Here is a 57,671-nt window from a genome sequence, read left to right on the forward strand (position 1 = left end):
ATTTGGCGCAAAGCTATGGGTGCCATCACCGTTGTCGGTAAGCACACCGTCAGTGCCTGTGTAAGTGACTGTATCAATTGATAGGTTATCACCATCGATGTCGCTCGCACCTGCCAGCAGCTGCTCATCGGTAATGATGATAATGCCGTCTTCATTCATGGTGAATTCAACGTCAGGGGCAACCGCGGCATCGTTAACTGGGTTAACTGTGAGGTCAACACCTGCTGCCACTGTAGTAGTGCCATCAGAGACATCAAAGCTTAAGTCTAAGTCGCCATTAAAGTCGGCATCTGGGGTAACCGTGAAGCTGCCATCGGGGTTAGCCACAACGGTGGCGTTATCCCCTACTGATAGGTTTTCAGCGCTTAGGCTGTCACCATCGATGTCAGTTGCATTAGCCAGTAATTGCTCCTGGCTTAGGGTGATTGAGCCATCTTCGTCCACTGAGTAAGCGACATTGCCATCAACTACGGGTGCGTCATTAACCGCCAGTGTAGTAATGCCTGCGGTGGTTTCAGCAGTGGCGCCGTCATCATCGATGATGGTGACATCCAGGCTGATGTCACCGTTGAAGTTCTCATTGGGCGAGAAGGTCACTGAGCCATCTTGGTTTTGAACCAGGATACCGTCGGTACCAGAATATGACACTGAGTCTAGGCTGACGGTGCCATCCACATCACTTGAGTTCGCTAATAACTGCTCAGCGCTAATGGTGATTTGGCCGTCTTCGTTGACTGTGTATGAGGTTGAACCCGCAACCGGTGCATCGTTGACATCCGCAACCGCGATATCAATGTTAGCTGGGGTCACAACGGTGCCATCACTGACACCAAACTCTAATTGCACATCACCATTGAAGTTTTCATTTGGCGCAAAGCTATGGGTACCATCACCGTTGTCGGTAAGGACACCGTCAGTGCCGGTGTAGGTAACTGAATCAATTAGCAGGTCATCACCATCTACGTCGGTAGCACCTGCCAGCAGCTGCTCATCGGTAATGATGATTACGCCGTCTTCATTCATTGAGAAAGCTTGGTCTTCTACCTCGGCAGCATCATTTACCGCGGTCACATCGACATTAAAACTCATCGAGTCAGTAGTCGTATCTGTGGTAGGTAGATCATCAGCGTCTATCTGACCATCAGCATTGTTATCACTTGAAACATTTACCTCAAAAGTCTCACTGTTGGTCGCAGTGCTTGCATCTGTTGATGAGGCGCCATCAGATATTTCAGTTTCGCTATTTGCACTTGATGGTGTTGCTGCAGACGCAGTTGCTGACGAAGATGGCGCACCTGAACTAGTTGAAGCACCTTCAGCCCCACCGATACTTTGGGCGCCTGAAGATACAGCCTCTTCAGGGGCTGCATTAGCTGCCCCTTCGGCCGCAGAGCTACTAGCTGCTTCCGTATCAGCATCTGAGGTTGAGCTTTCAACAGCTGATGATTGAGAATCTGTTGAACTAGGGGCTGCAGAAGAAGCCTCGGCATTGGCGGCCTCTGCATCATCAGTTTGAGAGTCATCTGTTGATGATTCTGAGCCGCCTGAAGGAGCCAAGCTTTCTTCTGCCGTTTGTATGTCTACCGATGATGTCGCAGTCGCAACAGTATTGGTGACTGTTGATTGATTATTCTCAGCCTTAGATGATGAAACCGTCGAGTCTTCTGTGTTTACTTGTTCAACAGCATCATTAAGAGCATCATTTTCAGGATTATTAGACAGGTTATCATTTGACATAAAAAGGCCTATTTATAAAATAATTAATTGAATTTAAAAGCACGGAATCCCCAAGAGAACTGGGCAGCTCTCTTGTTCATTTAATAAATTTTTTGAATCATTTCGGAAGGCCAATCAAACCCTAGTTTTTATTCACACCTATGTTAAAACTCAACATAACTATGCCTTTAGATTTAAACTAGCCTGTATAATTAACGGTAGTCTATAGTTTTGAGTTTGTGTATAAAAAACACACTTTTTTGATCTAGATCAATAAAACAACAAATCAACATGCCAACTTGACAGGTTGACAGAGGAAGAGTATTCGAGGGGGTTGCCCAAATAGCGGCTAAATAAATAACGTTACTAGATTAAATGAAGCTATAAGTAGATTTAATATCAACTCAAATTAAAAGTAATATCCAAGAATAATATAAAAAGGCTAAGCCCCTTTATTAGTATTTTTAAAAATATTCATATGACGAATTATTAATACTGATGTGTAGCGCTTCAACAATAAATAGCTCAAAGCTGAATTTAACTATTACACTTCAACCAATACTAACCCCGACAATAGTCTGCTAATGCCAAACAATAATGACTCAATCGTAAAGCCTTAAGTGAATGAGAGAAGTTTAAAAATGGAAGCGAAAAGGATTAAAATGGCAAATGATCAGCTGATATTCCTCCATTAACAGCTAAGAATTAAGTTTTTCTCAGTAATTACCATTGCAGCATAGTTATGTCGCGATTTAGTTAAAGCGACAGCCAAATAACAAAAAAGGACTCATTAGAGTCCTTTCAACAATCTTGCTCAGCTACATGTAACCAAGCTAGCTTAACAGCTAACTAAACCTAGCTACGTAGGCCGATGCCACGTGAAATAAGGTAGTATGCTACAAACCATAGCGAGGCACAAAAGCCTACCATAATGGCAATTGATAACGGCACACTGATATCAGCAAAGCCTAAAAAGCCGTAGCGGAACACGTTTATCATATATACCACAGGGTTTAGCGCTGACACGCCTTGCCAAAAATCAGGTAGTAATGACAGCGAGTAAAACACCCCACCAAGATAAGTCAGTGGCGTTAAAATGAAAGTGGGGATAATGCTAATGTCATCAAAGCTTTTGGCAAATACCGCGTTAATTAACCCGCCTAACGCAAATAACACCGAGGTTAAAAACACCGTCATAATCACTAAGCCAACATGATGCAGGCTTAAATCAACAAAGAACATTGCCACCAAGGTCACAATCAAGCCGACACTTAAGCCACGGGCGACGCCGCCGCCAACAAAACCGGCAATCATCACATAATGCGGCACAGGTGCCACCATTAACTCTTCAATACTGCCGTGCATTTTGGCACTAAAAAAGGACGAGGCCACATTAGAATAGGAGTTGGTGATAACCGACATCATGATTAAACCTGGTGCGATAAACTCCATGTACGATACGCCGCCCATTTCACCAATACGGTTGCCAATTAAGTTACCAAAAATCAAAAAGTACAAGGTCATGGTAATGGCTGGCGGCACTAAGGTTTGTACCCAAATACGGGTAAAACGATTGGTTTCTTTAATTAAAATACTTTTAAAGGCAATCCAATAAAGCTTGTTCATTATTTTGAGTCCTTAGTTTTTTTAACTAACTCGACAAATAGCTCTTCAAGGCGATTCGCCTTGTTACGCATTGATAGCACTTCAATATTTAACTGGCTTAATTGGCCGAACAAATCATTGAGATTGTTGGCTTTTGCCAAATCTACTTCCAGCGTATGACCATCGACCAAACGGCAACTCATATTATTTAGGCTTGGCGCAGCTTCAATATCGCGGCGTAAATCTAAAATGAAAGTTTCCACATCCAGTTTACTGAGTAGGCTTTTCATGCTGGTGCATTCAACCAATAAGCCTTTATCGATAATGCCGATATTGCGGCACAGCATTTCAGCTTCTTCAAGGTAATGGGTGGTCAAAATAATGGTCACGCCTTGGGCGTTAATTTGCTTTAAGAACTCCCACATCGAGCGGCGAAGCTCAATATCTACCCCTGCTGTTGGTTCATCAAGGATCAACAATTGTGGCTCATGCATTAACGCACGAGCAATCATTAAACGGCGCTTCATGCCGCCTGATAACGCTCGTGCTTGGCTATCACGCTTTTCCCATAAATCTAACTGGCTTAAATACTTTTGTGCACGCTGCAATGCCACTGCGCGGGTCACGCCATAGTAACCGGCTTGGTTAACTACAATTTGCAGCACGGTTTCAAACTGATTGAAGTTAAATTCTTGCGGCACTAAACCAATGCACATTTTGGCGCGCTCTAAGTTGTTGTCGATATCATAATCGAACACTTTAACGCTGCCTGATGTCTTTTGCACTAATGAGCTAATCACGCCAATAGTCGTCGATTTACCCGCACCATTGGGGCCTAACAGCGCAAAAAAATCGCCCTGCTCTACGGTTAAGCTAAGGCCTTTAACCGCTTGAACACCGCTCTTATAGGTTTTTTGCAGGTTTTCGATCACCAACGCTTTGGTGGGGTTGCTCATTGTGATACCTCTGGTTCATGAATTGCGAATGACGTGCTGTTAATTACACTGTCTTAATTACATGATCTTAATGACCTAATGTAAATGATTAACACGCAAAATTTTCTGACGCCCAAAACAAAACTCCCGCCTATAGCGGGAGTTGGTCGACCACAGATTGGATTAATCTAATGGTACAACTTTAGCAATGTAAGGTAAGTTACGATATTGCTCTGCGTAGTCAATACCATAGCCGACGATGAACTCATCAGGAATGGTAAAACCAATAAAGTCGACTGGTACATTAACTTCACGACGCTCAGGCTTATCGAGTAATGTACATAATGCTAAGCTTTTAGGCTCGCGCAGTAATAACATCTCACGTACTTTATTTAAGGTATTACCTGAATCAATTAAATCTTCAACAATCAATACGTCACGTCCGGCAATCTCAGATGATACATCTTTAAGGATCTTCACGTCACGTGTGCTTGTCATTGCATTGCCATAACTTGAAACTGACATGAAGTCGATTTCAACATGGCCTTTGATACGGCGACATAAGTCAGCCATAAAAACCACAGACCCTTTCAATAAGCCGACCATTAGCAAACGTTCGCTGTCTGCGTAATGGGTATTAATCCTTTCAGCTAATATATCCAGTTTTTCGCTGATTTCTTCTGCAGAAATCATCACTTCTGTTGTGTGTTTCATATTACTCTCAATTGTCGATTTTTTCGGACTTGTCGTTGGCATATCCCCAACGATTTGTCAGCCCGTGCTCTATGCCCAAATGATCTAGAATTCGGGAAACCATGAAGTTTACCAGATCTTCTATCGATTTGGGATAATGATAAAAGCCTGGTGCCGCTGGCATGATGGTCGCGCCGTTGCGAGTCAGGCTTAACATATGCTCTAAGTGTATGGCACTAAAAGGAGTTTCCCGAGGAACAAGGATTAATTGACCGCGCTCTTTTATTACTACATCTGCCGCTCTTTCTAACAAATTATTACTCATTCCGGTGGCAATCGCCGCTAAAGTGCCTGTTGAGCAGGGGCAAACCACCATTTGCTTTGGCGCCGCACTGCCAGATGCCGGTGGCGAAAACCATTCATCTTTGCCCAAAACCACCAGCTCACCAGCAGCATTTTTATCCATCTTAAAATGGGCTAATAACTGCTGACAGGCTTTTTCTGAGTTTGCGCTCAGTTGCAAACCTTCTTCAGTGGCAAGCACCACTCTGGCAGCACTTGAGATCATCAAAAACACTTGGTAATCGGCGGTCAGTAAGCACTGCAGTAACTTTAAACCATAGGGCGCACCAGAAGCGCCAGTCCACGCGAGACTAATGGCCTTTTCTTTTTTTGCGTACGGGTGGTTCGAATTACTCATATGTTCTCTTTTAATCAAGCTTTACCGCTTATACGGCCAAAACCGACTTATTGATGACTATTAACCTAATCTAACCTTATCTAAAAGGTTATTTTAGGGCATTTATCAATTGTTGATGGATACCATGAAAGCCGCCATTACTCATAATCACCACGGTATCACCACTTTGTGCTTGAGCTTTAACTTGAGCAATAATGGCGTCGATATCCGTAAACACGGCAACAGGAATACTGGCGCTAGCCATATTGGCTTTTAAATCCCAGCCGACATTGTCCGCTTGATACAAAAAGGCGCAATCCGCTAAGGCCATAGATGCTGCTAAAGTGTCTTTATGTACGCCGCTTTTCATGGTGTTTGAGCGCGGCTCGAGCACCACGATTAATTTACCTGTAGCTAAATCGCCCTCGCCCACTTTGGCGCGCAGGCCTTGTAAAGTCGTTTCAATGGCCGTTGGATGATGCGCAAAGTCATCATAAACCGCAATGCCATTAACGGTATCTAATAGCTCTAAACGACGTTTTGGCGGCGCAAATTGGCTCAAGGCTTCAATAGCATGACTTGGCGCTACGCCAACATGCCTTGCTGCTGCGATGGCCATTATGGCATTTTCAATATTGTGCTGACCGATTAAGCCCCAGTTTAATATGCCTTGGGACTCGCCATTAAACTTCACTTCAAACTCATGACCGTCTGCAGCAATGGTTTTACCATACCAGCCTGTGGCGCTATGCTCAGTGGCATAAAAATGCTCTTGCTCGCTCCAACAACCTAATTCAATCACTTGTTTTACCGCCTCTACTTCAGCAGGCCAAATGACTTTACCTTCACTGGGAACCGTGCGGATAACATGATTAAATTGGCGCTGAATAGCAGCCAGATCGGCAAATATGTCGGCATGATCAAACTCAAGATTATTAACCACTAAAGTACGCGGGCGGTAATGCACAAACTTAGAGCGTTTATCGAAAAAGGCACTGTCATATTCATCGGCCTCAACCACAAAAAAAGGCGAGTTACCTAAACGGGCTGACACGCCAAAGTTTTGCGGTACGCCACCAATTAAAAAGCCCGGCTCATAGCCGCAATATTCTAATACCCACGCCAACATACTGGAGGTTGAGGTTTTACCATGGGTGCCTGATACCGCCAGTACCCAGCGTTCTGGCAAGATATATTCTGATAAAAACTGCGGCCCTGAGGTGTATTTAATGCCACGGTTTAATACTGCTTCAACACAAGGGTTTCCGCGGCTCATAGCATTACCAATGACCACTAAATCTGGCTGATTTTCACCTTCTTTACCCAGCTGCACAGGGTCGAAGCCTTGAATAAGCTCAATACCTTGCTGTTCTAGCTGGGTGCTCATAGGTGGATACACATTGGCATCACTACCGGTGACTTTGTGTCCCATACCGCGGGCTAATAACGCTAAACCGCCCATAAAAGTGCCACAAATTCCAAGAATATGTACGTGCATGCCGTTGCTCTACTTAAAAAATAATCAGGGGGCTATTCTAATGCAAATAGGGGGTTAATGTCAGTTATCGCTGCTAACAAAACAGGCAAGCATAAATGCTTGCCTGTTTTAAGGGGCTATCCATAAGCTTGGCTTAGATTACTGCTTAAGCCTTGGTTGCAGTTTTAAGTATTCGTTTTAGCTTGCAGCAGCGCGGTTAACTTATCTATCTTATCGTGCAGCTGCTGAATATCTTCCGTGGTTGCCGCTGTTTTTGACTCAACGTTTTTATCATCGTTGACCTCTTGCTCTTCACGCATTATTTTAGTTTCTTCACCCATCACATCTAGCACTGCGCCCACCATCATGTTTAAAAACACAAAAGTCGTTAAGAAAATAAACGTCAAGTAATACAGCCAACTTAGTGGATACACTGCCATGGTTTCGTACATGATCGAGGTCCATGACTCGAACGTAGAAATACGGAACAATGTCAGCATCGCAATAGACACATCGCCCCATAAAAAGTCATTCACATGGGCAAAAAACATGCTACCAATCGCGCCATAAATATAGAAGATTACAAACATTAATAATGCAATATAACCCATGCGTGGAATGGCTTTAAGCAGCGCATTAATCAACATTCTCAGCTCTGGCACCATAGACACCAGTCGTAACACCCTGAAAATACGTAATAGTCGCGCCAGTAATATGGTGGAGCCACCCAATGGTACTAAACTGCCAATCACAATAATGGTGTCGAAGATATTCCAGCCCTTGGAGAAGAAGGACTTAATACCATCACTGGCCATGTAGCGAATAATGAGCTCAAACAAAAAGAACACTGTAATGGCAATATCCAACACATATAAGCTGTTTTCAAGCCAAGTAGGCAAATGATAGGTGTGAGCACCAATAGATAATGCCGACACAATAATCACAAAAATAACAAATCCCTGGAAGGTTTTGCTTTGGTCAATTTTTTTTAGTACTGAGAGCATACCTGTTGCTTGCATAATGAATGGTTTTCTCCAAATGAGGCGCACTTTTGAGGACAGCAGAGCCTACTGAACCATGCTTAAATTAGAATTAAAAGCTTCAGCTATCACTAATATTACAGTTAATAAAATACTTAGGTTGGCAACTAGCCTTGATAAATCTCTAGCGGTAAATCATCAGGATCGCTAAAGAAAGTGAACTTCTTGCCAGTGTATTCATCGATTCGAATAGGCTCGACATCGACATTGTGTGAGGTCAAATGCGCCACGACCGCATCAATATCGGTGACCTTAAAGGCTAAATGACGCAGTCCTTGAGCCTCAGGATAACTGGGGCGTATAGGCGAGTTTGGAATAGAAAACAGCTCAATCTGACTGCCATCTGCCAGCTGTAAATCAAGCTTGTAAGATTGGCGATCTTCACGGTAGTTTTCTGCCAACACCTTAAAGCCTAAAACTTCAGTGTAGAAGTGTTTTGAGCGCGGATAATCTTCACAAATGATCGCCACATGATGAATACCTTTAAACATAGCCTTTCCTATTCAGTTAGTGATATTAGCAACTGCTGTAAGTCAGCTTAACGGCCTTTTTTAGACTGCGCTAAGGCTTTTTGGCGGGCTTGTTGCTTAAGGGATCCCTTTTTCGTTTTACGGGTCACGGGGGCAACTTGGGTTAAATCGGGCTCAAACCCTTGCAGCCATTGCTGTGGTAAACGTCTATCTAAAAAGGCTTCCAGTTTTATTAATTGCGGCTCATCATCAACACTTAACAAAGTAATGGCTTGGCCTGCTTTGCCAGCGCGGCCTGTACGACCAATGCGGTGAATGTAGTCTTCGTTTTGAAACGGCAGCTCAATGTTCACCACATAGTTTAGCTCATTAATATCTAGCCCTCTGGCAGCAACATCGGTGGCCACCAGCGCTTTAATGTCACCCGATTTAAACTGCGCTAACACGCTCTCACGCATTGTTTGCGAAAGATCTGCATGAAATGCCACAGCATTAACCCCCGCTTGTTTCATTTGCGCAGCTGCTTTATCCGCCCCTTGCTTGGTGCGGCTAAAGATTAACGCTTGTTGCCAACTTTCTTTGTTAATCAAGTGACACAATGCGGGCATTTTTTTATTCGCATCAAGGTTATACACCCGCTCAACAATTTTGGCCGCTGTCGTATTGCGCTCGCTGGTTTCAATCACTTGAGGCGATTGCAGCAGTCGCTTACTGAACTTAAAAATTCGCTCATCTAACGTTGCTGAAAACAATAAGGTTTGGCGCTCTTTTGGCAGGCGCTTTAATACCTCGATAATTTCATCTCTAAAGCCCATGTCTAACATGCGGTCGGCTTCATCAAATACCAACTGGCTGATGTTTGATAATGTCATCACTCGATTACGTAAGTGATCTAATAACCTGCCCGGCGTAGCAACAATAATATCTGCCCCCGCTTTAATGGCATCAGCCTGCGCTTTAATACTCACGCCGCCATACACCATTAGCGAGCTAATTTGAGTGTGCTCGGCATAGGTTTGAATGCTTTGGTTTACTTGTTGGGCCAACTCACGTGTTGGCACCAATATTAACGCGCGAGTGCGTTCTTGATGCTCACAAGGCGATGTATTAACGAGTTTTTGTATTATCGGCAATGCAAAGGCTGCGGTTTTACCCGTACCCGTTTGCGCCCCAGCTAATACGTCTTTTCCGGCAAGCACCACTGGAATTGCTTGTTGCTGGATCGGTGTAGGTTGCTCGTAACCTAAACGGGCTAAATGCTCAACTAACTCAGCTTGCAGCGATAACGAAGAAAAAGACATAAACACTCCTAAAAACAGATACCCCAAAGTTTACCATGCTGGTTATTTTCTCAATAGGAAGAGTTTTGTCATTACCATCAGCTTGATGATGTCATTTGTAGGCTATTAATTAGTGCATACAACTGTCAAGACACAAAAGCGAAACATTTCGATCACAAAAGCATCAACTTTGCGTAAGACCTTGTTCATATAACCGCTCTATGCTTTTCAAGTTTCCAAGGGTTGAGCCACGAATTGCAGCCTACCCCACCCAACTCGTCAATAGGATAGACAACATAATGAATAAGACCTGGAAAGCATCATATGGTGTGCTTGCTTTAGTCATTTCAAGTGCCCTAAATGCTGAAGTGCTACCGACATACCAAACTGAAAATGCTTGGTTTACTGATGCACAAAGCGCAATCGATGCAAAACTGAATACCAATAATCAATTCAAAGCTAAAAACGTGATCATTTTTGTCGGTGATGGCATGGGCGTTTCTACCCTAACGGCATCACGCATTCTTCAAGGGCAATTGGCAGGAAACCCTGGTGAAGAAGGCTACTTAAGCTTTGAAACATTCCCCCACACTGCTTTAGTCAAAACCTACAACGTTGATGCGCAAACCCCAGATTCTGCAGGCACCATGACAGCAATGATGTCGGGTCTTAAAAGTGATGCTGGTGTATTAGGTGTTGATGAAGACATCGTGCGCGGCGACTGTTCAACCGTTGCTGGTAACGAAGTAGTCACAGCGCTTGAGCTTGCTGAAATTAAAGGTTTAGCAACGGGTATTGTCTCAACTGCGCGCATTACCCACGCGACACCCGCTGCAACCTATGCAAAATCTGCCGACCGCAACTGGGAAGATATCTCAGACATGCCAGAAGATGCGGTAACTGGCGGCTGTAAAGATATTGCCGATCAACTAGTGAATTTTGAAGCTAATGTCGAAGCCCGTTTTAAAGGTGTTGATATTGATGGTATCGACGTGGTTATGGGCGGCGGTCGTCGTCACTTTTTACCAAAGGATGCTAGCTTTAACAGCGCAGATGCCGTGAGTGAGATTGAAGGCGATCGCACTGATTCACGAGATTTAACCGCTGAGTGGCAAGCAAAATACAGCGAAGGTGTTTATGTAATGGATCAAGCAGGATTTGATGCCATTGATACCGAAAACACCAAGCAGCTGATGGGGTTATTTAACGAATCTCATATGCAGTATGAAGCTGACCGTGACAATGATGTAGCAGGTGAGCCATCAATTGCACAAATGACCAGCAAAGCTATCGATATTCTAGATAATAACGATAACGGTTTCTTCTTAATGGTTGAATCAGGCCGTATTGACCACGGTCATCACGCAGGTAGCGCTTATAACGCATTAACCGATGCCATTGCATTGTCTGATGCCGTTAAAGAAGCGGTCGCAAAAACTGACCCAAGCGAAACACTGATTCTGGTTACCGCTGACCACGGTCACGTGTTCACCATTGCCGGTTACCCAAAACGCGGCAACCCTATCTTAGGTAAAGTTGTTGGTATCGGTAGCACTGAACCTTCAACAGCATCTGATGGCCTACCTTACACCACTTTAGGTTACACCAACGGTAATGGCTTCCACGATTTAGGTGATGAAACCGATGCTGACGCAGGTTACGGCGAAGACGTTAACGCGGGTCGTCAAGACTTAACCAATATTGATACAACGACTTCTGGTTTCCACCAGGAAGCCTTAATTCCAATGAGCTCAGAAACCCACTCAGGTGAAGACATCACTTTGCATGCACAAGGTCCAGGCGCACAACTGGTACAAGGCGTTGTTGAGCAAAGCGTGGTATTTCACCTTATTGAGCAATCTCTCGACTTAATTCAGCAATAAGCAGGAATGAACATGAAAAACTTAAATCTATCCCTAGTCGCCCTTGCTGTAATGGGTCTATCTGCTTGTTCAGACGGTGATGATGGTTCAAACGGTGCCGATGGTTCGAACGGTTCAAATGGTTCAACGAGCCTTATCGTGCAAACAGCTTTAGCCATTGGCGATGCAAACTGTCCTAACAGCGGCGTGCAAATTGACTCAGGTATTGATACCGACAGCGATGGTGAATTGCAAAGCACTGAAGTCACAGCCACTGAATACGTCTGTGCTCCTGGTAATTCAACCGTTAGCACCAGCGACATATTAACCAGCGTTAACAACGATTGGTTTGTAGCAGGTCAGCAAGAAATCACCGCAGCACGCCAAAATTGGCTTGCTGCCACAACGCCAAGTATGGCTACAACGAGCAGCGCTAAAACATCAGTACCATCTGTTGCGGCAACTAATGCTAGCGCCTTAAACGAATTACGTGGCAGTGCTAAAAACGTGATTTTATTTGTCGGTGACGGCATGGGCATTTCAACGGTGACAGCAGCGCGTATTTTAGAAGGCCAAATGCAAGGTAAAAACGGTGAAGAGCATAACCTTTCATTCGATACCTTCCCATTTGCAGGCTTAGCTAAAACCTACAACGTTGATGCACAAACCCCTGACTCAGCAGGCACTATGACTGCAATGATGAGCGGCGTTAAATCTGACGCTGGTGTCTTAGGTGTTGATGAACATGTTGAGCGCGGCGACTGTAGCACTGTTGCGGGCACAGAGTTAATTACCGCATTAGAACTGGCTGAGATCGCGGGTAAATCTACAGGGGTTATCTCAACGGCGCGAATTACTCATGCAACGCCAGCGGCGACCTACGCAAAGTCAGCTGATCGTAACTGGGAAGATATTTCCGACATGCCAGAAGATGCGGTATCCGGTGGTTGTAAAGATATTGCTGACCAATTAGTCAACTTCGAAGCCAACCTAGAAGCGCGTATTAGCGGTATTGATGTTGATGGTATCGACGTGGTAATGGGCGGCGGTCGTCGTCACTTTTTACCTAAAGATGCTGCTTATAACTCAGCAGATGCCGTCAGTTCAATTGAAGGTGACCGCACCGATGGTCGTGACTTAACTGCAGAATGGCAAGCCACTTATGCAGACGGTGTTTATGTGATGGATCAAGCAGGTTTTGATGCCATTGATGCAGCTAGCACGACTCGCGTAATGGGCTTATTTAACGAGTCTCATATGCAGTATGAAGCTGACCGCACTAATGATGTTGCGGGCGAGCCATCGGTTGCAGAAATGACCGCTAAAGCCATTGATATCCTTGATAACAATGATGAAGGTTTCTTCTTAACCGTTGAGTCTGGTCGTATCGACCACGGCCATCACGCAGGCAGTGCATACAACGCCCTAACGGACACAATTGCATTTTCTGATGCGATTGCCAAAGCCGTTGAAATGACCGATATGTCAGATACGTTAATCATTGTCACCGCCGATCATGGCCACGTATTTACCATTGCTGGTTACCCTAAACGCGGTAATCCAATCTTAGGTAAAGTGGTTGGCATTGGTAGCGAAGAACCATCAACTGCGGCAGATGGCATGCCATACACCACACTGGGTTACACCAATGGTCGCGGCTATAAAAACCTCGGCACTGAAACCGATGCCGATGCTGGATACGGTGAAGATATTACTGCAGGTCGTTTTGACCTAACCGATATCGACACTGCTTCAACAGGTTTTCACCAGGAGTCTTTAGTGCCGACTAGCTCTGAAACCCATGCGGGTGAAGATGTCGGTATTTATGCTTACGGCCCAGGGGCAATGTTAGTTAACGGCACCAATGAACAGAGTGTGATTTATCACATCATGGACTTTGCCGCCGACTTAACCAACAAAGCGAACGCAGCAATAGCGAACTAAACCGTTCGCTTGTAAGCGAACGAGTCTAAAAGCCAAGGCTGCAACCTAATTGCAGCCTTGGTTTAATTGATTATTTTAGCCTTAACCTTTTTATATCGACATGCATCACTATCAGCAATGTCATAGGAGTTCCCGTGAAGTTACCTCTGCCTTTATCAATCATGTTTTCAAGTCTGCTTATCACTTTATCCGCTGCAAGTTACGCCCAATGCGACTTATCCTCGTCAAGCTTACAGGCAAGTTATCAACTCACCTCCACTGATAGTCCAGTCAGCCAACACCAGAATAAAAGCAGCCTTAATTTATGGCGCCAAGGCAATACCGTGGCGCATCAATACCCGCAAACTGATATCACTGAATCATGGTTTTTGCTCAATAATAAGCAAATCAAACCCACCCGTTTTTTTGATGGCTATCAACGCGGTATTGAATACCAACCAGGCGAAGTGGTTCACGGCAAGTCTGAACACGACTGGTCATATCGTTATCAATTTATCTCTGACAAGCTTATTTCACAGTTAACACTTAGCACCGAAACAGGCAAAGGCTGTGAGCGTCAGCAAGTGCTCACTCAAACCTCTGCAAACAGTAAAATTGAGCTAGTTTGGTTACCTGAACTACAACTTATCAGCCGCTTTAGTTGGACAAAAGGCCAAGGACAACATCAAACACATGAGCAATGGCAACTCACTGAACTCAGCCATGATGCAGATAAAGTCGCTGCTTTTTTCAAACAGCTTAATCATTACAAAATGACCGATTACGCCGATATTGGCGACGATCATAGCGATGAGTTTTTAACGAACATGGTAACTTTGGGGTTTGTTGAGCACGGCGCATCTGGGTTTTATGACACCGAAGGCAAAGCGCTTGCAGGTAATGGGCATGCTCATTAAGCATTGAGCATTGAGGGCAGTAGAAGTAATCCAATAAAAATGCCGACTTTCTGATTAAGCTACACAGTATTGGTTACTGTGTGCCTAGGGTCTGTTGATCTTTCACGGTTGTTTTTGCAGCGAATTGTTGGCCATTTATACAAGGCAGAGGCTTTGCAGTGTAGTTATTCTACATAATAAGCCGATAACGAAGTAAAAATGGCCAACAAACGCTGTCCGAAGAATTCGGCTAAAAACGAATTACGCTTTGTTGAGTGAATTTTTTGCAAACAAAGAGCGCTTAGATTGCTAGGCTGCACTCCACTCGCCGCGCTTAATTCGTTTTTATCTCGAACAAAATGCCACCAGCAAAGATCAACAGACCCTAGAGAATACTCGGCAACTTTCAGTTTATTCGCATTTGAACGAATTAATAACTTAACGTTAGCTGTTAAAATAGCTGTTAAAAATAGCCGTTAAAATTAAAAGCTACGCTCTGTGGTTTCACCATTAATCACAATAACCTCTTGCTCATCGGCATGGAGGAAAAAAGCCGGATCATCTTCTGGGGTATTTGGCAATTCAGGGTCATCATTTTGCGCAACGCAGGTATAACCTAAGCTGTAGTTATTGGCGACCACAAAACCAAACTCGTAGTCATAACTTACAACATCATCGTTTGCATCCAAAACAGGATTAACTCTGGCTGCTGCAATAGGCGCCACCATGATGAACTGACTTTCGCTATCACGAAAATCATCCATATTTTCAAGGGCTGTGGCTTCAGGGTATAAATACACTGCCGAGCTAAACTCTGAGCCCCCAGCTGCCATTTCACATTGCTCAATCACCTCAGTAGAGACACTACCATTAATGGCGCCAACTTCTGCACTATTTACCAATTGCACTGATGTTGGCTTTAAGGTCCAGTAGTCTTTATTACCTTTTGGCCCTTGTAAGCCTTTTTGTAAATTAAACTCAGCCACAAAACTATTGTTACCCGCTGCTATGGTGAATGCTTTATTAAAGAACAAGCGACCAGTATTGTCATCTTCAGCGCCAACCCCGCCACAACTGCCATTGCTGTTAGTGGTTAACCCTGCAATGGTTTCGTCCATCGTTTGTACATAGGAGCTTTCTTCATTGGCCACTTCACTGTTTTCCATGTAAATACACATTTGGTACTCACCGACAGTAACCTCTTGGCCGCTGACTAAGGTTTCAACGTCTGAGCCTTGAAATTCGAGTAAATCGACTTGCTTTAATTCGCCGTCTTCTGACACGTCAAATGAAATACTGCCAGCATCAGTTTTTTTTAACACCACCTGCTTAAATGCGATGGTGACTTTTTCTGCATCAGCAGGGTTATCTGATACCCCTAAATTAAAGGTGCCAGTTTCAATGACAGGAGTAGAGTCATCATTATCGCTTCCGCCACAGGCCGTTAATAATCCAGCCGTTGCGATAAGAAATGCTATTTTTGAAAGTTTCATTGGTTATCGACCTTTATCATTACAACCTCAGGTTGAAGTGTAGCATAGCAAGTCACAGCACAGCTCGACGAAAGCACAGTCGTATCAATACCTACGCCCAAATAACACTTAGGTCATGACAATGTTAATGTCCTGCCGTGCTTGGACCATAACCACCAAACTTGGTAGCAAAATAGCCAATAATCCAACCCGCGATTAATCCATCGGCAACAAACCAAAATGGCGATTGCAATGCACCGCCCAGACCGAATATGGCGAAGTGGTTCATAGTAAATCCGCAAGCAAGAGTGATATCGACTTCAGTTTATTCCTTACAAGCTCATCTGGCATGATGATAATGTGTCTAACCGCCTAACTTTATTTTAAACCGTGGATATTACCTAAATATTCATTTTCAATATTTGTAGATAACTCCCATACACTTGCTTATGAAGATTGAAATAAAACCAGTGCATTATTGGTTTCAAATGACTACCTTTAATAAGTACAAACATAAACGATGCTTGCCATCGATTGGAGACCGAAATGGATAAAGCACTGCAAACCATGATTGCTAATATGCCAGAAAAAACAGGCAAGTCATTACCAGAGTGGCTCGATATACTTGCAAAGCAGAACATTGAAAAGCATGGAATGGCAGTAAAATATTTGAAAGCTGAACATGATGTTAGCCATGGGTTTGCCAATACCATCGTCACCTTATCAAAACAAAAAGACGAATCAGCTGATGAGTTAGTCACTCAACAATATCAAGGCAAAGAAGCCCTGACGCCAATCTATGATGTGCTTATTGCTATTGTGAGCGGCTTTGGCCAAGACGTAGTGATAACCCCTAAAAAAGCGACAGTGAGTATCATTAGGAAAAAACAATTTGCCCTGATTAAACCTGCGACCAAAACCCGTATCGACCTAGGGTTAAAAATCAAAGACACACAACCTCAAGGTTGCCTTGAAGATTCTGGGCCTTTTGGTGCAATGTGTAGCCATCGCATACAATTAAAAGATATTGCGGATGTGAATGATGAAGTAAAGCAATGGTTGCTTTTAGCATACGATCAATCTGTTTAATAGCAGTGATACAGGTTAGCTGCTTAAACTGAATTCATGAGTTAAGAATTTCAGTTAGGCAGCCAAACCAACCCATTAAGCTCGATAAAAGCCTTTCATTACCTTCCCGCCGTACTTGGACCATAACCACCAAACTTGGTAGCAAAATAGCCAATAATCCAACCCGCGATTAATCCATCAGCAACAAACCAAAACGGTGATTGTAATGCACCGCCAAGACCAAATATAGCCACCATTAAGGCTTGAATTTGATCATAGGCCACAAAGGTAAACACCAGATTCATCCAGCCGCCCATTATGGTTGCGGTTAGCCACCAAGGCATGGCTATTTTTAACACCGGATGATAATCAAATACCCCAGCAAGCCCAATAATGGCGCCAAAAGTGATATACCACAGCAGTAATCCCCACAAAAACAATAAACTGGTTTCTGGGGCAAGCCATGGCACTATCCAAAAGCACAATACCCCAAAGGCTAAACCGATAAGCTTGCCCACGGCGGTGCGGGTGACTAAAGAAGGGTTAGAAATCATAATGACCTCCATACTATTTGAATGAGTCAGGTAAATCACCTGACTGATTTAGCCACGGCGATTAAGGGCTGCTATTAGCGGTTCACAACAGCGTTTATTCACCGCCAAGGTTGTTGTAAAGACCTCCATATTAGCCCTATCTGTTAACCCTCAATGTGATCTTGGATAATCAATGCTTGGATTAATACTTAATTATTAGCCAAGGCGAAACAGCAATAAGGCTCGCTCATTGTCAGTGCTTTTATTAGTTTGACCATCATCAAGCTGAGCATCATGAATAAAGCCATTGCTGATAAGCACTTTAATAGAACCCAAATTATCTTGGGTCACTTCGGCAAATATTGGCCTTTGAGTTTGCTCCGCTAAAAAGACTCTTAAGGCATTAGTACCGATGCCCTGACCCCAATAGTCTCTCCCAAGCCAATATCCCAATAGCCATTGCTGCTCACTTTGCCATAAAACCACACTGCCAACGATATCGTTATCAACAATTATCGCTTTGGCTGTTATATCAGCATGACTCAAAATATTGCTCTGCCAATGTTCAAAAAAGGCATTACGGTCTCTCGCCGGAAAATCGGCCATCTCATTAGCCTGTGGATCGGCTTGAAACTGATATAAATGTTCTAAATCGGTGGCTAATACATTCCTAAGCTGTAAGTGCATGCTTCCCTCTCATCTTTCATTCCATTAATTGCATTTCGACGCGCTCTTTTATCAGTATGCTTATGCAAAATTGCCAAAAATTGATAAACTGTCTGGCTTAAACCTAACCTTTCTTCAGATTAATCTCTACTCACAGGAAAACCATAGTGACCGATTCATCAATGCGCCTTAATAAATACATCAGTGAAAGTGGCATATGTTCAAGACGTGATGCCGACCGTTTTATTGAGCAAGGCAACGTGTTTATTAACGGTAAGCGTGCACAGGTCGGCGACCAAGTTAGCTTTGGTGATAAAGTAAAAGTAAACGGTCAAGATATTGAGCCAAGAGATGCTGAAGATTTAGTCTTTATCGCCCTTAATAAACCCGTGGGCATTGTCAGTACCACCGAAGGCACCGAACGCGATAACATCGTCGATTTCGTCAATCACTCAACCCGCATATTCCCTATTGGTCGTTTAGATAAAGACTCCCAAGGTTTAATCTTTTTAACCAATAATGGTGACTTAGTTAATAAAATCCTCCGCGCGGGTAATAACCACGATAAAGAATACGTGGTCACGGTGAATAAACCCATTACCGATAGCTTTATCAAAGGCATGGGCGCTGGGGTACCGATATTAGGGGTAGTCACGAAAAAGTGTAAGGTTGAACAAGTATCACCGTACGCTTTTAAAATCGTATTAGTTCAAGGTCTTAACCGCCAAATTCGTAGAATGTGTGAACATTTTGGCTTTGAAGTCACCAAGCTTGAACGCCAACAAATCATGAACGTCAGCCTCAAAGGTCTGCCAATCGGTGAATGGCGTGATTTAGATAAGCAAGAGCTAGATGTATTGTTTGAGATGATTAAAGACTCATCATCAGAAGACAAAAAAGCCCCAAAGAAAAAGTCTCAGCCTAAAGTTAAAACCGTAGCTCGTGAAAAAATTGAAGGCCCAGAGCACTTTATGCAGCACAACCGCAGCACCAAGCATAAAGGCCAAGCAAAAGGTGGCGGTAAAGGCCAAACTAAAGGTCAAGCTAAGGGAGCAGGTAAAGGCGGCAAAGGTAAGCCAAGCGGCGGTCGTAAGCCAAAGCGCTAACAGCTAGACAAACAATAAAAAAACCAGCATTTCTGCTGGTTTTTTTATTGGATAGTCATAAACCTTTAAATCGTCATAAACCTTTAAATAGCCGTTAAGCAGTTTTCACTTTCCAGTTAACCGTTTCGCCGGCAAAGAATGGCACGATTGGATTCTGATTTGGCAAGATAATTTGCTCAGGAACAACCCACTGTTCTTTAACTAATGTCACTGTACCAGTATTGCGCGGCAAGCCATAAAAGTCGGCACCATGTAAGCTGGCAAAACCTTCTAACTTATCTAACGCACCTAAGTCATCAAATACTTGGGCATAAAGCTCTAGTGCAGACCATGCGCTGTAACAACCCGCACAACCACAGGCTGATTCTTTACGGTGCTTTTCATGAGGCGCAGAATCTGTACCTAAAAAGAACTTACTTGAACCCGTTGCAACAGCCGCTTGCAATGCTTGCTGATGAATATTGCGCTTAAGTACTGGTAAGCAGAAGTTATGTGGGCGTACGCCGCCAACTAATAAGTCATTACGGTTTAACAATAAATGCTGCGGGGTAATGGTTGCGGCAATATTGTTTGGGGCGCTCGCGACAAACTCAGCCGCATCTTTAGTGGTAATATGCTCAAACACCACTTTAAGATTTGGCATGGCTTCAACAATGCGCGCCATATAGCGATCGATAAAGATTTTTTCGCGGTCAAAAATATCAATGTGCGATTCAGTCACTTCACCATGAACTAGCAATAACATGCCTTGTTCGGCCATCACTTCAAAGATAGGAAATAATGCATCTAATGCTTTTACTGCAGCATCAGAATTAGTGGTTGCGCCAGCTGGATATAATTTTGCTGCCACAACGCCCGCCGCTTTGGCATCAATAATGTCTTGAGCGCTGGTGTTATTGGTTAAAAACAAAGTCATTAACGGCTCAAAACTGCTACCAGCAGGACGCGCCGCTAAAATGCGCTCACGGTAAGCTGACACCATAGCTGCATCGGTAACAGGCGGTACTAGGTTAGGCATCACAATCGCACGTTGGAATAAACGCGCAGTGGCAGGTACGGTTTCAGCTAGCATATCTCCATCACGGAAATGTAAGTGCCAATCGTCCGGCGTAGTAATTGTCAGTTGCGTCATTGTGAGCCCTTAATATCAATAGCAATAATTTGGCGCTATTGTGCCTGAAAAGGGCTTTTTTTGATAGGTGCTAAACTTAAACGCTGACTTTGCTACAGCAAAAAATATAGCGGCAATTACAATGATAAATTGCCGCGCAAAACGGGGAAATAGCCCCAACAAGCAGCACATCCAACTGAGGTTAAGCTGTCGTTTCAACTCAAGTGCATTAGCAAGTATGATAACCACTCAGCATTAGTCGCCACGGCATAATCAATAAAAAACTAACAAGGACATGTTTGTGATCAAATCCATTCCCCTATTCTTAGGGCAGCAGCTAAAACACACTACGGCCATATCATCAGCGATGCTGGTATCCCTTAGCGTAAATGCGCTGCCGATAGAAAAGATTAAGCTACCACCCAATTTTACTATCGAGGTGTATGCCGATAATGTCGAAAACGCCCGTCAAATGGCGTTAGGCGATAACGGCACCTTGTTTGTCGGTAGCCGCCGCGCGGGCAACCTCTATGCGCTAATTGATAGCAATAATGACATGAAAGCTGACAAACAAATTGTATTAGCCAAGGACTTATTTATGCCATCAGGCATCGCTTTTCATGATGGCAGTTTGTATGTGGCTGAAGTGGATAAAATCTGGCGCTATAGTGATATCGAAAAACACTTACCTAATGTGCCAAAACCTGAGCTGGTTTACGATAAGTTGCCCAATAAAGCGCATCACGGCTGGAAGTTCATCAAATTTGGCCCAGATGGCAAATTATATATCCCAGTGGGTGCGCCCTGTAATGTCTGCGAAAGCGAACTGCCTTTTGCATCGATTTTAAAGCTCGATGTAGAGACTAAACAAACCACTATCGTCGCCAAAGGTGTGCGTAACAGTGTCGGTTTTGACTTTCACCCTGAAACCGGTGAGTTATGGTTTACCGATAATGGCCGCGACATGATGGGCGATGATTTACCTGATGACGAGCTTAATCATGTCACCCAAGTTGGCCAACACTTTGGTTTCCCTTATGTGCATAACGCTGACATCGCCGATCCTGAATTTTCTAATAACGAATTAGCCAAGTTAAATACCCCACCCGTGTTAAACCTCGGCGCCCATGTGGCAGGATTAGGCATGGAGTTTTACCAAGGCGAGCAGTTTCCTGCTGAATATAAAGGCCGTATTTTTATCGCCCAACATGGTTCATGGAATCGCAGCAGCAAGGTCGGCTATCGCATCATGCAAGTGACCTTGGACGGCAATAAAGTAAGTGATTACCAACCCTTTGCCACAGGCTGGCTGCAAGGTGAAGTCAGCTGGGGCAGACCAGTAGCGGTGCTTACCATGGCAGATGGTTCAATGCTGGTTTCTGATGATGCAGGGAATGCGGTTTATCGAATTAGTTATTCTGAAAACTAATCTGGTTCATTTTTTTTCCAAACTTCGTTTGGATTAATGTCATGGATGGCTCTATTGATTTCGATTAATCTGAGTCACGGTATTTCCAAACTTCGTTTGGATTAACGTCATGGATGGCTCTATTAATTTCGATTAATTTGAGTCACTGTATTTCCAAACTTCGTTTGGATTAACGTCGTGGGTTTTCCACCCACACCCGAGCAAAAGGGAGTAGACGGCAACTCCCTCTTGCATCACCCTCGCCGCTCCGGCGAAATTTAAACAGCAAAATTTCCAACGGAGAATCATCCAGCTTTTAACTTCGTTTGTAGGCTGCTTCGGTAATCTTCAAAAATCACTAACGCATTCGATGGGGCGTCCCTTCCCCTCGAAAGCTAGCCAGACATCCATGTCTGGACTCACGTAATTTTCTTGCTTACCTCAATTCAAATTGAACATTCAGATAAGAGCAAAAACACCAAAAGCACCAAAAGCTATATTGTTTCTAATTTTAACCTAGTTAAGCCAAACGAACCTGCAGGCACAATAATCTCCGTTGGAAGTGTCCGAATGCGTTGAGCTAATTTGCGTGATGGAGGCAGGACGCCGACATAGCCTCAGTTGAGCCAGGGATGGCGAATCTGAGGCGATAGCAAATTCGCTCTATAGCATGAGGGTCAACACTTCGTCGGAGCGGCAAGGGATGTCGAGAAGGGAAATGCTGTTGTTTCCCTTTCGTCGGGTGTGGGCGAAGCGCCACGACTTTGATCTACTTATTAACTAACCTAATAAAATGACTTTTATTGATAAAACCTAGCAAAGTCACCCACAAAAAAACCAGCCACTTTTCCAAGTAGACTGGTTTTTTAATAGTGATTATTAAGCCAACGGCTTAACCAACAATTACCCTTGTGGGCGCATCGCTGGGAACAAGATCACGTCACGAATAGTGTGTGTGTTAGTGAATAACATCACTAAACGATCGATACCAATACCTTGACCTGCAGTTGGTGGTAAACCGTGCTCTAGTGCGCGAATATAATCGGCATCGTAGAACATCGCTTCATCGTCACCGGCATCTTTAGCATCAACTTGTGCTTTAAAGCGATTGTCTTGATCTTGTGCATCGTTAAGCTCAGAGAAACCGTTAGCCACTTCACGGCCGCCAATGAAGAACTCGAAACGGTCGGTGATGAAATGGTTGTCGTCGTTACGACGTGCAAGTGGTGAAATGTCAGCTGGGTAACCAGTAATGAACGTAGGTTGCATTAACTGAGGCTCAGCGGTTTCACCAAAGATTTCTTCAAGTAGTTGACCACAAGTCCAGAACTTCTCGATTGTCATGCCAAGGCTCTTAGCCAAGTCACGCATGAACTCAACGTCTTTAACTTCTTCGTAAGTCATAGACTGAATGGTTGCGTTGTCAGGGTTGTATTTTTTGATAGCGTCTAACATGCTTAAACGTGCATATGGGCCACCAAAATCAACAGTATGCTCACCGTATGGTAGCTTGGTAGAACCACAAAGCTCAGTAGCGATCGAACTTAGCATTTCTTCAGTAAGATCCATTAGATCTTTGTAATCAGCGTACGCCATATAGAATTCCATCATAGTGAATTCTGGGTTATGACGAGGCGATAAGCCTTCGTTACGGAAGTTACGGTTAACTTCAAATACTCGCTCAAAACCACCAACCACTAGACGCTTAAGGTATAGCTCTGGTGCGATACGCAAGTACATCGCCATATCAAGTGCATTGTGGTGCGTTTCAAAAGGACGCGCGCTAGCGCCACCAGGAATGCTGTGCATCATTGGGGTTTCAACTTCCATGAACTCTTTTTTGATCATGAAGTTACGGATAGCTGAAACCACTTTAGAACGCATAATAAATGCATTACGTGACTCTTCGTTAACTATTAAGTCAACGTAACGTTGACGGTAACGCGTTTCTTGGTCTGATAAACCGTGGAACTTTTCAGGCAGTGGACGCAATGCTTTAGTGAGCAATTGGTACTGCTCCATGTTCACATATAAATCGCCTTTACCAGAAAGGTGTAACTTACCGGTCACACCGATGATGTCACCAATGTCTAAACCTTGGAATGTGGCTTTAAGATCTTTTTGAACATCTTTACCCGCGTAGGCTTGAATGCGACCAGATACATCTTGGATTACCAAGAATGGGCCACGTTTAGCCATAATACGCCCAGCAATTGAACGGTTAACGTCCATGCCTTCAAGCTCTTCTTTAGTGAAGTGACCATATTCAGCTTGAATATCGGCAGCTTTGTGTTTGCGATCGAAGTTATTTGGGTGACCATTTGCAGGGCAGTTTTCGCGGATGTGATCTAGTTTCGCGCGACGTTCTGCAATTAACTTGTTTTCGTCTTGGGTTTGTTCAGTCATCTTCTTCTCTCGTTAAAGGCCAGATTTAAGGCTAGCTTCAATAAACTTGTCCAAGTCGCCATCTAAGACGCTTTGGGTATTTCGGTTTTCAACACCGGTACGTAAATCTTTAATACGGGCATCATCAAGCACGTATGAACGGATTTGGCTGCCCCAACCAATATCTGATTTGGCATCTTCCGCGGCTTGCTTATCAGCGTTCTGTTTGAGCATTTCTAACTCGTACAGTTTCGCTTTTAATTGTTTCATTGCAGCGTCACGGTTCTTATGTTGCGAACGGTCATTTTGACACTGCACCACAGTATTAGTGGGTAAATGGGTAATACGTATTGCTGATTCGGTTTTGTTGACGTGCTGACCACCTGCACCTGAGGCGCGGTAGGTATCAATACGTAAATCAGATGGATTGATATCAATCTCAATTGAATCGTCAATTTCTGGGTAAACGAATACCGAACAGAAAGAAGTATGACGCTTACCTGACGAATCAAACGGTGACTTACGCACTAAACGGTGAACACCGGTTTCTGTACGCAGCGAACCAAAGGCATATTCACCATTAAACTTGATGGTTGCGCCTTTAATACCAGCGACATCGCCGTCGGTGACTTCCATTAGTTCAGGTTTGTAATCGTGGGCTTCACCCCAACGTAAATACATACGCAGTACCATATTGGCCCAATCTTGTGCCTCGGTACCACCAGAACCTGATTGAATGTCTAAGTAGCAGTCTGCAGCATCATGTGGGCCCGAGAACATACGGCGGAATTCAAGTTCTTCCAAACGTTTCTCAAGATCATCTAATTCTGTGCTGGCATCGTTAAAGGTTTCTTCATCATCTTCTTCGATGGCAAGTTCAACCAGTCCTTCAATATCTTCAAGGCCGCTATCCATATCGTCGATCGTTTTCACGACGGCTTCTAGGGCGCTGCGCTCTTTACCTAGGGCTTGGGCATTATCTGGATCATTCCAAACTTCCGCACTTTCGAGCTCTCTACTGACTTCTTCTAAACGCTCACTTTTGGCAGCGTAGTCAAAGATACCCCCGAAGAAGTTCGGTGCGGTCAGCGAGTTCCTTGATTTTGAATTTAACTGGATTTACTTCAAACATGAATTTTCTACTTAATTTAGCGGTAAACAATACAATTAACCGCGCATTTTACCCCATGACTGCGACTAAACCTAGCGCTCAGAGGCGATTATTAACAAACATTAGTGGAATTGTTGATAACCAGGAAAAAACCGCCCATCAGCAAGCTGAACCACAAGCTGTGTTATTGGCTAAAAATGTCAGCAAATAGCCCAAAACCATGGCATTACTATAGCTAAAAATGGTTCATCAAGCCGCTGACTGGTAATGTAACCGGCTTAGAATTAATTGCTAAAAAAACGTTAACCTGCGACATAATCGGGCCTTTTATTCAGCACATCTACAACAATCTCTTTCAAATCTGCACGTTACTCCCCTTAGCTTTAAACTTTTATCAGCACTCGAATATGGCAGCGATCAACTACCAATAGCACCAAGATCAATTTAACCCCAAATTTGCGACCTAATCCCACTTAAAGCTAAAGCAAAACAGATTAAGTCACAAAACCACACCCAAGCGTGATGGCGATTACAAAAGCTTATTCCACTTACTCAGCTTGATTCTGTTCATCTAAAAATAGGTATATTTTGTAGAGCTAATAAAGGGCGAAAATTTAGCCTGTAATAACCCCTACAAGGCCTAGTGATGATTACTCTCAAAATAGATGGCATTGCGTTAACTGTCAGTGCTGATAAAAATATTCTTCAAGCCGCTCGCGATGGCGGGATAAACATTCCTAGCTTATGCGATCCTGCAAACGGCAATACCCAGCGCAGTCATGGCAAACACAGCGATGGCAAACAAGCCTGTAATCTTTGTGTGGTTGATATCAAAAATCACGATGGCAGCTGCCGCAAAGTAAAAGCCTGTGAAACCCCTGTTGCCAGTGACATGCACATTACCACTCAAACCGCTGAGTTAAGCAAGTTACGCCAAGCAGCGTTAACCACTATTTTGTCTGATCACTTTGCTGACTGTGAAGCGCCCTGTCAGCAAGCCTGCCCTGCAGGGGTGGATATTCAAAGTTACCTGTTTCATATCGCCCAAGGTAATCACACCGAAGCGGTAAAAGTCATTAAGCAAACCTTACCTTTGCCGCTGTCTATTGGCCGTGTTTGCCCGGCCTTTTGTGAAGCCGAATGTCGCCGAGGCTTGGTTGATGAGCCAGTGGCTATTAGACAATTAAAGCGCCACGCCGCCGATTTAGACCTTGCCGATGAGCACAGCTATCAAATTGAAAAGCTGCCAGCTACTGGTAAAAAAGTCGCCATTATTGGTAGTGGCCCTGCTGGTTTAAGCGCCGGTTACTTTTTATCAAACCAAGGCCATCAGGTGCGCATTTTTGAGTCTATGCCCAAAGCGGGTGGCTGGCTGCGCTATGGCATTCCTGAGTATCGCTTACCTAAAGATATTCTTGATAAAGAAATTGATTTACTTAGCCAAAATGGCCTAGACATTGTCACTAATACCCGCCTTGGTGAAGATGTTCATCTAAAACAACTTACCGATGATTACGATGCTGTGTGTTTAGCCATTGGCGCCCAAAAAGCAGTGGCGATGAACTACCCGGGCAGTGATCTAACAGGCTGTTACTTAGGGGTCGATTACTTACGAGATTACTGCACCGAGCAAAGCTATCAAATCGGTCATAAAGTCGCGGTGATTGGCGGCGGTAATACTGCCATTGATTGCGCCCGCACCGCCGTGCGCGCAGGCCATGATGTCACCTTAATTTATCGCCGTACCCGTGCTGATATGCCCGCTGAGCCTTATGAAATTCATGAAGCTGAAGTTGAAGGGGTTAAGTTTCACTTTTTAACTAATCCGCTTAACAATATCGCTAATGAAGACGGCCAAGTCAGCGCCATTGAACTGGCGAAAATGGCCTTGGGCGAACCTGATGCATCAGGGCGGCGCTCACCAAAAGCCACTGGCGAAAGCTTTATTGAAGCCTTTGATACTGTCATTGCTGCGGTGTCGCAAACCCCAGATATGAGCTTTATGGAAGATCCAGCCAGTCACCTCACCACAGGTGAACTGGCGCTAACTCGCTGGAATACTTTTATCGGCTGTGAGCACACTATGTCTGCAGGGGTTGATAAACTGTTTGTAATTGGTGACTCTCGCCGCGGCCCAGCGACAGCAGTAGCGGCCATTGGTGATGGCCGTAAAGCCGCTGTAGCCATTAATAAATTGCTACACGAGGGGCTCAATTGCGACTTAACCCCAAAACCATTTAATGCAACGAAAGCGCCTAAAACCGCTGAATTATCAGCCGAGTTATACCCCAGCATTGCAGCAAAACCTCGCTACAAAATGGCTGAGCTTAGCGCCATTGAGCGTCAGCTAAATTTCAATGAAGTGGAGTTAGGCTATGCGCCCGATGAAGCAATGCAAGAAGCCGCCCGCTGTTTAGAGTGTGCTTGTCAGGCCAATACCGATTGTAAATTACGTGATTATGCCACTGAGTATCATGTGCAAGCGGAGCAATTAGACAGCACCAATGCGCGCCAATTTGCGGTGGATAAAACCAGCCCGTTTATTCAGTTTGATGCCAACCGCTGTATTAGCTGCGGCAAATGCGTCGATATTTGTGGTCAGCAAAGTGGTCACAATGCCATTAAGTTCACTAAAGACAGCTTCCAAGCATTACCGAATCAATTAACCGATGAGCGCCAAGCTCCTCGGGTTGGCTTTAGTGCCAGCATGGCCGACAGTGATTGTGTGCAATGTGGTAACTGCGTGCAAGTGTGCCCAACTGGCGCGCTGGTTGATGCCCGTGATAAACGCCAAGGCGATGAAGAGCAGTTAACGACCACCTCGACCATTTGTACATACTGTGGTGTGGGTTGTCGTATCGAAGTCAGCGTGTCACCGACCACAGGCAAAATTTGCCATGTTGAAGGCAGTAAACACTCTGATGTTAACGATGGCATGTTGTGCGTTAAGGGCCGTTTTGGGTTTGACTTTATTCAAAGCGAGCAACGCTTAACCACGCCGCTTATTCGTAAAATGGGCGAGCTGATCCCCTGCAGTTGGGATGAAGCGCTAGATACCATCGCCGATAATTTTGCCAAGGTTAAAGCTGAAGCAGGCGCTGATGCCATTGCCACTTTAGCCTCAGCCAAAGCCACCAATGAAGATAACTACCTCATTCAAAAGTTTGTTCGCAGCGTATTAGGCACCAATAATATCGACCATTGTGCCCGTTTGTGTCATGCCAGTACTGTGTCAGCCCTGCAACTAAGTTTGGGTAGCGGCGCAATGACCAATGATATTCCGGGGATCAAAGAGTCTGACTTAATCTTTATCTTAGGCTCAGATACCTGCAATGCGCACCCGATAATTGCCTCAAGAATTAAACAAGCGATTCGCTCCCATGGCGCCCGCTTGATCGTTGCCGACCCAAAACGTGTCTCCATTGCTGATGATGCCTGTTTATACGTAGCGCAAAAGCCCGGCTCTGATGTGGTGCTGCTCAATGCGATTATGGCTGAGATCATTCGTCATGATTGGCATGACAAAGACTATATCAACGCCCATACCCAAGGCTTTGATGCAGTGATGCAAGAAGTGCTTAAGCCTGAATATCAGTTGCAAAATGCCACCAAGATTTGTGGGGTTAGCGCTGAGGATATTGCCCAAATGGCGCGTTATATTGGCACAGCGGAGAAAACCGCAGTCTACTACGCTATGGGCATAACCCAGCACACCTCAGGCCATGACAATGTCACTGCTATCGCTAACCTGCAAATGCTCTGTGGCAATTTAGGTAAAGTGGGTGCAGGCATTAATCCACTGCGTGGCCAAAGTAATGTTCAAGGTGCGTGTGATATGGGCGCGCTGCCAAATTACTACACTGGCTATCAGCGGGTTGATAACCCTGTGGTGCGTGAGAAATTTGAGCAGCAGTGGCAAACGCCGCTGTCAGCCACCGAGGGCTTAACGGCCACTGAAGTGATGCATGCCATTACCGAAGACAAAGTTAAAGCCTTATACGTTATGGGCGAAAACCCTGTGCTGAGCGACCCAGATCAAGCCCATGTGCTTGAAGCTTTGGAGAAGCTGCCGTTTTTAGTGGTGCAAGATATCTTCTTAACTGAAACCGCCAAGTATGCAGATGTGGTGCTACCTGCGGCATCATTTGCTGAAAAACAGGGCCACTTTACCAATACAGAGCGCCGAGTGCAGCGCCTAGAAGCAGTATTAACCCCGCCGGGACAAGCCCGCGCTGACTGGCAAATCATTCAAGATATTGCCAATAAACTGGGCGCTAACTGGCACTACGCTAACGAGCAAGCGATCACTAACGAGATCAATCAAGTGACCCCGCAATATCAAGGGATCACTTGGGATCGTTTAAGTGCTGATAAACATGGCACGCCAAGTAAAGGGCTGCAGTGGCCTTGCCGTGATGAGCAACATAGGGGAACGCCCGTGCTGCATCAGGAGCAGCCCATTAAAGGCAAAGGTATATTCACCGCCGTGAGCTATCGCGCCCCAGCCGAATCTACCTGTGATGAGTATCCATTGGTATTGTCTACAGGTCGCTTATTAGAGCAGTTTCACACCGGTACCTTAAGCCGAAAAACCAGCGGTTTAGATACTTTAGGTACCCCAAGAGTGATGATGTCGGTGTTTGATGCTGAGCGTCTTGGGGTGAGTAATGGCGATAATTTAAAACTGAGTTCACGCCGCGGCGAAATTGAAATTGCCGCCTTTGTCACTAAGAGAGCGCAAGCGGGCGTTTTATTCTTACCGTTCCACTTTGCTGAAGCGGCGGCGAATAAGTTAACCAATAACGCAGTCGATCCGGTGGCCAAAATACCTGAGTTTAAAGTCTGCGCCGTTAAAGCGGAGTTAGCCACAGCGGTGTAATTTCACGCTTAACTGAAGTAAAACTGACGTAAAAACTGATAAAAAAGGCAAGCTTAGGTATATCACCAAGCTTGCCTTTTTTTATCGCGATATCGTATTTAGTTAAAGCACGGCTAACAAAGCCCCTGTAGCGGCAAACCCTGCTACTAACAAAACAATGTTGGGCTTAAAGATTTTCAGCACGCCAAAGCCTAATAACACCAATGCCATATCAATAGGTAATAGCACCGCTGAGGTAAACACTGGCGAATAAAGTGCGGCAAACAATAACCCCACCACTGCGGCATTCACTCCAGCAATAGCACCTGATATAACCGGTCGCTCACTGATAGCATGCCAGCTTTTTAACCCCACCAGCATCAGTAAAAATCCCGGTACAAAAATGGCAATGGTCGCCACAATAGCGCCTAAAATGGGTTGCTCCAACCATAAATCGGCCCCTAAAAAGGTCGCCAAGGTGAACATAGGCCCAGGAATCGCCTGCGCTAGTGCATAACCGGTTAGAAATCGATCTGGGCTTACCAGCTCACCGACATTGGCTTCCAGCAGTGGCAGCACCACATGACCGCCGCCAAACACTAAGCTGCCCACCTGATAAAATTGTGCAAATACTTGGCCTAGGGTGCCAGTTTGATTAATAAAGTAAAACGTCGACACTATGCCAATGATAAATAATGCTAACCAGCCATAGTTAAGCTTAATGGGGCTATTTTCTGGGGTAATATTTTCGCCTTTGGTGAGCAATACCACGCCCATTATCGCCGCCAGCAATAATACGATAATTTGGGTCAGCATTGAGGGGAGTAACATCAAGCAAGCTGCGGTAAGCAACATAATAACCCGGGCGGTTTTGCGCTGACAAAATTGGCTAAACATTCCCAATGTCGCATCAGCAACGACCACTACTGCCAGCAGTTTTAAGCCGTGGATTATGCCGACAACCGCATCGGCTTCAAGCCACTTGGCACTGGTTATGGCGAGTAAGAACAGCAACATAAAAGACGGTAAGGTAAAACCCAAAAATGCGGCTATTGCGCCTGCTAAGCCGCCGCGATGATAACCAATAGCAAAGCCAACCTGACTCGAACCCGGCCCTGGCATAAACTGACTTAACGCCACAAAGCTGCCATAGCGTTTTTCATCGAGCCAATTAAGCTCGCTAACAAAGGTCTGCCTAAAATAACCAATATGCGCTGCGGGGCCGCCAAAACTGACTAAACCTAAGGCTAAAAAGCGGGTAAATATTTGCCACATAAGCTGTCCAATTCCGTTTAGAGATAAGCTGGCGATAGCATCACTGGCTTAAGTTTAAATAATGAGGTTTAAATAATTAGTTTTAAATAATAAGAGTTTGATACGAGATCATTAATACCAGCTTGCTATCAACCCCGTCACTAGATTAATTATATGACGCTTTGGTGTCGTTTTTATGACAGCGTACTTTTTCTGACCGCACAGTTTGATGACAATAGACTCGATAGCTCATTGAGTCTAGTTAGGCTTGTAATTGCGCTAACACTTTCTCGCTGAGTAACTTTAATTGCTGTAATTCATCTGCGCTGCCACCGACTTTACAGCGCATCAATTGTGGAATTTGGCTCGCTTGCCGTTTTAAAGCCAGTCCTTGGGGCGTTAACTGTAATACCCTAACCCGCTCGTCTTCTTTACTGCGATCTCGGATAACCAGTTGCTTTGTTTCCAGTCTTTTTAGTAACGGTGTTAAGGTGCCTGAGTCCAAATGTAATTTTTCACCTAAGGTTTTAACGCTAATCCCGGGCTCTTTCCACAGCACCATCATCACTAAATATTGCGGATAGGTTAGTGATAGTTCATCAAGTAGTGGCCGATAAGCGCGCACGACCGCATTGGTGGCACTATAAAGCGCAAAACATACTTGGTTTTCTAATGCCAATGCATCAAACTTTTCACTCATAATCATTCCTTAAATCCTAGTCACAGGCTTACTTTCTCGCAAAATTCTAATATCTATGGCGCTCAGTATTTGATGTGCAGCTTAATCACAACTACTGCATAGCCAAAGCGATTATCAGTTTATCACACTTAAATTGCGCACAATACAATATACTGATAGACCATTAGCCATTACTGCGCTGATACAGATTAATACAAAAATATTATCTACCTTTCCTTATTTTGGCCGATAAATCATTAACCCATTTAGGTTTCGCTAATTAGAGTAATAATATTATGGCACTTTCCATCAATGCTCCATCATCAATGCCGACCAATATCGATTCAGGTAGTAGCCTCAAAGTTGCTGTAATTGCAAAAGATCAGCAAAAAATTGAAGGTGAAATGGCCCTTCAATTAATTGAAGCCGCGCTGCCACCACCGGTTGGTAACTCAGGCCATAACATTAATATCAAAGCCTAAAGCTGTTACTGCTGAGTTGAGCTGTTGGATTAAGCTCATGATCGATTAAGCTAAATTAGCCAGATAGGTTATGATTTATTTTTAAGCACCTTTAAAAATAGGATTGTCTATCATGGCTATAAGAGCATTACTGTTATTGCTGAGTTACTGCGCGAGCACTCAGGCCATTGCACTGAGTGATCATGAGGTATTAGCTAATACTCAAGCCACTGAAGCTGATAAGTTAGCGCCTGCTTTTGATTGCCAGCAAGCAAGTGGCGAAGTGGAGCAGCTTATTTGCCAAGATAGTCAATTGGCACAGCTTGATATACAGCTCAATCAAGTGTTCAAAAAGTCAATTTCCCAGCTAGGCGCAGATGCTGATTTAGATGTAGATGCATTAGCGCAACTTAAAGCTTTTCAGCGAGGCTGGATAAAAGGCCGTAATGAGTGTTGGAAGGCTGACGATATTAAACAGTGCGTGATTTACGCCTATACTTCACGGCTAACCGAATTACAGATCGCCGCTGCGGTATTTGACGTACCTAAGGCGGTACAATATCAATGTGATCCCCCATCGAACAACAATCTGATGAGTATTAGGGTTTATTTTTATAACCAAACTGCGATACCTGCAGCAATATTGAACCTAAGCTTAGCTCCAACTGCTGATCCAATTGCAGATTCAAGAGCTGTCACGGTAGCGCAGCAAAATCCGCTATTAACATTACTGACGCTAAGTGCATCTGGGGCGAAATACCAAGGGCAGAATGTTAGTTTCTGGACTCTCCAGCAACAAGCCGTGCTAAGCCAATTTGGGCAAGCGGATATAGATTGCCGAGTAAAATAGGGTAAAAGTCCAATAAAAAAACCATGCTAAAAAGCATGGTTTATTGTTTACTAACGCTAAGCGATAAGTACTAAGCGCTAGCGGTTTAGATTAGTTTAAAATGCTGTAGCCGCGATTTGCCATGCAGTTACGCACTACTGTTTCTTTCTCTGCTTCGTAATTGGCTTCATTGGCTCTTCTATCTTTCGCGCCACCTAGCAAGCCTACAGCAACACCAATACCGGCGCCGGTTTTAGCACCATGTGAACCACTACCACCAGCAATGGCACTGCCCGCTGCGCCGACTGCCGCACCTTTAAGGCCACTACTAATGGCACCACGAGATTCAGTATTTTTATGAACTTGCTGTGACATTTCTTGGCATTGATATTGATCGAAAACAAAATCTTTTTCATTCACGCCCGTTTTATCATAAATAATATTCGCGCTAGCTGAAAATGCTAAAAAAGAAAGCGAAACCAGTAATAATTTTTTCATATAAACCTCAAGCGATAATCAACTTATGGACGTATCCTACCTAAAGCATAATGTAAAAACGGAATATCGCATTTTTAAAATGGAATAATGCTAATTTACTACTGGCTAACTAAAACTTAACTTTCAGAAGTTAAGCTAATTTACTGCTTTCATAGCTATGACACATTTGCTGCGCTTGCAGCTCATCGTATTCGCGTAAACCGCTTAACACTAGGGTTTTGATACCTGAGCCTATGACTTTACCTGCGCTTTTTAAGGCAAACTGCAAGGTCACATCACCGCGTTTGCCATTGATTTGCATATCCTGCTCAACCAATTCAAGGCTCATATCAGTGAAATCGAAAGTATCTAATTGAAAAGACATACTTTCATAAATAACCAAAGGTCTGGCTGGGTTAATCATCATGCCGTACTGTTTCATCATCGGCACGAGTACATGAATAAAATTAAGCCCAGAAAACGCCACATAACTTTTGATGAATGCCGCTTTTTGTACATCACATTGACAAAGCGCCCCTTCACGTTCGATATGCAGGTATTCTTTGCCTTTGTTGTCACAAATACTAAATTGTTCACCGGCTTGCTGATCCAGAATTAACTCAACGCCATCACCGACCATGCCAGCAAACTTAAACTTCATTTTTTTGCTCAAGCCGAACTCTGTGAGCACTAAAGCAAACAGTAAGTCACCAGGAACACAGAAGCGTTTAGCGCCAACATTATGAATAGGATTAAAGTCTTCAGCGACGTGCTTGGCGAAATTGCTCGCTTGCAAAGCAGAAATAAACACACTTTGGTCTTGCTTAGCGTAATAAGGTGACAAAAACATATACATCCATTCTTATTCGTTAAAGATATCCATCTCTTATTGAGTTGGGTTTATTGTGAATCGAGTTTACAGCAAAAATTCACATAAACTCAGCCGATGACTTAATCGCTGTCACGACTGCAGCACTATGCTCTTACCTCACTATTTGTGAAGCGAACCACATCATACTAATCCAACTCCAACATTTGAGTTAACATTATTAACTCAAATGTTGATTTTAGTAATTAATTAAGTAAACTCCATCACAATACGGATACAAATGATAACAATTACCATTTTCATTATATTTGCAATTCGCCTTTGGAGATTTACATGACTCAACACAGCCTTCGAATTAGTCTTTTAGCCACTGCCCTATTCAGCGCTTTTTCAGCATCTGCTGCCGATACAGATCCTGCAACCAATGCCACCATGGAGCAAATCTCAATTTTTGGCAGTGCCAATCCGGTTAATAATGTTCCCGGTAGTGCTCATGTTATCGGTGACGCTGAAATTGAAAACTTCAAATACACCGACATTATGCGCACCCTAGCGTCTGTGCCTGGGGTGTATCTGCAAGAAGAAGATGGTTATGGCTTACGTCCAAATATTGGTATGCGTGGCACGGGTCAAAATCGTTCTGAAAAAATCACCATTATGGAAGACGGAGTATTAGCGGCGCCTGCGCCTTATGCTTCTCCTGCGGCTTACTACTTTCCAACCTCTGGTAGAATGCAAACCGTTGAGATCATGAAAGGCGGCTCGACCCTTAAATACGGCCCTCGCACCACTGGTGGTATTATCAATATGCTTTCTCGTCAAATCCCAGTGGAAGAACTGGCTGGCGGTATTGATGTGGCCGCAGGACAAGACGGCTTTGCTAAAGTACATGCCCATGCAGGCGGTCAAGGCGAACGCGTTGGCGCGGTAGCAGAAATTTACCGTTATCAAGCTGATGGCTTTCGCGACATTAATGGTGTTGGTGGTGATACTGGTTTTGTGAAAAACGATGCCTTAGCGAAAATCAGTATTGATAGTAGCGACGATGCCAAGTATCAGCAACGCCTTGAATTAAAATTAAAGTACTCAGATGAAGTGTCTAACGAAACTTACATGGGTTTAACTGAAGATGATTATAACGCTTCACCTTATATGCGTTACTCTGCCTCTCAAAAAGATGAAATGAGCACTGATCACAAGCAAATTCAGTTAAACCATATCATCGACTTTAGCTCGACTGTATCACTTGCGACCACGGCTTATTACAACAACTTCCACCGCAACTGGTATAAAACCAATAAAGTGGCGGGTCAAAGTTTAAGTAGCGGTGGTATTGAAGCTGCGGCTGATTTTGATCGCGATCCTGCTTCAGCAGCTGCGATTGATGTTGAAGTGAAAGCCAATAACCGTGACTACCTATCCCAAGGTATTCAAACTGAGCTAAATTGGCTAGTGGGCGACCATGACTTAGCCATTGGCGCTCGTTACCATGAAGATGAAATGGATCGCTTCCAGTGGGTTGATACCTATGAGTTAGGCGCTAACCAAGTGATGTCGCTGACTAATAGCGGCACTCCTGGTTCTGATTCAAACCGTATTGATAGTGCTGAAGCGTTTGCTTTTTATGTTCAAGATAAGATGACCTTCGGTGATTTAGCCATTACTGCCGGTCTACGTTATGAAGATGTCACCACCCAGCGTCGTGATTGGGGTAAAACTAACGTCGGCCGTGAAGGCGCACCAGATAAAGATATCAGCAACAGCTTTGATGTGGTTTTACCTTCAGTTGCAGCAACTTACCAAATAACCGATAACTTAATTGTGCTCGCAGGCATTCAGCAAGGTTTTGCCCCTAGCGCCCCCGGTAATGATGACGGTAAAGAAGAAAAAAGCTGGAACTATGAAGCAGGTGTTCGTTACAACACTGGTGCATTAAACTCTGAAGCTATCGCCTTTTACAGTGATTACAGCAATATGCATGGTAACTGCACCGCGGCTCAAGGTTGTGATGATGACAATATCGGTAATCAATACAATGCTGGTGAAGTTGAAGTCAGTGGCATTGAACTAAGTTTAGGTTATGAATTTAATCAAACAGGCGAGATTAGTTTCCCGGTAAAAATGGCTTACACCTTCAGCAATGCTGAATTCCAAAACGCATTCATCTCTGACTTTGAGTCATGGGGCGACGTTGAAAAAGGTGATGAACTGCCTTATTTACCTGATAACCAACTGTTCTTATCTGCAGGCGTTCAAGCACAAGCATGGCAAGTCACTATTGCAGGTCGTTATACCTCTGATATGCGCACCGTCGCCGATCAAGGTGGTATCCCTGCAGAAGAATTAATTGCCAATAAAACCGTTGTGGATTTATCGGCTCGTTACTTCATTAATGATGCATCTGAAGTCTACTTAACCGTTGATAACTTATTGGATGAAACCTATATGACCACCCGCATTCATGGTTCTATCTTTGCTGGTAAGCCGCAAACGGCAACACTCGGTTATCACTATAAGTTTTAATCGCTTAGGTTAAGATTTAGCTAAGCTTTAGTTAAGCGATATAAACTTAAGCCAAAGGTAAGCTCGCTAAATACCGACACAATAAAAATGGCTACTCAAACGAGTAGCCATTTTTTATTCTGCCTAATTAATCATTAAGATTATAAAGCTGACTCAGCTGAGTGTTAATTGATGATTTTTTGCCACCAAGACAAGGGCTCACCACAGTTTGCAGCAGGCTTGTAGCTGTCACGTGTGGCAGGCAGCGCCATCACATTGTCACAATCGGCTTGTTTTGCCACGCCAGTGTCTTTATCAAAATAACCTTGGGTTATGCCATCTGCCGGCGTCATTCTTAAACCTAACGGCGGACGCTGCTTTAAAAATGCTTGGTACACTGCCATTGCGCCGCTTGAGCCATATAAACCCGTTTTACTGTTATCGTCTTGACCAACCCAAATAGCTGCCACGTTACGCTCATCAAAGCCTGCAAACCAAGAGTCACGACTATCATTACTGGTGCCGGTTTTACCCGCTAGAGCTACATTAGGGAATGCTTGACCCAAGCGTTTAGCAGTGCCGGTTTTGACCACTTGATTCATCGCATATTGCACCAAGAAATCGGTTGCAGGATCCATTCCTTGAACGGCACTTTCACGCGTTACCTTCAATGGTTGATTATTAGTATCAAGCACCGCAGTTATTGATGTTAATGGTCGATAACGGCCATTATTGGCAATGGTTTGATAAGCCTGCGCCACCATATAAGGTGAGCCATTAATGGCCCCTAACAACATTGATGGATAGCGAGGTATAGCATCGGACCAACCCGCATTAGCCATGGTTTTAGCGACATTATCAACGCCTAATTCAATACCAATATTCACCGTTGGTACATTCATTGAGTTTTTAAATGCATCTAATAATGGCACCTGTTGACGGAATTTTCGATCCACATTTTGTGGCGACCAGGTTTTACCTTGACCATTTTGTAAGGTGATCGGTTTGTCAGCTATTGGGGTCGCCAAATTATATTTACTGCCTTGTTGCAATGCAGTGGCATACACAAATGGTTTCACTAACGAGCCAATCGGGCGGCGAATTTCCACTGCGCGGTTAAAGCCGTCAAAGCTTGGCACTCTATCCCCTACCATGGCGGCAATGCCATCGGTGTATTTGTCAGTTACCACCATCCCTACTTGCACGTTTTTAGTGCGTTCATCCAGTGATTTCATGGTGCTTAATACGGCTTTCTCAGCAGCATCCTGAGCCATTGGATCTAAGGTGGTGTAAACCTTGACCCCTGATTGCTGCAGTAAGCTATCACCATAACGCGTTCGTAACTCTTGTTTTACCACCGCAAAGAAAGCTGGCAGTTTTTGATGTACTGATTTATTAAAATCACGCAGCCCGAGTGGTGATTCTACCGCCGCTTTGTATTGCTCAACGGTTAAGCGATCATCTTCCATCAGTAATCGCAGCACCAAGTCGCGGCGATTTTGCGCCCGCTCAGGTGAGCGCCAAGGGTTGTAGTATGATGGCCCTTTAATGGCGGCAATTAAAAAGGCTTGTTGGGATACTGTTAGCTCCGCGATAGGACGGCCGAAGTAAAACTGCGACGCCAAGCCCATACCATGAACGCCACGCGCCTTGTCTTGCCCCATATACACTTCATTTAAATAAGCCTCGAGTATCTCTTCTTTGCTGTATCGAAAATCAATGATGATTGCCATTAAGGCTTCACGGATTTTACGCACAATTGAGCGCTCACTGGTTAAAAAGAAGTTTTTGGCTAATTGCTGAGTTAAGGTTGAACCACCTTGAACTGTGCGCCCGGCGGTCACATTGACGATAGCGGCGCGGAGAATGGCAAATGGATTAACCCCATGATGCTGATAAAAACTGCGATCTTCGACCAAAATCAGGGCATCGACAATAGCTTGGGGCATTTCTGTGGTAGGCACAAATAATCGGTCTTCAGCGCCAGAAGCCAAAATGCGATCCAGCAATACTGGCTCTAAATGAAATACTGCTAATTGACGCTTATCACTCATGCGCTGCACTGAGTTGACCCCTTGAGAGTCAAATGAAATCATCACCCGCTGAGCTGCTTGATCGCCTTCTGGGTGTAAAAATGGTCGACGCCAAAGCTCAATTTTACTACTGGATGCTGAAAACTCGCCCACTTGACGAGGGTTGGCCACTTTACGATAGCCAAGCAGTTTTAGCTCCGCCATTAGCTGCGGATGGTTTATGGCTGCGCCGGGATAAATGGCCATTGAACGGCTAAACACTTGTGCGGGTAAGTGCCATTTTTGCCCTTCAAATTTACGGGCAATAATTTGATCTAAATAGATGCCGTAAGAGCTCACCACCACGATGCCAATCAAGCCGAGTTTCCAGCCGATTGACCACAGTTTTTTCCACATTGACGGCTTAGCTTTAGCAACGACCCTTTTTACTCTAGGCTTTTTAGTCGCCGCTTTTTTGCTGGCGTTTTTTTTCGTCGCAGCAGTTTTGGTCGCTGGCGTTTTAGGCGCTGCTGTTTTAGGAACCGATTGCTTTTCTGCAGGCTTTTTCGCTACATTTTTTTTAGGCGCTTGAGGAGCCATCATCTTTGTCGTTTCTGTCATCTTTTTTTAATTCTTTATCGCCATTAGCAATTTAAGCCTGGCGTCTTCTTTTTAGTAAATTTAGTGGCGGTTGTATTAACCGGATCGTCAGGCCATAAATGGCGGGGATAACGGCCACGCATTTCTTTTTTTACTTCAATATATGGGCCTTGCCAAAAACTGGCTAAATCTGCGGTTACAGCAATAGGTCGCTGGGCTGGCGACAATAATTCCATGGTGACAGTGAGCTTACCATGAAGTAATAGCGGACTTTGTGATAAACCTAAAGCCTCTTGCAGGCGTACTTTTAATAGCGCTCTACCGCTGACGGCCTTATTGCTGTCGGCGGCATCATTTTCCATGCTTTGCTTATCACTATCGCTGCCATCGGCTTCACTTTCTACGGCCTGAGCAGCGACCACTTGATACTCAATCGGTGCTCGGGTGCCGGTAGCCATTTGCCAATGAGTGGGAAGCAATTCATTCAATGTTTGCTGTTGCTGCCATGTCAGCAGATTTTTCACATGGCCAAAGGTATCAAGTTTTTGTAATTTGGCAATGGAATTCACCTCAGCTAAATATGGCGCTAACCACCGCTCTAAGCTTGCTAGCAAGCTGGCATCATCAAGGTTTGGCCAATCATGTTGCGGCGCAAATTGCTGGGCTAACTTCAGTCGATATTGTAATTGCAAAAAACTTTCGCCCAAATCCAGCACAGTTAAGCCTTTAGCGCGGATGTGACTCAATAACGCTTGCTGGATTAATTTATTATCTACCTGAGTTTCTTGAGCGCGCTGTATAATAACCTCACCCACTCGGGTTTGCTTTTCAGCAAAAAAGCGCCCTTTGGTTTCATCCCACTGACAAATTTTAACCTCATGAGTTAAAAATTTAAGCTCTTGCTGGAAGTGCTCAGGGTTGATTGCCGCAGCAAGATAGACTCGTCCTGCATTGCGGCCTTGGGTTTCTTGAAAATCGGCCACCACTAACCAAGCTTGATTAGCCATAGCATCTTCAGCATCAATAGTAACCCCTGTGCCGTTACTGAGGGCAAAACCTAGTTTACCGCGGGCTTTGGCAATTCTGTCGGGGTATGCCAGCGCCAATAATAAACTAATATCACGACTGGCGGCGTCGCGAGCCACTTGCTTGATATCGCCTTTAGCAGATAGCGCCCGCTGCCATTTATTCACTTGGGTTGCCATTTGTCCTTGGGTCGCTAAACCCAGGTACTGACTGATATCAGCGCCTTTTTTAGGTAAGCCTCGTGCTTCGAGTATCGCAGCAAGTAAACATGCCAGTAACACTAAGTCGGCCTGTTGCTGGGATTTAGCAAGGGCTTGCGAAGTCAGCAACATGTGCGCTAAACGCGGGTGACAACCTAGCTCATAGGCCGCTTGGCCTTGAGCGGTGATTTTATGTTGCTCATCCACCAGCTCAAGCTTGGCGAGTAATTGCCACGCCACCTGTTGATGAATCGCTGGCGGCTTGGTTAATAGCGGTAAGGACTCAATATCACTCACGCCCCAATAGGCACAATCAAACGCCATTGACGTCAGCTCGCTTTGGGTGATTTCAGGCGCATCAGCCACCATCATTCGACTTTGTTCTTCTTGGCCCCACAATCTCACGCAGCAGCCTTTTTGTAAGCGCCCTGCACGGCCTGCACGCTGAATACTCGAGGCTTGGCTTATACGCCTTAACGATAATCGACTAACACCTGTGCGTGGGTTAAAGCTTGCCTCACGCTTATACCCACTGTCTATCACAATAGTGATGCCATCGATGGTTAAGCTCGACTCAGCAACATTAGTGGCAATGACGATTTTACGTTTGCCACTAGGGGCGGGAGAAATGGCTTTATCTTGCTCAGCAGGAGATAAATCACCGTATAAGGGACACAGTAAAAATTCATTTGGGTCTAGTCGCTGACTTAATAATCGCTGCAGTTGATTAATTTCCCCTTTGCCGGGTAAAAACACCAACACCGAGCCATGTTGGTAGTCGCTTGGGACTGTGTTGCTACTGCTGACACTGTCGATAACCACTTGGCTTAAATGACTTAGCCACTGCACTTGCCCCATTACCGGTCGGTAAAGCGTTTCAACATCAAAGCTTCGACCTTGGCTTACTAATGTGGCAGCGTCAGGCATTAATTGGCTTAAGGGTAAGCCCGATAGGGTTGCCGACATGGCAATAATTTTAAGATCTTCGCGCAGCGAGTCTTGCACTTCTAGCGCCAGCGCTAAACCCAGATCTGTGGGCAAATGACGCTCATGGATTTCATCGAAAATAATGACCTCTATGCCTTCAAGCTCTGGGTCTTGCTGGATCATCCGCGTTAAAATACCCTCTGTGACAATTTCTAAGCGGGTATTAGCCCCGACTCGGCTCTCACCTCTGACCCGATAGCCCACTCGCTCACCGACTTTTTCCCCTAGGGATTTAGCAATAAATTGCGCCACACTGCGAGCAGCAACCCGCCTTGGTTCCAGCATGAGGATTTTGCCGCTAATTTGCGGCCACTGCAGCATTGCCAGAGGTAGTGCGGTGGATTTACCGGCACCCGTGGGCGCTTCGAGGATAATTTGCGAATGATCGCCCAGCGCCTGTTGTAATGGCGCAAATAAGGCTTGAATAGGTAATGAGCTCAAAGGAGATACTTTAACGGCGAAAATCTGGCTTCAGTTTACTCATAAACGATTATTGATGCTACGGCTCTATGCAGATCGAAGCGGGGGCAGATTAAAGCATATGCAAATCGAAGCATGCACACATTGACAATTAACGACTGAAACGAAAAAGCTAATCGCCTATAAATCGATTAACCACGGCGTTCTGATCCCTGAGGATAAATCCTGCAAGCGGGTAGGTTTTCCAATCGCGTAGCCTTGGCCATAGCTAACACCAAGCTGTTTTAATTGCCGCCCAATGTCAGCGCTTTCAACAAATTCGCCTATCACTTCAAAGTCCATATCTTTACCCAGCTGGCAAATAGCCGAGACAATGGCTTTATCACTGCGGTCGTCACAGACATTAACCACAAACTGACCGTCAATTTTGACATAGTCCACATCTAAGCATTTCAAATAAGCAAAACTTGAAAAGCCCGATCCGAAATCGTCCAAAGCCAGCTTACAACCTAAAGGTTTTAATAGCTCAATCAAGGCGGTGGCCTGTTCGAGTTGACTAATAGCGGCGGTTTCGGTGATTTCAAAACACAACTTAGACACCAGTTCGGGCTCAACCATCAAGCGTATTTCTAACCAGTCCATAAACTTGCTATCGGATAATGACAGCGCTGACAAATTTAGCGACACCATTGATAATTGTGACCAAATTTCGCTATTGCGTGCGCCCCACTTTAAAAGGTTGTCGATAACCCAGCTATCAATTTTTGATGCTAGGTTATAGCGCTCTGCTGCAGGTAAAAACACCCCTGGTGATACAAAACGGCCATCCTCTTGCACCATGCGCAATAAGATTTCCATGTGAATGCCACGCTCGTCAGAATTTAGCGGTTCTATGAGTTGATAAAATAATTCAAACTGATTAAGCGCCAGTGCCGAGACGATATCAACGGAGGCCAGCATTTGATTATATAAATGATGTACTTGGGGATCGTTTTTACTGTAAAAATGCCAGCGATTACGGCCATCTTCTTTGGCGATACGACACGCCGCATCTGCCTGACTCATAATGCGGTAAATGTCTTCTGACTTCGCATCCAGTTGAGTCATACCCATACTAACGCCAATATTATGGCTGACTTCGCCCCAAATAAATTCATGTTCGGATAATTGCTGGCAAATGCGGTTGCCCACTTGCTCGGCTGACTCTTTATCCGCTTGGAACATTAAAATGCCAAATTCATCGCCGCCTAAACGGGCAACGACATCGCCATGACGCAGTAAGTAGCTCAGACGCTTAGACACCTGACGTAACAATTCATCCCCAGCTTGATGACCACTGATATCATTAACCACTTGAAATTGATCAAGATCCATAAAGGCAACACACACAGGCAAGCGATCTTTATGCTCAATTAATTCTTCAAGCATTGCCTCAAACTGTAACCGATTCGGCAGACCTGTGAGCGGATCATAGTTGGATTGAAATGACAGCTCATCGGCTAAACGATAGCGTTCTGACACATCTTCAATCATCATCAATAATTGCTGCTCTATGTCTAATGCGCGGCAAAAGCTAAGTTTATACCAGTGAGTCACACCCGCTTTAACCAGTGGAACTTCACACCATGACTGATGCAGTGCTCCATCTCTGACAATGTGTAGGCAATCATCCAACAATATGTGGTCATCTGCATTGATTAATGAATATAAACTTTGATTACTGATTGACGGAAAAATTTGGCTAGCCACTTGATTTTGACTGCTAATACAGTTGTCCTTATCAATGAGCGAACAGGCTACCGGCAGTTGCTGAAAAAGCTCAAGGTATTGGGCTTCTTTGTTTGTTAATAATTGCGATACGCGAGCCAGCTCAGCTTCAGATGCCAGCTTTAGGCTAGCCTCGTTAAGCTTTGTCATAGGACAATTGACACCATCCGAGGCCTCAAGTTGCCAATTTAATTGATATTTTAGTGGTAAAAAAATCAACCTGGTATTGCCTATTTGCACCGCTTCACTCAAAGAGAGTGAAAACACCTCGGACCGTGACTGAACAAAATCAGTTATTTGACGCTGCAAAAGACTTGTTGTAGCATTGATATCAGCATTATCTTGTGCGAGTAATTGTTCACATAAATCAGGCAAGGCAGCGAGTGATTGGCCTATTCGTGCGTTATTAGGTTGGCGCTGAAGATGCTGTTGAAATTGATCTTGATGCTGATAAGCTTGCAACGCCTTGACATGGTAAACTTTACCACTGGTTAGACTTTCAGTTGTTTGGGATAGTAAAACCACGATTTCATCGACGCCTAATTGCAGTTGCAATGCATCAATCTCAGCCATAACCTTATCACAGCACAGGTAGTGATTTAATTCAGCAGACTGCGGGCTAGCCCATACTGATTTCAGTTCACTATTGCTCATTCAATGACTCATTCATTCGCAGCATTTTTGCTGTCATTATACAGTATCCCTCTAAACGGAGCTTCACTGGTCTTGCTGTTAATTTACCTAACCGTAAACTGTTGCCGTCGATTAAGCTAACATGTCTTTGACGATAAACGTCATAATAATAAAAAATAATGCTAACAACAGATAAGGATCAATGGCGTTAAGGAGACCCATGACTAAAAATCACCATAAACGTTGTTTTATTGCCATTGCATTATCAGAGTCAAACCGCACTCAATTGAGCCAATATCAGCAGCAATTAATGCCGCATCTGAGTATACAGGTTAGCGCTGTTAAGCGGGAGAACTTACATCTAACCGCTGCATTTTTAGGCAAAATTAGTTCTGATCAGATGCTGCAGATTGATCGGTATATCACCGAGCAGCATTTCAGCGCTTTTGAACAACCACTGCAACAACTTGCTTACTGGCCTAAAGCGAAAGTCTTGTGCATTCAGGGTGATGCCGAAAAAGCGTTGGCGCATATTGCCCACAGCTTAAAATTAATGACATCACACTTAAACCTTTATCAAACTCAGCATGAATTTAGACCCCATATCAGCTTATTTAGAGCTGTGTCAGAGCCTGCAGCCCTTATAGATAAGTTACCTGCACTCACTGAAGCTATAAACACAAAAGCCCGCCATTTAACCCTCTATGAATCCATTAGCAGTACTCAAGGGCTTATATATAAACCACTGCAACAGTGGCCTTTACAGCCATAACGAAAAAAAGCTGCCTAGGCAGCTTTCGTTTCTCGAATCTATAGCTAAAACCTGAAGAGTTATAGGCTTTATCGCTCTAACATTGCCGCGATGGTCAATACTCCATGAGCTGTTGCGCCAGCGCTCCATAATGGCGTAGCCGATGATGCATATGCACCAGCTAAATCCATGTGCAACCAGTTAACTTCTGGGCTCACAAAGCGCCATAAGAAGCCTGCTGCATTTGACGCACCGCCTGCACCGCCGCCTTTCATTGCGCGACTATTGGCGGTATCTGCATAAGGTGAAGGGCACATATCTTTATGCCAAGTATCCAATGGCAATGGCCAGACATTTTCAGCAACAGTGGCCGCTTTTTGTTGTGCTAATTGCAAGGTTTCCATTTGCGGTGAAAATATCGCATTGTAATTATTGCCCACAGCCATAATCGCCGCACCTGTCAGTGTTGCCGCATCAATAATTAATTCTGCTCCAGTATCTGATGCTGCTTGCAGCCCGTCAGCTAACACTAAACGCCCTTCAGCATCGGTGTTAACCACTTCAACGGTAACGCCATTTTTATAAGTTAAGATGTCACCTAACTTGTAAGCATGGCCACTGATGAGGTTTTCGGCGCAACACAGAAACAATTTAACCCGCTTATTCAGACCGGCTTTCATGGCTAGACCCAGCGCTGCTGTCACTGTTGCCGCGCCGCCCATATCGCATTTCATATCCAGCATGCCTTCTGAAGGCTTAATGCTGTAACCGCCAGAGTCAAAGGTAATGCCCTTGCCCACAAGAGCGGTGGATACTTTGGCATCGGCTGCGAGTGGATTAAAATCAAGCACTAGCATCGCTGGCGGACGCTCACTGCCACGGCCAACCGCATGTAAACCAATCCATTGTTTTTCGAGTAATTCTTGGCCTTCAAAAATATCAAAACTGACCTTGTCGCCACCAATGTCTTTGAGCCAGTTTGCTGCGTGCTCGGCAAGAATAACCGGAGACAATTCTTCAGGGGTTTCGTTAACTAATTTGCGCGCGAAACTTGCCGCTTCAAAGCGATGAGATAAAGTGGCTTGAGTGCTCACGTCACCACACCAGAGTACTTCAAATGGGCCTTTGGCCGTGGTAAAACCTTGAGAAAAAGCCCATTGCGAATCAAGGCTCCATAACTCACCGTCAAGCTGCACCTTGCTAATACCCTGACTACGAATTTTTCTAGCCGCCATTTGTACTTGACGTAATTCATCTGCTGCAGATAAATGGATCAGCGCTTGATGGCCTTGAAAGCTCACATCTGCTTTACCCCAAAGGCTCTGTGGCGCTTCTCGTGTTAGGGTAATCGTCATAATTTCCATTGTAATGTCCTTGTTATGCTTGCGTTGTAACTTAGATAACCAATAAGCTAAGTGTACTGTAAATCACTAAATGAACGTGACTAATTCAGCATCATTTAGTAAAAATAATTGTTAATAAATAATTTTAGGAGCATTCTTTTTAATGGACTTTAGCCCTCCCTTACAACAAGGTACTTTATTGAGGCGTTACAAACGTTTTCTGGCCGATGTGCAACTTGATGATGGTAGCGAAATCACCATTCACTGCCCCAATACTGGTTCGATGAAAAACTGTTTGTTTCCCGGTGAAACAGTTTGGTTTTCCAGCTCAGATAACCCCAAAAGAAAATACCCAAATACTTGGGAGCTCAGTGCCACCCCCGACAATCATTTAATTGGCATTAATACCGGCCGCGCCAATGCATTAGCCGAAGAGGCGATTAGTAATGGTGTCATTACTGAACTTAGCGGTTATGCATCACTAAAAAGAGAAGTGAAATATGGTGATGAAAATAGTCGTATCGACATTTTACTCAGTGATGAAACTAAACCTTTATGTTACGTTGAGATAAAGAGCTGTACATTATTAGAGCAAGCAGTAGGCTACTTTCCTGACTCAGTTACCACTCGTGGACAAAAGCATTTGCGTGAGTTAATGCATATGGCTAGTCTAGGTCACAGAGCGGTATTACTTTTTGTCGTCCAACATAGCGGCATTAATCTCGTTCAAGCTGCTGCGCATATCGATCCACAATATGCACAATTATTAAAGCAAGCAGTTAACAGTGGGGTTGAAGTGTTAGCATATCAAACCGAACTGTCGGCGCTATCCAGCAAAATTACTCGTAAGTGCAAAGTCATTGTTTAGTTCAAAAAAGTATAACTTACTAATCAAATAATTTGCCACGCTCTAGTGTTTCTGCTATAGATAGCGGCCATAAATTTTAGACGCACATAAAATCACTAATTATTACAGGAGATGCGTTATGCCTGAAGGCACCAAAAAACTTGGCGTACTCGCTATCGCAGGTGTAGAACCTTACCAGGAGAAAGCTGGCGAGGAGTATATGGGTGAAGAGCAACGCTCTCATTTTAAGATCATCTTAGACGCTTGGCGTAATCAGTTACGCGAAGAAGTTGATCGCACCTTGAACCATATGCAAGATGAAGCTGCTAATTTTCCAGATCCTGTTGACCGTGCAGCTCAAGAAGAAGAATTTAGCTTAGAGCTTCGAGCACGCGACAGAGAACGTAAGCTGATCAAGAAAATTGAAAAAACACTACAAAAAATTGAAGAAGACGATTTCGGTTTCTGTGATTCATGTGGTGTTGAAATCGGTATTCGCCGTTTAGAAGCACGTCCAACAGCTGATCAATGTATCGATTGTAAGACGCTTGCAGAAATAAAAGAAAGACAAATGGCTGGCTAATATAGCCCATACATTTGTCACACAGCAAAACTGCTAGCTTGCTATTTATGAGGCGGGGCAGTATTGATACCAAAAGGCGAGATTATTCTCGCCTTTTGTATTTTTTGATTTTTACTTTTAGGATTAACAGAACTTGTTTATCGGCTATGGCATAAAAGCAGTAACCTTTTATGTCGACACCAATAAATCGAGGCAAAAGCTATGTCGCTGAACTCATCCGCTTATATTGGTCGCTTTGCTCCGTCCCCATCTGGCCCGTTACATTTTGGCTCCCTTATTGCAGCCCTTGGCAGTTACCTGCGGGCAAAACAGCAACAGGGTAAATGGCTCGTCAGGATTGAAGATATAGATCCACCAAGAGAAGTGGCTGGTGCAAGCAGTGATATATTGACCACCTTAGAGGCTTATGGCCTGCATTGGGATGATACTGAGCTATTTCAAAGCCATCGGCTTGATATCTATCAGCAGCATATTGAGCAGCTCTTAAAAGAAGATCTTAGCTATTTTTGCCATTGCACTCGAAAAAAAATTCAACAAATGGGCGGCGTTTATGACAGCCGCTGTGGTCAGCTACGCCCTCGATTAACCCAAGGCGCCGTTCGTATCAGAAATAGCGCCCAGGTTGAACATTTTACTGATTTAGTGATGGGAAGTGTCACGGTAAAGCACAGCTTTGCGGCTGAAGACTTTATCATCAAACGCAGTGATGGCCTTTACGCCTATCAATTAGCTGTGGTGTTAGATGATGCCTTTCAACAGATCACTGAAATAGTCAGAGGCTGCGATCTACTGGAAACCAGCTGCCGCCAAATAAGCATGAATAATATTTTGGGCTTTAACTCCCCCAATTGGCTGCATCTACCTTTAGCCTGCACCAAGCCAGGGTTTAAATTATCAAAGCAAAATTATGCTAATGCCATTGATCGAAAACGTCCCCAAGCCAGCATCAATGCCGCATTGCGCTTTCTTGGGCAACAACAAGTTGATATTGATGATGTCGATGTCATGCTAAAACAGGCCGCAGAGCAATTTGCGATTAGCCAAATTCCACAACTATCTGAGATTCTGATTGAGCAGTGATATACTCATTCAGTAACATTTGGTATATCATAGCCGCCAGATTTTTAACCATTTAATAATGTCGTTCGAGGTGTATTATTTTTCGCCGTATAAGTCAATTCTGCAAACAGCTGTTTGAAGACAATAAAACCACTCCTGTCATTGAGCCACAAAGCCAAGATGACGGCCTGCGTTTGGACATTGTCACCAGAGATGCCCATACTATTTCTCGACGCCAAATAAGTGAAAATGCGTTAAAAGTACTCTATAGACTCAGTAAATCTGGCTATAAAGCTTACCTAGTTGGCGGTGGTGTTCGTGACATTCTATTAGGTATGGAGCCGAAAGATTTTGATGTCGTCACCAATGCGACCCCTGAAGAAATTAAAAAGCTCTTTAGAAACTCACGCTTAGTGGGCCGCAGATTTAGATTGGCACACATTGTTTTTGGCCGTGATGTTATCGAAGTCGCCACCTTCCGTGGTCATCACAATGAAAATGATGACAAAATTTCCAAATCCAATGCTGAAGGTCGTCTACTTCGTGACAATGTCTACGGTGAAATAGATGAAGACGCTGAACGTCGCGACTTTACTATTAACGCCCTGTATTACGACATTAGCGACTACTCTATCCACAGCTACGGCGGTGGTATTCATGATATCGATGCTAGAGTCATCAAGCTGATTGGCGATCCTGAAACTCGTTACCGTGAAGATCCGGTGCGGATGTTACGTGCGGTGCGCTTTGCTACCAAACTGGATATGACCATTGAGCCGGTAACGGCTGCGCCAATAAAAGAATTAGCGCCATTATTAAAAGATATCCCTGCAGCGCGTATGTACGAAGAAGTGCTAAAGTTATTTTTTGCTGGCAAAGCAGAAGCTAACTACAACATGATGCAAGATTTTGGTTTATTTGCGCCGCTATTTCCGCAAATTGCTGCGTTAATCAAAGAGCAACCCAGTGGCAATACCGCTAAAATGCTAACGGCAGTTATGGCCAGTACCGACTTACGCGTCAGCCAAGATAAACCGGTAACGCCCGCCTTCTTTTATGCGGCATTATTGTGGTATCCACTCAAGCAACGTGCTGATGATATTGCCTTAGAAAGTGGCTTAAGTCATTACGATGCTCATGTTGCCGCTATGGGTGATGTGATGGAGCAGCAATGTCGCACCATTAGCATTCCACGCCGCTTCAGTACTCCAGCAAAAGATATTTGGCAGCTACAATTGCGTCTAGAACGTAGCCAAGGCACCCGTGCCTTCAAATTATTAGAGCACCCTAAATTCCGCGCTGCTTATGATTTATTATTACTGCGCGGCGAAGCCGAAGCGGGCAATATTGGTAAAATTGCCAATTGGTGGCAGTCATTTGTTGAAGCCGATGAGCAACAACGTACTGATATCGCCAAAAGCGGTAACAAGAATGGCCCAAGCAGAAATCGTAACGCCCAGCAGCGTAAACGTAGACGCCCTAATAAGCCTAAGCCAGCTCCAAAGCCTGCTAATACTCAAGAATAACAATGAGTCATAAACCACTTAAGGTTCACACTAGGGCGACCAAAGCCGCTGAAAAGGCAACAAGGGTATTTGTTGCCCTTGGCGCTAACCTTGAAAACCCAGAGCAGCAATTAGATAATGCAGTTACTGCAATAAAAAGCTTAGGGCAAGATCATCATATAAAGGTCTCTCATTATTATCGCTCACGACCAATGGGCGATGTAAAGCAACCTGACTATGTCAATGCCGTAGTTAGCTTTAGCACCACTCTTAGCCCTATCGATTTACTTGATGCCCTTCAGGCCATTGAGAATGAGCAAGGTAGAGTGAGAGATTTGCGCTGGGGACCAAGAACATTAGATCTCGATATTTTATTATATGGCGAGCTAATGGTTGATTTACCGAGATTAACAGTCCCCCATTACGGCATGAAACAACGCAGTTTTGTGCTAATACCACTGGCAGATATTGCTGCCGATTTAGTGCTACCATGTAACACTAAATTACAACACCTTATTACCACTGAAATGCGAGCTGAGTTAATTCAAATTTAACCCATTGTAATGGTAGCTCAGAGTGTATTTCCATTATTTGAATATGATTTCTTTGCAGAGTTTATTATGTCAAAAGTCACTAGCTCAACCCTGATAAAATTCAAACAAGAAGGTAAAAAATTTACCGCCCTTACCGCTTATGATGCCAGCTTTGCCGGCGCATTTGATAGCGAAGGTGTCGATGTGCTTCTTGTTGGCGACTCCTTAGGCATGGTGCTCCAAGGCCACAATGACACCTTACCTGTGACCGTTGATGACATTGCTTATCACACCGCCAGCGTCAGCCGCGGTTGTAAACGCGCCCTACTTATCGCAGATATGCCTTTTATGAGTTACGCCACACCGGAACAAACCATGCGCAATGCCAGCACCCTAATGCAAGCAGGTGCAACCATGGTAAAAATGGAAGGTGGTGAATGGCTACTTGAAAGCGTTAAAATGCTCACTGAACGCGGTATTCCTGTCTGTGCTCACCTTGGGTTAACTCCGCAATCAGTACACGTATTTGGTGGCTTTAAAATTCAGGGCCGAGAAGAAGATAAAGCCCAACGTATGATTGATGATGCCAAAGCTTTAGAAGCCGCTGGCGCGCAATTATTAGTAGTTGAATGCATTCCAACTGCACTCGCGAAAAAAATCTCTGAAGCGCTTACCATACCGGTAATTGGTATTGGTGCAGGTCCTGATACTGATGGCCAAATTTTGGTCATGCATGATGTACTGGGGATCTCCAGTGGTTACATTCCAAAGTTTTCTAAAAACTACCTCAAGCAAACTGGCGAAATACGCGCGGCAATAAGAGCCTATATCGAAGAAGTTGCCAATGGCAGTTTCCCTGCTGATGAACACTCATTTAATTAATAGTGAACCAATTAATTAATAGTGAACCAATTAATTAATAATGAACCAATTAATTAAATCGATAGATATTTTGGATAAATAGTTTAGGTAAAAATGATGATCACCACCGCGAATATTGCTGAGATTAGAAAGCAAGTAAAGCAATGGCATATGCAAGGTGAAACCGTTGCGTTTGTGCCAACCATGGGCAATTTACACCAAGGTCACATTAGATTAGTTACTGAAGCGCTTAAAAGAGCCGATCATGTGGTGGTGTCTATTTTTGTTAATCCAATGCAGTTTGGACAACATGAAGATTTAGCAGCTTACCCGCGCACCCTAGCAGATGATCAGAATGCACTGATTAATGCGGGTGCAGAGCTACTATTCACACCGACACCAGAGATTATTTACCCTAAAGGCTTAGAGAATCAGACCTTTGTTGAAGTACCTAAAATAGGCGAAGAGTTTTGCGGCGCCAGTCGTCCCGGACACTTCCGCGGTGTGGCAACCATAGTTTGTAAACTATTTAATATTGTTCAAGCGGATATCGCCCTATTTGGTCGTAAAGATTATCAACAGTTGATGGTCATCACCGCCATGGTTGAAGACTTATCTCTGCCTATCGACATCATCGGCATCGACACTGTTCGAGAAGCATCAGGGCTCGCTATGAGCTCTAGAAATGGCTATTTATCTGCCCAGCAAAAAATCCAAGCCACAAGCATAAAGAAGGTAATGGATTATGTTGCCGCTCAAGTGACCGCTGGAGAAACCATTGAGCTAGCCATTGAAGTAGCTAAACAACAGCTCATTGATGCAGGTTTTAAAATGGACTTTTTAGCGGTAAGAAACGCAGCGACTTTAGCCCCAGTGACAGCTGAAGATAACCATTTTGTTATACTTGTCGCGGCCTATCTGGGCAATACTCGCCTAATCGACAATCTAACTTTTAGTCGTTAAACCATTGGCTTGTTCGTTAGTAAGACTTAGAAGAGAATTCACTAAGTCTTACTAGTCTAATTGCTGACTCTGATTATGATTATGATTTTTAATCCAAATAGATAGTTATTTTGAAATTCGCTTTACTGCCCTTTTTAGCCAATATTCGCCTAATCGACAACCTGAGTTTTAGCCGTTAAGTCATTCGCTAGTTGGCTTGTTCGATAGTAATACTTAGAAGAGGATTCACTAAGCCTTACGATCGTAATTGCTAAATCAGAAACATATCATCACTTTGTAATACTTATTACTGAATTTTGGCGAAAACCTCACCGAATCAATAACCTTACTTTTAGTCGTTAAGCCATTCGCCATTGACAGTGTAAGACTTAACCCAATGTCCACTAAGTATTACAAATTTATAGTGATTTTTTACTATTACATTATAAAACCAGCGTCAAAAAACTGGCATTCTCACCAAAATTAAGCCATAGTTAAAAAGTATGCTAAAGCATTACAGCAATAACCGACTATAATAATTAACAACCAGCGGAACTCAATGGATATTGAGCCTCCAAGCGGTAACCTTCTGATATAAACCCAACACCTAAGTTGATACGATATCGGTTAGACAAAAGGATCTGTGGCCGCATGCCAAGTAGACTATTACAAACATTCATTTTGCTAGCGTTGATTGCAAGCCCTATCGCATCAGCCAATGGCATTTATAAGTGCATGAAAGATGAACGCGTCGTCTTTAGTCAAACTGTCTGCCCGAAAGAGTATCGTCAGCACAAAATCGAATTTCAATTAGGGATCACTACCGAAATCGACTCTGATAAAGTTGTCCTTAAAGAAGACCCGCTCAAAGCCCTACTGAAGAAAAAAACCATTTCAAAAGAGAAGTTAATTCAGCTGCTTGATAGTGAAGTGTATCGATTGAAGCAAGAAAACAGCTACTTCGAAATTCTGCGCGCCAGTGAAATCCAAAAACTTGATCGTAATCGCTATTGGCATAAAAAAGAAAAAGATGACCCTGATTACATTAAAGATTTGAAAGAAATCAATTCACGCTTTGACGAGCTTATGAGCAATAATCGTCAAGTTATCATCGTATTAACTGATCATAAAAAGAAAATCATCGAAGAAAGTGATGCGCCAACATCACTGGCACAAAAAGAAGGCTAGCCGCGACTAAAAGTGATTTTTAGTCGCTTTCATTTTAGCTAAGTACTGATTATCGACCTCACCAGCTAGCCTCAACTTAAACAGCCAGTATCAACTTAAACACTAGGCCAAACTCAATATTCTTGAGAAGCAAAGCCAGTTACTCCAGCCGCTAATCTGGCTTAAATACTCCGATCATATTGCCATTGGCTTTTTCAGCCACTTTAGCTTCCGTTTGTTGCTCTCGGTAATCACAATCAGTACATTCCACAGTTTCAATACCATTTTCTTTGAATAATACGATACTGTCTTGGGCGTGACATTTAGGACATTTTGCTCCTGCAACGAAGCGCTTTTTAATTTTTGGCATAATGTTGTTATTTTTCTAATGTAATTGTGCAATTCCTGTGACGCTATTTTGCCATGATTTCAGCCAAAGCGTCTCACTATTTCACAGAAATAAAATGTCATTCAGCATTGGGATACGTTATTATCACTGCACTTTACGTATTCACTCCAATCAAGTTGCTATTCATGATCAACATCAGCCAAGCTCAGCTCATTCGCGGAACTAAAACCTTACTCGATGATGCCAACCTTACCGTTTACCCGGGCCATAAAGTGGGACTGGTCGGGGCCAATGGAACCGGAAAATCAACCCTGTTAGCGTTGATTTTGGGGCAGTTACAACTTGACAAGGGTGAGTTTAGCCTTCCTGCTGGTTGGAAAATAGCCACTGTAGCCCAAGAAACGCCTGCGCTAGAGGTGTCTGCACTGGAATATGTGCTTGATGGTGATAGTGAATTTCGAGAGCTTGAAGTTCAATTAAACAAAGCTCAAGATGAAGATGACGGCCATAAAATTGCCCTCATCCACGGTAAAATTGATGCGATTGGCGGCTATGCGATTAAATCTCGCGCCGGCTCATTGTTGGCAGGCCTAGGCTTTAGCGAAGCGGAGCAAAGCAATCCTGTAAAGAGCTTTTCAGGTGGTTGGCGAATGCGACTCAACCTTGCTCAAGCACTGTTGTGCCGCTCAGACTTACTGCTGCTGGATGAGCCCACCAACCATTTAGATTTAGACACCATGTACTGGCTAGAAGGCTGGATTAAGGCCTATCAAGGTACCCTGATCTTAATCAGCCATGACCGCGATTTTATTGATGGTATCGTGGATGAAATTGTTCACGTTGAACATACTAAGCTTAATTACTACAAAGGCAACTACAGCTCCTTTGAGCGGATCCGCGCCGAACGTATGGCGCAGCAGCAAGTGGCCTATGAGCGTCAACAAAAAGAACGGGCACATATGCAGAGCTTTGTTGACCGCTTCCGCTACAAAGCCAGTAAAGCTAAACAAGCCCAAAGCCGCTTAAAAGCGCTGGAGAAAATGGCTAACTTACTGCCATCCCATGCAGACAGCCCATTTCACATGGCATTTCGTGAGCCTGAAGCCTTGCCTAACCCATTAGTGACTATGGAGAAAGTCTCTATTGGCTATGATGATAAAACCATCCTTAGCGAAGTGGAGCTTAACTTAGTACCAGGTGCACGTATTGGCTTGCTGGGCCGAAATGGCGCGGGTAAATCAACCTTAATTAAGTTGCTATCGGGTCAATTACAACCCAAAACGGGTAGATACCAACCTAATCCAGGAATGAATATTGGTTATTTTGCTCAGCATCAAATTGAATTTTTAAGTCTTGATGATACCCCGTTACAGCACATGGTGCGATTAGCGCCTAACGCAAAAGAGCTAGAACTTAGAAACTTTCTCGGCGGTTTTGGTTTTAATGGCGATATGGCACTTGCCCCCGTTAGACCGTTCTCTGGTGGCGAAAAAGCGCGCTTAGTGTTGGCGCTATTAGTTTGGCAGCGTCCTAACGTACTGTTACTCGATGAGCCCACCAACCACTTGGATTTAGAAATGCGTCACGCATTGACCATGGCGCTGCAAACATTTGAAGGTGCGATGGTGATTGTGTCACATGATCGACATCTTTTACGTTTAAGCTGTAGCGATTACTACTTAGTAGACCAAGGCGCTGTTAAACCATTCCAAGGTGATTTAGATGACTATCATCAATGGTTATTAGATGCGGCTAAAGCGGCTCAGTCCAATAGCAGTAAAGATAGCTCGGCAACTCCAAGTATTGATAAAAAGCAGCAAAAACGCATTGAAGCAGAGCTAAGACAAAAAGTATCGCCACTGCGTAAAAAACAAATAAAGTTAGAAACTGAGCAACAAAAAATCACTGCCAGATTAGCAGAATTAGAAATAGAGTTAGCTGATGGTTCACTTTATGAAGCTGAAAATAAAGCTAAAATGACCAAAGTACTCAATGAAAGAACCACGCTCACCCAATCAATGGACGAAAGTGAAATGAACTGGTTTGAGCTACAAGAAGAAATTGAAATCATCGAACAAGAGTTTGGTATCGGTTAATTCATAATGCAGATAACAAGGGATAGGATCAGTGCAGCAGTTTAATTCATTACTATGGCGAGAATGTGAAAGCCAATACGCTATTGAACCTAAGCGCTACATCAGCCTTCAGGATGCTTACCAAGTGAATGTTAACATGCTGCTACTGGCGCAATACCTTGATAAAAAAGGCTATCTACTGCCCTTAGTCCAATGGCAAGCGTTAGCGGCTACCATAAACGATTGGGACACCAAGGTCGTTAACCCTTATCGCACCTTGCGCCGTTTAGCGAAAGAGCATATTAAAGCTAATGAATATCAGCAGATGCTCGACATTGAGTTAATGCTGGAACGTAAATCCCAGCAAATGCTACTAACAAAACTCAACACTGTTACCCCAGAGATTAAAGCGAATCAGCATTGCGCAAATGAAAATACCGATAACTACTTATCATTATTCGGGATTAACCATGATGATTTTAAAAATTTACACGCAATTTAATACCGCTGCAGACTAACAAAATCACATAGCATTAAACCTTAACTGACGGCTTTAAACGCTCTGCCAATAAGGTCGCATTTCGGGCCACAATCGCGTAAATCGATAGCTGCGGATTAGCACCTAAACTAGTTGGAAACATGGAGCCATCCATAACTGACAAGTTTTCAAAATAATGGGAGCTCCC

At 44.1% G+C, this 57,671-nt stretch carries 47 protein-coding genes (1 of these 47 running past the window's edge); 21 read left to right on the forward strand and 26 right to left on the reverse strand.

Translation table 11 applies throughout. The features are described 5' to 3' along the window. The 9 genes from Q4546_RS11365 to Q4546_RS11405 all read right to left on the reverse strand — a co-directional run. Positions 1 to 1,737 (reverse strand): cadherin-like domain-containing protein (locus tag Q4546_RS11365; RefSeq protein ID WP_303446301.1); only part of this gene is annotated, 1,737 nt, incomplete at its 3' end. An 834-nt stretch (positions 1,738 to 2,571) separates the two neighbouring features. Further along, complete coding sequence (locus Q4546_RS11370; protein ID WP_102440268.1) at positions 2,572 to 3,342, reverse strand: ABC transporter permease; 771 nt, start codon at positions 3,340 to 3,342, stop codon at positions 2,572 to 2,574. After that, entirely contained in the window at positions 3,342 to 4,277 is a 936-nt protein-coding gene (locus Q4546_RS11375; RefSeq protein WP_102520663.1) for an ABC transporter ATP-binding protein, read from the reverse strand. The genes Q4546_RS11370 and Q4546_RS11375 overlap by 1 nt, the downstream gene beginning before the upstream one ends. A 162-nt stretch (positions 4,278 to 4,439) precedes the next feature. After that, entirely contained in the window at positions 4,440 to 4,970 is a 531-nt protein-coding gene (gene hpt, locus Q4546_RS11380; RefSeq protein WP_102440266.1) for a hypoxanthine phosphoribosyltransferase, read from the reverse strand. 7 nt (positions 4,971 to 4,977) lie between these two features. Beyond that, positions 4,978 to 5,649 carry a flavin prenyltransferase UbiX gene (locus Q4546_RS11385; RefSeq protein WP_102475935.1) on the reverse strand — a complete coding sequence of 224 codons (672 nt, stop codon included), beginning with the start codon at positions 5,647 to 5,649 and terminating at the stop codon, positions 4,978 to 4,980. 88 nt (positions 5,650 to 5,737) lie between these two features. Then, a complete protein-coding gene (mpl, locus tag Q4546_RS11390) occupies positions 5,738 to 7,126 on the reverse strand; it encodes a UDP-N-acetylmuramate:L-alanyl-gamma-D-glutamyl-meso-diaminopimelate ligase (RefSeq protein WP_102440264.1) in 1,389 nt (462 codons plus the stop codon). Between the two features lie 164 nt (positions 7,127 to 7,290). Further along, positions 7,291 to 8,124, reverse strand: coding sequence for an ion transporter (locus Q4546_RS11395; protein ID WP_102520662.1), 834 nt, complete (start codon positions 8,122 to 8,124; stop codon positions 7,291 to 7,293). Positions 8,125 to 8,252: 128 nt separating this feature from the next. Continuing rightward, positions 8,253 to 8,636, reverse strand: a complete 384-nt coding sequence (locus Q4546_RS11400; RefSeq protein WP_102475934.1) for a VOC family protein — start codon at positions 8,634 to 8,636, stop codon at positions 8,253 to 8,255. A gap of 47 nt (positions 8,637 to 8,683) precedes the next feature. Continuing rightward, the gene (locus tag Q4546_RS11405; protein WP_102531095.1) at positions 8,684 to 9,916 is read right to left on the reverse strand and encodes a DEAD/DEAH box helicase; all 1,233 of its coding nucleotides are present in this window, start codon (positions 9,914 to 9,916) and stop codon (positions 8,684 to 8,686) included. 278 nt (positions 9,917 to 10,194) lie between these two features. Between Q4546_RS11405 and Q4546_RS11410 the strand changes: the two genes are divergently transcribed. The 3 genes from Q4546_RS11410 (at position 10,195) to Q4546_RS11420 (ending at position 14,597) form a co-directional block, all read left to right on the forward strand. Beyond that, positions 10,195 to 11,778 carry an alkaline phosphatase gene (locus Q4546_RS11410; protein ID WP_102440260.1) on the forward strand — a complete coding sequence of 528 codons (1,584 nt, stop codon included), beginning with the start codon at positions 10,195 to 10,197 and terminating at the stop codon, positions 11,776 to 11,778. Between the two features lie 12 nt (positions 11,779 to 11,790). Beyond that, positions 11,791 to 13,701, forward strand: a complete 1,911-nt coding sequence (locus Q4546_RS11415; protein ID WP_102475932.1) for an alkaline phosphatase — start codon at positions 11,791 to 11,793, stop codon at positions 13,699 to 13,701. Between the two features lie 134 nt (positions 13,702 to 13,835). Next, entirely contained in the window at positions 13,836 to 14,597 is a 762-nt protein-coding gene (locus tag Q4546_RS11420; RefSeq protein WP_241904964.1) for a hypothetical protein, read from the forward strand. A gap of 461 nt (positions 14,598 to 15,058) precedes the next feature. Here the strand turns inward: Q4546_RS11420 and Q4546_RS11430 are convergent, their stop codons facing one another. Both Q4546_RS11430 and Q4546_RS11435 read right to left on the reverse strand, forming a co-directional pair. Then, on the reverse strand, positions 15,059 to 16,069 hold the full coding sequence (locus tag Q4546_RS11430) for a DUF4382 domain-containing protein (RefSeq protein ID WP_303446302.1): 1,011 nt from the start codon (positions 16,067 to 16,069) through the stop codon (positions 15,059 to 15,061). Between the two features lie 124 nt (positions 16,070 to 16,193). Beyond that, positions 16,194 to 16,337 carry a hypothetical protein gene (locus Q4546_RS11435; RefSeq protein ID WP_157936457.1) on the reverse strand — a complete coding sequence of 48 codons (144 nt, stop codon included), beginning with the start codon at positions 16,335 to 16,337 and terminating at the stop codon, positions 16,194 to 16,196. A 257-nt stretch (positions 16,338 to 16,594) separates the two neighbouring features. Here Q4546_RS11435 and Q4546_RS11440 point away from each other — a divergent pair, with 257 nt between their 5' ends. Beyond that, positions 16,595 to 17,137, forward strand: coding sequence for a DUF4287 domain-containing protein (locus Q4546_RS11440; RefSeq protein WP_102440257.1), 543 nt, complete (start codon positions 16,595 to 16,597; stop codon positions 17,135 to 17,137). A gap of 98 nt (positions 17,138 to 17,235) precedes the next feature. Here Q4546_RS11440 and Q4546_RS11445 read toward each other — a convergent pair whose 3' ends face one another. Next, positions 17,236 to 17,670 (reverse strand): hypothetical protein, encoded by a 435-nt coding sequence (locus Q4546_RS11445; protein ID WP_241901105.1) that lies wholly within the window; start codon positions 17,668 to 17,670, stop codon positions 17,236 to 17,238. Positions 17,671 to 17,865: 195 nt separating this feature from the next. Then, entirely contained in the window at positions 17,866 to 18,336 is a 471-nt protein-coding gene (locus Q4546_RS11450; RefSeq protein ID WP_102475929.1) for a GNAT family N-acetyltransferase, read from the reverse strand. Between the two features lie 146 nt (positions 18,337 to 18,482). Between Q4546_RS11450 and rluF the strand changes: the two genes are divergently transcribed. Continuing rightward, positions 18,483 to 19,421, forward strand: coding sequence for a 23S rRNA pseudouridine(2604) synthase RluF (gene rluF / locus Q4546_RS11455; RefSeq protein ID WP_241903584.1), 939 nt, complete (start codon positions 18,483 to 18,485; stop codon positions 19,419 to 19,421). A 94-nt stretch (positions 19,422 to 19,515) separates the two neighbouring features. Here the strand turns inward: rluF and pyrC are convergent, their stop codons facing one another. Further along, entirely contained in the window at positions 19,516 to 20,553 is a 1,038-nt protein-coding gene (gene pyrC, locus Q4546_RS11460; RefSeq protein WP_102440253.1) for a dihydroorotase, read from the reverse strand. Positions 20,554 to 20,899: 346 nt separating this feature from the next. On the opposite strand from pyrC, the gene Q4546_RS11465 reads away from it, so the two are divergent. Further along, the gene (locus tag Q4546_RS11465; RefSeq protein WP_303446312.1) at positions 20,900 to 21,961 is read left to right on the forward strand and encodes a sorbosone dehydrogenase family protein; all 1,062 of its coding nucleotides are present in this window, start codon (positions 20,900 to 20,902) and stop codon (positions 21,959 to 21,961) included. Between the two features lie 882 nt (positions 21,962 to 22,843). Here Q4546_RS11465 and lysS read toward each other — a convergent pair. Together lysS and prfB are read right to left on the reverse strand one after the other, a co-directional pair. After that, entirely contained in the window at positions 22,844 to 24,346 is a 1,503-nt protein-coding gene (gene lysS, locus Q4546_RS11470; RefSeq protein ID WP_102435746.1) for a lysine--tRNA ligase, read from the reverse strand. A 12-nt stretch (positions 24,347 to 24,358) separates the two neighbouring features. Beyond that, a protein-coding gene (gene prfB / locus Q4546_RS11475; protein ID WP_198589352.1) for a peptide chain release factor 2 occupies positions 24,359 to 25,457 on the reverse strand; the annotation gives its coding sequence in 2 pieces (ribosomal slippage) (positions 24,359 to 25,381 and positions 25,383 to 25,457; 1,098 coding nt in all). Positions 25,458 to 26,082: 625 nt separating this feature from the next. Between prfB and fdhF the strand changes: the two genes are divergently transcribed. After that, a complete protein-coding gene (gene fdhF / locus Q4546_RS11480) occupies positions 26,083 to 30,315 on the forward strand; it encodes a formate dehydrogenase subunit alpha (protein ID WP_303446303.1) in 4,233 nt (1,410 codons plus the stop codon). Positions 30,316 to 30,417: 102 nt separating this feature from the next. Here the strand turns inward: fdhF and chrA are convergent, their stop codons facing one another. Both chrA and Q4546_RS11490 read right to left on the reverse strand, forming a co-directional pair. After that, on the reverse strand, positions 30,418 to 31,569 hold the full coding sequence (gene chrA, locus Q4546_RS11485) for a chromate efflux transporter (protein WP_102520650.1): 1,152 nt from the start codon (positions 31,567 to 31,569) through the stop codon (positions 30,418 to 30,420). Between the two features lie 241 nt (positions 31,570 to 31,810). After that, positions 31,811 to 32,248 (reverse strand): MarR family winged helix-turn-helix transcriptional regulator, encoded by a 438-nt coding sequence (locus Q4546_RS11490; protein ID WP_241901103.1) that lies wholly within the window; start codon positions 32,246 to 32,248, stop codon positions 31,811 to 31,813. A gap of 275 nt (positions 32,249 to 32,523) precedes the next feature. Between Q4546_RS11490 and Q4546_RS11495 the strand changes: the two genes are divergently transcribed. Both Q4546_RS11495 and Q4546_RS11500 read left to right on the forward strand, forming a co-directional pair. Then, on the forward strand, positions 32,524 to 32,709 hold the full coding sequence (locus Q4546_RS11495) for a cytoplasmic protein (protein ID WP_076543161.1): 186 nt from the start codon (positions 32,524 to 32,526) through the stop codon (positions 32,707 to 32,709). Between the two features lie 112 nt (positions 32,710 to 32,821). Further along, positions 32,822 to 33,538 carry an MliC family protein gene (locus Q4546_RS11500; protein ID WP_303446304.1) on the forward strand — a complete coding sequence of 239 codons (717 nt, stop codon included), beginning with the start codon at positions 32,822 to 32,824 and terminating at the stop codon, positions 33,536 to 33,538. A 90-nt stretch (positions 33,539 to 33,628) separates the two neighbouring features. Here the strand turns inward: Q4546_RS11500 and Q4546_RS11505 are convergent, their stop codons facing one another. Then, positions 33,629 to 34,015, reverse strand: coding sequence for an RNA polymerase subunit sigma (locus Q4546_RS11505; protein WP_076543163.1), 387 nt, complete (start codon positions 34,013 to 34,015; stop codon positions 33,629 to 33,631). Positions 34,016 to 34,145: 130 nt separating this feature from the next. Beyond that, complete coding sequence (locus Q4546_RS11510) at positions 34,146 to 34,844, reverse strand: DUF3581 domain-containing protein (RefSeq protein ID WP_102435732.1); 699 nt, start codon at positions 34,842 to 34,844, stop codon at positions 34,146 to 34,148. Between the two features lie 312 nt (positions 34,845 to 35,156). Between Q4546_RS11510 and Q4546_RS11515 the strand changes: the two genes are divergently transcribed. Then, positions 35,157 to 37,346: a TonB-dependent receptor gene (locus Q4546_RS11515; RefSeq protein ID WP_303413357.1), complete on the forward strand. Its 2,190-nt coding sequence runs from the start codon at positions 35,157 to 35,159 to the stop codon at positions 37,344 to 37,346. Positions 37,347 to 37,510: 164 nt separating this feature from the next. Here Q4546_RS11515 and mrcB read toward each other — a convergent pair whose 3' ends face one another. The 3 genes from mrcB to Q4546_RS11530 form a co-directional block, all read right to left on the reverse strand. Next, a complete protein-coding gene (mrcB, locus tag Q4546_RS11520) occupies positions 37,511 to 39,754 on the reverse strand; it encodes a penicillin-binding protein 1B (protein WP_303446313.1) in 2,244 nt (747 codons plus the stop codon). Positions 39,755 to 39,981: 227 nt separating this feature from the next. Then, a complete protein-coding gene (gene hrpB / locus Q4546_RS11525) occupies positions 39,982 to 42,591 on the reverse strand; it encodes an ATP-dependent helicase HrpB (RefSeq protein WP_102475924.1) in 2,610 nt (869 codons plus the stop codon). 159 nt (positions 42,592 to 42,750) lie between these two features. Beyond that, complete coding sequence (locus tag Q4546_RS11530) at positions 42,751 to 44,991, reverse strand: EAL domain-containing protein (RefSeq protein ID WP_303446305.1); 2,241 nt, start codon at positions 44,989 to 44,991, stop codon at positions 42,751 to 42,753. 199 nt (positions 44,992 to 45,190) lie between these two features. Between Q4546_RS11530 and thpR the strand changes: the two genes are divergently transcribed. Continuing rightward, positions 45,191 to 45,742, forward strand: a complete 552-nt coding sequence (thpR, locus tag Q4546_RS11535; protein WP_157937388.1) for an RNA 2',3'-cyclic phosphodiesterase — start codon at positions 45,191 to 45,193, stop codon at positions 45,740 to 45,742. Positions 45,743 to 45,810: 68 nt separating this feature from the next. Here thpR and pepB read toward each other — a convergent pair whose 3' ends face one another. Beyond that, positions 45,811 to 47,085, reverse strand: a complete 1,275-nt coding sequence (pepB, locus tag Q4546_RS11540) for an aminopeptidase PepB (RefSeq protein WP_102435724.1) — start codon at positions 47,083 to 47,085, stop codon at positions 45,811 to 45,813. A gap of 142 nt (positions 47,086 to 47,227) precedes the next feature. On the opposite strand from pepB, the gene sfsA reads away from it, so the two are divergent. The 8 genes from sfsA to Q4546_RS11580 all read left to right on the forward strand — a co-directional run bounded on the left by sfsA (position 47,228) and on the right by Q4546_RS11580 (position 54,582). Continuing rightward, positions 47,228 to 47,932 (forward strand): DNA/RNA nuclease SfsA, encoded by a 705-nt coding sequence (sfsA, locus tag Q4546_RS11545; protein WP_102435722.1) that lies wholly within the window; start codon positions 47,228 to 47,230, stop codon positions 47,930 to 47,932. A 118-nt stretch (positions 47,933 to 48,050) separates the two neighbouring features. Next, entirely contained in the window at positions 48,051 to 48,494 is a 444-nt protein-coding gene (dksA, locus tag Q4546_RS11550) for an RNA polymerase-binding protein DksA (RefSeq protein ID WP_102435720.1), read from the forward strand. 201 nt (positions 48,495 to 48,695) lie between these two features. Beyond that, positions 48,696 to 49,574 (forward strand): tRNA glutamyl-Q(34) synthetase GluQRS, encoded by an 879-nt coding sequence (gluQRS, locus tag Q4546_RS11555; RefSeq protein WP_102435718.1) that lies wholly within the window; start codon positions 48,696 to 48,698, stop codon positions 49,572 to 49,574. A gap of 167 nt (positions 49,575 to 49,741) precedes the next feature. Further along, positions 49,742 to 51,079 carry a polynucleotide adenylyltransferase PcnB gene (locus tag Q4546_RS11560; protein WP_241901108.1) on the forward strand — a complete coding sequence of 446 codons (1,338 nt, stop codon included), beginning with the start codon at positions 49,742 to 49,744 and terminating at the stop codon, positions 51,077 to 51,079. A gap of 2 nt (positions 51,080 to 51,081) precedes the next feature. Continuing rightward, positions 51,082 to 51,612 (forward strand): 2-amino-4-hydroxy-6-hydroxymethyldihydropteridine diphosphokinase, encoded by a 531-nt coding sequence (gene folK / locus Q4546_RS11565; RefSeq protein WP_102435714.1) that lies wholly within the window; start codon positions 51,082 to 51,084, stop codon positions 51,610 to 51,612. Between the two features lie 66 nt (positions 51,613 to 51,678). Then, positions 51,679 to 52,473, forward strand: a complete 795-nt coding sequence (panB, locus tag Q4546_RS11570) for a 3-methyl-2-oxobutanoate hydroxymethyltransferase (protein ID WP_102435750.1) — start codon at positions 51,679 to 51,681, stop codon at positions 52,471 to 52,473. Between the two features lie 96 nt (positions 52,474 to 52,569). Then, the gene (gene panC, locus Q4546_RS11575; protein ID WP_102475920.1) at positions 52,570 to 53,415 is read left to right on the forward strand and encodes a pantoate--beta-alanine ligase; all 846 of its coding nucleotides are present in this window, start codon (positions 52,570 to 52,572) and stop codon (positions 53,413 to 53,415) included. A 630-nt stretch (positions 53,416 to 54,045) separates the two neighbouring features. Continuing rightward, entirely contained in the window at positions 54,046 to 54,582 is a 537-nt protein-coding gene (locus Q4546_RS11580; RefSeq protein WP_102475919.1) for a DUF4124 domain-containing protein, read from the forward strand. Positions 54,583 to 54,733: 151 nt separating this feature from the next. On the opposite strand, the gene Q4546_RS11585 is transcribed toward Q4546_RS11580, so the two are convergent. Beyond that, positions 54,734 to 54,931 (reverse strand): YheV family putative zinc ribbon protein, encoded by a 198-nt coding sequence (locus tag Q4546_RS11585; protein ID WP_198589351.1) that lies wholly within the window; start codon positions 54,929 to 54,931, stop codon positions 54,734 to 54,736. Positions 54,932 to 55,095: 164 nt separating this feature from the next. Here Q4546_RS11585 and Q4546_RS11590 point away from each other — a divergent pair, with 164 nt between their 5' ends. Both Q4546_RS11590 and Q4546_RS11595 read left to right on the forward strand, forming a co-directional pair. Further along, positions 55,096 to 57,006, forward strand: a complete 1,911-nt coding sequence (locus Q4546_RS11590) for an ABC transporter ATP-binding protein (RefSeq protein ID WP_303446306.1) — start codon at positions 55,096 to 55,098, stop codon at positions 57,004 to 57,006. 31 nt (positions 57,007 to 57,037) lie between these two features. After that, positions 57,038 to 57,487 (forward strand): TIGR02444 family protein, encoded by a 450-nt coding sequence (locus Q4546_RS11595; RefSeq protein WP_241901101.1) that lies wholly within the window; start codon positions 57,038 to 57,040, stop codon positions 57,485 to 57,487. A gap of 31 nt (positions 57,488 to 57,518) precedes the next feature. Here Q4546_RS11595 and Q4546_RS11600 read toward each other — a convergent pair whose 3' ends face one another. Continuing rightward, positions 57,519 to 57,671 carry the end of a GMC family oxidoreductase gene (locus Q4546_RS11600; protein ID WP_102439911.1) on the reverse strand. It continues 1,443 nt past the right edge of the window, so the window shows 153 of its 1,596 coding nt (coding positions 1,444-1,596); the start codon falls outside the window, past its right edge; its stop codon occupies positions 57,519 to 57,521.

The sequence above is a fragment of the Shewanella sp. 4_MG-2023 genome, from assembly GCF_030548015.1.
Classification (GTDB): domain Bacteria; phylum Pseudomonadota; class Gammaproteobacteria; order Enterobacterales; family Shewanellaceae; genus Shewanella.

Coding starts and splice junctions, on each gene's coding strand:
- Q4546_RS11370 (WP_102440268.1), bottom strand. CDS start 3,342: ATGAACAAGCTTTATTGGATTGCCTTTAAAAGTATTTTAATTAAAGAA.
- Q4546_RS11375 (WP_102520663.1), bottom strand. CDS start 4,277: ATGAGCAACCCCACCAAAGCGTTGGTGATCGAAAACCTGCAAAAAACC.
- hpt (WP_102440266.1), bottom strand. CDS start 4,970: ATGAAACACACAACAGAAGTGATGATTTCTGCAGAAGAAATCAGCGAA.
- Q4546_RS11385 (WP_102475935.1), bottom strand. CDS start 5,649: ATGAGTAATTCGAACCACCCGTACGCAAAAAAAGAAAAGGCCATTAGT.
- mpl (WP_102440264.1), bottom strand. CDS start 7,126: ATGCACGTACATATTCTTGGAATTTGTGGCACTTTTATGGGCGGTTTA.
- Q4546_RS11395 (WP_102520662.1), bottom strand. CDS start 8,124: ATGCAAGCAACAGGTATGCTCTCAGTACTAAAAAAAATTGACCAAAGC.
- Q4546_RS11400 (WP_102475934.1), bottom strand. CDS start 8,636: ATGTTTAAAGGTATTCATCATGTGGCGATCATTTGTGAAGATTATCCG.
- Q4546_RS11405 (WP_102531095.1), bottom strand. CDS start 9,916: ATGTCTTTTTCTTCGTTATCGCTGCAAGCTGAGTTAGTTGAGCATTTA.
- Q4546_RS11410 (WP_102440260.1), top strand. CDS start 10,195: ATGAATAAGACCTGGAAAGCATCATATGGTGTGCTTGCTTTAGTCATT.
- Q4546_RS11415 (WP_102475932.1), top strand. CDS start 11,791: ATGAAAAACTTAAATCTATCCCTAGTCGCCCTTGCTGTAATGGGTCTA.
- Q4546_RS11430 (WP_303446302.1), bottom strand. CDS start 16,069: ATGAAACTTTCAAAAATAGCATTTCTTATCGCAACGGCTGGATTATTA.
- Q4546_RS11435 (WP_157936457.1), bottom strand. CDS start 16,337: ATGAACCACTTCGCCATATTCGGTCTGGGCGGTGCATTGCAATCGCCA.
- Q4546_RS11440 (WP_102440257.1), top strand. CDS start 16,595: ATGGATAAAGCACTGCAAACCATGATTGCTAATATGCCAGAAAAAACA.
- Q4546_RS11445 (WP_241901105.1), bottom strand. CDS start 17,670: ATGATTTCTAACCCTTCTTTAGTCACCCGCACCGCCGTGGGCAAGCTT.
- Q4546_RS11450 (WP_102475929.1), bottom strand. CDS start 18,336: ATGCACTTACAGCTTAGGAATGTATTAGCCACCGATTTAGAACATTTA.
- pyrC (WP_102440253.1), bottom strand. CDS start 20,553: ATGACGCAACTGACAATTACTACGCCGGACGATTGGCACTTACATTTC.
- Q4546_RS11465 (WP_303446312.1), top strand. CDS start 20,900: ATGCTGGTATCCCTTAGCGTAAATGCGCTGCCGATAGAAAAGATTAAG.
- lysS (WP_102435746.1), bottom strand. CDS start 24,346: ATGACTGAACAAACCCAAGACGAAAACAAGTTAATTGCAGAACGTCGC.
- fdhF (WP_303446303.1), top strand. CDS start 26,083: ATGATTACTCTCAAAATAGATGGCATTGCGTTAACTGTCAGTGCTGAT.
- chrA (WP_102520650.1), bottom strand. CDS start 31,569: ATGTGGCAAATATTTACCCGCTTTTTAGCCTTAGGTTTAGTCAGTTTT.
- Q4546_RS11490 (WP_241901103.1), bottom strand. CDS start 32,248: ATGAGTGAAAAGTTTGATGCATTGGCATTAGAAAACCAAGTATGTTTT.
- Q4546_RS11495 (WP_076543161.1), top strand. CDS start 32,524: ATGGCACTTTCCATCAATGCTCCATCATCAATGCCGACCAATATCGAT.
- Q4546_RS11500 (WP_303446304.1), top strand. CDS start 32,822: ATGGCTATAAGAGCATTACTGTTATTGCTGAGTTACTGCGCGAGCACT.
- Q4546_RS11505 (WP_076543163.1), bottom strand. CDS start 34,015: ATGAAAAAATTATTACTGGTTTCGCTTTCTTTTTTAGCATTTTCAGCT.
- Q4546_RS11510 (WP_102435732.1), bottom strand. CDS start 34,844: ATGTTTTTGTCACCTTATTACGCTAAGCAAGACCAAAGTGTGTTTATT.
- Q4546_RS11515 (WP_303413357.1), top strand. CDS start 35,157: ATGACTCAACACAGCCTTCGAATTAGTCTTTTAGCCACTGCCCTATTC.
- mrcB (WP_303446313.1), bottom strand. CDS start 39,754: ATGTGGAAAAAACTGTGGTCAATCGGCTGGAAACTCGGCTTGATTGGC.
- Q4546_RS11530 (WP_303446305.1), bottom strand. CDS start 44,991: ATGAGCAATAGTGAACTGAAATCAGTATGGGCTAGCCCGCAGTCTGCT.
- thpR (WP_157937388.1), top strand. CDS start 45,191: ATGACTAAAAATCACCATAAACGTTGTTTTATTGCCATTGCATTATCA.
- pepB (WP_102435724.1), bottom strand. CDS start 47,085: ATGGAAATTATGACGATTACCCTAACACGAGAAGCGCCACAGAGCCTT.
- sfsA (WP_102435722.1), top strand. CDS start 47,228: ATGGACTTTAGCCCTCCCTTACAACAAGGTACTTTATTGAGGCGTTAC.
- dksA (WP_102435720.1), top strand. CDS start 48,051: ATGCCTGAAGGCACCAAAAAACTTGGCGTACTCGCTATCGCAGGTGTA.
- gluQRS (WP_102435718.1), top strand. CDS start 48,696: ATGTCGCTGAACTCATCCGCTTATATTGGTCGCTTTGCTCCGTCCCCA.
- folK (WP_102435714.1), top strand. CDS start 51,082: ATGAGTCATAAACCACTTAAGGTTCACACTAGGGCGACCAAAGCCGCT.
- panB (WP_102435750.1), top strand. CDS start 51,679: ATGTCAAAAGTCACTAGCTCAACCCTGATAAAATTCAAACAAGAAGGT.
- panC (WP_102475920.1), top strand. CDS start 52,570: ATGATCACCACCGCGAATATTGCTGAGATTAGAAAGCAAGTAAAGCAA.
- Q4546_RS11580 (WP_102475919.1), top strand. CDS start 54,046: ATGCCAAGTAGACTATTACAAACATTCATTTTGCTAGCGTTGATTGCA.
- Q4546_RS11585 (WP_198589351.1), bottom strand. CDS start 54,931: ATGCCAAAAATTAAAAAGCGCTTCGTTGCAGGAGCAAAATGTCCTAAA.
- Q4546_RS11590 (WP_303446306.1), top strand. CDS start 55,096: ATGATCAACATCAGCCAAGCTCAGCTCATTCGCGGAACTAAAACCTTA.